The organism is Neobacillus nitrireducens, assembly GCF_030915405.1.
GTDB lineage: Bacteria > Bacillota > Bacilli > Bacillales > Cytobacillaceae > Neobacillus.
The window spans coordinates 346,029-403,699 of sequence record NZ_CP133262.1; the positions used below are offsets into that span (position 1 = coordinate 346,029).

Below are 57,671 nucleotides of genomic sequence, written 5' to 3' on the forward strand. Positions count from 1 at the left end.
AAATATGGCATCGGAATGACAGGCGCTAAAATTACACTCAATAATGCTGGTGTCTATACTTTTAGCAATATTAGACTTTCAGAAGAGTATAAAAACTATTTAATTAGCAAAGGTATTGATGACCCGACAGCAGTTCTAACTGTAGGTCAACCGTATAAACATCCAGTCTATACAAAAGGTGAAAATACGGATATTACGATATCGGGAATTGGTGCAAATGGTGCGCTTGACCATGATATGAATATTATAGAAGCGGATGTTACCTATAATAACCCTGATCCGATTGTAGGACCATTTGAGTTTCCAATGTTACAACCGCCGGTTTTAACCTTGTCAGGTGTGGATACCCAAACAGCTTGGTTCTCGGCCAATGAACCTTATGTGCGACAATCAACATCGGTGATGAGAGGTCGTGTAGCGGCTGAATCATTTGCAAGAAACAATGTAACCAATAATTATCCTCAATTTACAGTGGATTCAGGTGCGAAGGTAACGGTTATAGATGACAAAGATAAAAAGTTTACAACAGATAACCCAACATCATTTAATAATACAATTGCATATACGTTTATCAACCCGTATTATGCCGTAACCATGGATGTAAGTAATTCACCATATTCTGTCGAAGCAAGTGTACCAGGACATTTCAAGGGATATGCAAAAACACCAGTCATTGGTGAAAACAAATATGGATTTCAATCAGGTACAGTTAAAGATCTTCCAGGTCTCTTCCCAATTCTTTTAGGTGGAGATGTCAATGACGACAACGTCATCGACATGAAGGATTTACTGAAAGAAATCGATGTTTATTATCAATATAAAAACCTAAACAACTTTAATAATCCAGCCAATAACGTAGCAAACAAAACAGCATTCTTAAACACGAACCGTGATGCAGATATTTATTGGATTAAACCAACGGGCTTTGGTTACGGAATTGATTACAACGACTTCTATTACATCTTTAAAAACTTTGGTCACCAAAATCAAAGTGCGATTGATGCAGGATTAACGGTTCCAACTGCCCAATTAACAGTAGATCAAGATAAAACGATTACAACAGACTTTGCGGGCTCAATTACGTTAAATGCAGGTGACACGTTACAGCAAGTCATGCAAAAGCTTAATTTTGCTGGTCCAGCTCAAGCAACCATAACAGCACCAAAGTTACAAGACTTGCAAAATGGAGCGACAATCTCGATGTCCCCTTCAAGCACGGTGTTCGTTGATGATGTAGTATGGAGAAAATCAATAACAAAAATTATGCTAGGTTCAACGGATGTAACAAATTTAGTAACTATCAACCCAGGATATACGTATTATGACGCAAATGGTGCATCGCAAACAATGCCATCAAAAATTACGTTCCCAGGTTCACTATTCCCGACAGCAACGAATTACACGGTAACAGTGAAGGCGACAGGGTATCAAGATGTAACGAAAACTCTAACAGTATCAGCAGTCCCAATTCCGACACCAGTGATTCCAATTATCACAGACCCAACGGTAGCGCATATTGGACAGGATTTAACATTAACCTTCCCAGAAAATGCGAACTGGCGAAATGGAATCAATAAAGTGATTGTGACGACAAACACTGGAAAGAGTATGGATATAAGTAATTTAATCAATCCAGATACAAAACAAAAATATTATGACATCAGTAAGCCAGGAAAAATTACGTTCAATGCGAAAACATTTATGACAGATTCGACACTTAATCCGAATAGTGGTTTAACCTATAATACAGCGACTGTTAACCCTGGTGGAAAAAGCTATCTGCCACAACTTTACAAATTTACAATCGGCTCAACAGGAACAGATGGCACTGTTTATCCAGATGACATTGCAGGTTCTGATCCTATTTATACAGCTCAACAGCCAGTTGGATACTCTATTAATTTTGACAGCCAAGGCGGTACTGTAATTAACCCGTTTGCGGTAGGATTCAAAGCCTCATCAAGTAGATCAAATGGGCCGAATAGTAGCTTAATGGGCGCTATGGATCCCGCCCCAACAAGATCAGGATATAAATTCCTTGGATGGTATAATGATCCAACATATTCTAGTCAGTGGGATCCTGGTGCTGTTCTAACAGAGGATAAAACTGTCTATGCGAAATGGCAAATGAACTTTACACAAAGCTATTCGCTGGTTGAAGCAACGAAACCAAATGGAATCAAGTTTGATGGAACTAGTGGAGGAAGTGGAGTTGGTTGGGTGCTTGGTGAGGGAGATTTGAAAATCAATATCCCAGACTATGCAGCGAACATTCCTTGGTTAACAGGTAAGGAAAAAATTGAAAAAATAGAAGCCACTTACTATAAATTAAAGAGTGATGGAAAAGCAGAGGCTTCACCGACCACGTATACGTTAGACCCAAGCACATATGTAATGTCAACCAATGATCGAATTGGAACGCTTTCATTTACAACGGCGACAGAAAAATATGCAACTGAACATCCGGATCAAAAATTTGCCTTTAGTGCTGCGCCAAGTTTATCAAATGCTGGCCAAATTTTTGGATATAAGTTAGAGGTTACCGCAACAACTGGCGAAAAGATTGTGATTCCGGATGTGAAACTTGCATATAGACGACACATTGACTTAAATGGTGGTACTTTAAAGAATTCAACAGATACATTCTTGGCTGATGCATTAGTCAACGGTAAAGCTACTTCACCAAATATGTCAGCAGCAGGATCTCATGTTACAAATGGCACTCTTTCACTAAGTGAAAAATTATATCTGGACAGTGCAAACTCAAGTGACAAGGGTTCGGATATTTCACAAAACAATGGTATTTACCTAACCGATAATGCAACTTACTATTTATGTTGGATGAAAACACCTCCAACCGTTTCAAAGGATGCAGTTGAAAACATTGTAGGAAGCGATATTACGTTACCATTTACAGATGATGGAACATGGAGAAATAATATCAAAAAAGTAACAATCGGCTCAAAAGAATTAGTTCTTAATACTGATTATCAAATAGCGTATGATGAGGCAACGAAAAAAGGAACAATAACACTTGATAAATCATTATTCACAGCAGGTCAAAAGTTCAATGTGGTCATTGTTTCAGAAGGTTATGCTGATGCACTTGTTATTGATCAAGTTATCGGTTATAAAGTATCGTTTGTATCTAATGGCGGTGATCCTGTTCCAGCACAAATCGTAGATAGAGCTGCAACGAAGCCACTAGATCCAACAAAGGTCGGCTATAAGTTTTATTTCTGGTATACGGATCAAGATCTAACAATGCCTTATGATTTTGCAAACATTGTAACAAAACCAATTACACTTTATGCAAAATATGCTTTAACCGGTTCTCTAGTATTAGTAGATACAACAGATAACGCGCTAGGAAATGACATGACACTAGAATTCACTGATTCAGAATGGGCAAATGCTATTTCAAGAATCAAGGTTGGTGCGGCTATTGTAGATGAAACGAAATACAAAGTAGATATGGATGCACGTACGATTACGTTAGATAAGAGTCTTTTCAGCAAAAACTGGAGATTTCACCATCAATATCAGTGCAACTAGTTATGCAGATGTAACCGTTACCCAAAAAGTGGTGAATGGTTATAACGTACATTTCGTCCTTCCAAGCGATGCTCCTGATGAACTGAAAGATGGAGTGAAAGATCAAATTGTAGCACGAAGAATAACAGCGCCGACTGTTTATGGATATGATTTAGCTTGGTTCGCAGATGAAGCATGTACAATTCCATGGGAATTCACAAGCTCGATCTATTCCGCAAAAACACTTTATAGTAAATGGTCACTTCATAAATTCACAGTCATCTTTAAAACACAAGATGGTGGATTGGTAGAAAGTAAGTCCGCAGATTATAAAACGACAACCACGGCTCCAAAGGCGCCAACGAGAGAGGGTTATGCATTCCTAGGCTGGTATAAAGATACTGCCGGAAAAACACCATGGAATTTTGCGACAGATAAAGTTGAAGGAGACGTTATTCTTTACGCAAAATGGGCTAAAGGTGTAGAAAACAATGGGTATTACAACAAAGATGTAACTATTACATTTAATGAAGCAACAGCTACATTAAATGGAAAAGCTTTCACAAGCGGAACGATAGTTAAAAAAGAAGGAACCTACACATTAGTGGCAAGGGATGCTTCTGGTAATGAAACAACCGTGAAATTTACGATTGACAAAACAGCACCGAAAGCACCAATTGTGAATAAAGTGACTTCTACAACTACATTAGTAACAGGTACTGCTGAACCAGGAACTAAGATTTATGTAAGAGTTGAGACAAAAATCATTGGAACTGGAATTGTGGACAAATATGGTAATTTCACTGTTTCCATAGATAAACAAAAAGTAAGTACAAAACTTTACGTAACAGCGGAAGACGAAGCTGGCAACGAAAGTGATGCGACAAAAGTAACGGTTAGCAAATAAGGAACAAGAAATATCCCTGAAATTTTTTCAGGGATATTTTTATTGTACATAAAAGAAAGGGCATGAAAATAACAAAAGACACCCGAAGTTGTGTCGGAATGTCTTTTGTCATGATATATTTGTCTAGAATTAATTCACCATTTATGTGTTGATGATTAATTGGGCTAGTTCCAATGCGTCTTCATTTAACTTCATTTTATAATAATAATTGAATATTTCCTTTTTAGAACGCTCAATCAAATAAGTGAAACCGAATTTAGTAAACATCGGTAGGGCTTTATCAGACAAATATTGAAAATATTGATCTTCTTTCGATTTTAATAAATAAAGAAGAAGTCTAAATAAATGAATATATAATATTTGATCACTATTAATTGCCGTCTTTAATCCATTTTTTGCTTGGTGTATTAATTCTTCTTTTGGGAGAAGATCTCCATCAAATGAACTCCGTATAAATCCTTCTAAGGAAAGTAAAAAGGAAGGAGACTCTATTTCTTTAAGAGACATGGATTCTTTAAAATACATACTCGCTTGATCATATTTTTTTCTTCTAAAGTAGGCATAAGCTAAATTATGAATTACTTTTGCTTTTCGATCAGGGGCATTGCACAATTCGCAGCTTTTTATTAATTTTTTTAACCTGATTAATACTTCTTCATTAATTTCATCATCGTCAATTTGAATAATCATAATCATTTCAGCATCAATGACTCTCAGATAGTTATTCATATCTTTAAAATATTGGTGGGATTTTTCAGCATAATAATATGCCAAAACGGGTGATTGTATGGTGTGGTAAGCTATTGCCAGGTGATAATAATATTCTGGATTATTATAATTTTCATTTTGTATGGATTTTAAAGTTTCGATTGCAGTAAAGTAGTCTTGTTTTTCTATATAATAAATACCTAAAACATGTTTTAATAAATTGGTTTCATAGGGTGTTAATTTATTTTCTATTTTTTGAATTTTTTTAATGATTTTAAATCCATCATGGCTATTACCATTCATAAATAGATACCTAGCTCGAAGTAATTGATACATATATAAATATTCGGAGATCTGAACTAATTCTTCTCTTTCTATTTCAGTAAAAAGTTGGTCAGTATCATTAACCATCTGCATAATGATGGCTTCGTGCAGATTAAATATTTGTTGTTTTATATTTATAAGTTTTTTTACTTCTTTCTCTATATTTATTCCGAGGCGTTTGGATAATAAAGAAATGATTTCTGTTGCGAATGTTGTTTGACCGCATTCGATTTTACTTATATGTGTTATGGAACAAATATTTTTCCCTAACTCTTCTTGAGTTAGTTTGTATTTTTCTCGATAAAATTTGATGATTTTCCCCTCATACATAATCAATAGCCTCCTTATCAGAGTAATCCTAATACATTCTACATTCTTCAAAAAATTAAGTACATTTAGAAAAACGGAGTATCTTGTGAAGTAATACTTAAGAAGAGTTGTGATAATCTTTTGAGGTAAGTCAAAATAGAGAGGACAATTAATTAAACAAAAAGCTCTGGAAGAGAGCTTAATATTTGGTTTTTCTATCAGAATTTTGAAGGGATTTGGGTAAAATAGAATAAACCTTCCGATTTATACATATAAACAGGAGTTGAGGTGCAAGGATGAATTTTGAACAAATGGTGTATATAGTTAATGTTGCAAATGAAATGTCTCTTTCAAAAGCGGCTGAAAAATTATTTATATCTCCTTCCGGTATGAGCCAATCTATTACACAACTGGAGAATGAGCTTGGGATAAAAATCTTTAACCGTTCAAAACAAGGAGTAACTCCCACCTTCGAAGGTAAAATAGTTATTTCAAAAGCAATTACATTACTAAACACCATTAAAGAACTAAACAAAGAAATTAATGAATATAAAAATAGTAATCAAACTCATTTAAAAATCCTTACTGCACCTACTTTTTCTTATTTACTTCAAGAAAGCATGGTAAAGTTTAATTCAAAAAACAGTGAATGTACATTTGAATTAATTGAGCAAAACCCTACAGATATTATTCAGAATTTCAATAAGGAAAATTACGATTTTGCTGTAATCCATGCATCAATAGATGAGTTAAAAAAACAAAAAAATATTCGTTTTGAACATATTCATGAGGGTCATATATGTATCGCAGTGGGGAAAAAATCACCTTTTTATTCTTTGGATTATGTCACTCTAAGTAATCTAGAACATTCCCAATTTGTTATGTATAATTCATCCGATTATAAAAGGGTATTAAAATTAATAAAACTGGATCCAAATGCAGTTTTAATTAAATCGAATAGCAGCAGTCTACTTTTCGAGTTGGTAAAAGAGGGCGAAGCCGTTTTATTTTTACATGATTTTTCTATTAAAAAAAGTCCAATGGTTACAAATGAGGAGATAAAAATTATCCCATTAAGGCAGGAAAATTATTTTACAATTGATTTCTGGCTTATTTATTTAGAAACGAAAGGTTTATCTAAGGTAGCCCAGGAATTCATTGATGATTTTTTACATAATTTTAAAGAGAGCAAATGAATAAAGAATGTAGAACGATTGTAAAAGGTGAGAGCCACTTGAAGCTACTAAAAAGACATTATTTCATTAACTGATTGAAATTTATAACATACCCATAGTGAGCTCTCTTGGTCTGATGAATTTACATAGGAAATGGGGGATATTGGAGACTGACCCCATCTCTCGCGAAAACTAATTGCCGGGCAGTTGAATGCCGCGCCAGCCGCTTACATCGCATTGGCCATATTCATTATCACCCACAGCCACCACTGTGCCGTCCGATTGAAGGCCGATGGTATGAGCGCAACCCGCCGCAACTGCCACAATATCACGCCAATCACTTACATTACATTGACCATACGCATTCCACCCAACAGCCGCAACTGTGCCGTCCGATTGAAGGCCGATGGTATGATTACTACCCGCTGCTATCGCCACAATATCGCGCCATCCGCTCACATCGCATTGTCCAACCTTGTTTTGACCCACGGCCGTGACCGTGCCGTCCGATTTAAGCCCAACCGTATGAAGGTAACCCGCCGCAACTGCCTCTATGCTGTACCATTCTCTTACATTGCATTGGTGATACCGATTATTACCCACTGCCGTCACTGTGCCTTCCAACTTAAGCCCGATGGTATGCCAGTCACCCGCGGCAATCGCTACCATACCCTGCCAGTTGCTTACATTGCATTCACCTTCATTATTTCGGCCCACAGCTACCACCGTGCCGTCCGATTTAAGCCCAATGGTACGACGCCATCCCGCCGCAACCGCTACAATATCGCACCAGTCGTTTATATCGCATTGGTTATGCTTATTCCAACCTACTGCCGTCATCGTACCGTCCGATTTAAGCCCGATTGTATGAGCATTACCCGTGTTCGTCGCCATATGAACATTACCCGTCGCGACCGCCACCATATCATGCCAGCCACTTACATCACATTGGCCAAATTTATTATCACCCACAGCTATCACCGTGCCGTCCGATTTAAGTCCAACCGTATGACGACGGCCCGCAGCTATGGTGTCTTTAGACCATCGTTTTTGTTTCAGAATTTTTTCAAAAGGATTTCGAATTTCATTATTCATTTTTCTCACCTCACTAATAAGTATATCAGTTTGAAACAAAATTCTATTTTTAGATTAAGAAGCCTCTCTATTGAAACATTTATGTGTTTGATAAGTAAAATGTTCCTTAAATAAAAAATAGACGCATTCCTTGTTAGAGAAACGCGCCCCTTTATGAAGAAGTTTGGCTTCGTATGATTTACTCATTTGCCACACAAACAATGTATTTGTAACTGAAAGCCTTAGTGTGTAATCCCTTTCATTAACTATTGTGCTAAAGTAATATCGTGCTAAAATTCGGAATTTTCTGTTGACAATTAAGATTTACGTTACATATAATAGTTTCATAGGAATAGTATTATAGACTATGAAGAAGGGATGGATAACGCATGAGGCAGCTTTTAAAAATTGTGAAAAATTCAAAAATGGCAATAAAAGAGGCTGGACTCCAATTCTAATAGGAATCGGAATCCAGCCTCTTTCTTTATTATACTAGAGTGGTAGAGGAGTGACATTAATGATAACATTAACAGGTCAAAATTTAACATTGAAAGAAATGAAGGAAATTTTATACGGAAATCAGAGGGTAAGTGCTTCAGAAAAGAGTATGGAGGCTGCTAGAAAGAGTCGGGAAGCGGTTGAAAGAATAGTTTCAGAATCAAAAGTAGTCTATGGGATTACAACCGGGTTTGGAAAATTTAGTGATGTCCTTATTAATAAAGATCATGTTCAAGATCTTCAGCTTAATTTAATTCGTTCACATGCTTGCGGTGTAGGTGAACCGTTCCCAGAGGTTGTCGCAAAGGCAATGGTTCTACTTCGCGCTAACGCACTATTAAAAGGCTATTCTGGAATTAGACCTCTGGTTATTGAAAGGTTACTAGATTTAGTAAACAAGGATATTATTCCTGTGATTCCGCAGCAAGGTTCGCTTGGAGCAAGCGGAGATTTGGCACCGCTTTCACACTTGGCGTTAGTGCTAATCGGGGAAGGAGAAGTATTTTATAAAGGAAATCGATTGGATTCAATGGAAGCCTTACAGGAAGAAGGGATTTTCCCAGTAACACTTGAGGCAAAGGAAGGCCTTGCCCTTATCAATGGAACCCAAGCAATGACTGCAATGGGAGTTGTCGGTTATCTAGAAGCAGAACAGCTCGCATACCAAAGTGAGTTAATTTCTTCTATGACCATTGAAGGATTACAAGGGATTATTGATGCCTTTGCTGAAGAGGTTCATATCGCAAGGGGGTATCAACAGCAAATTGATACCGCCGCACGAATCCGAGGTTACCTAAGCGATAGTTTATTGACGACGACACAGGGGGAATTGAGAGTACAGGATGCTTATTCTCTCCGCTGTATCCCGCAAGTTCATGGTGCCACATGGCAAACACTTGATTATGTTAAAGAAAAATTAGAAATTGAGATGAATGCAGCAACAGATAATCCACTAATTTTTGATGACGGTGAAAAAGTCATTTCGGGTGGGAACTTCCATGGGCAGCCCATTGCTTTTGCTATGGATTTTATGAAAATTGCTGTTGCGGAAATGGCAAATATATCTGAAAGACGAATTGAACGGTTAATCAATCCACAGTTAAATGATTTACCGCCATTTTTAAGCCCTGAACCAGGACTACAATCTGGTGCTATGATCATGCAATATGTTGCCGCCTCTCTTGTATCAGAAAACAAAACGCTGGCACATCCAGCAAGTGTAGATTCGATTCCTTCTTCGGCGAATCAAGAGGATCATGTCAGCATGGGAACAATCGGTTCAAGGCATGCTCATCAAATTATTCAGAATACAAGAAGAGTCCTCGCCATTGAGTTTATTTGTGCGATGCAGGCAGTTGAATACCGTGGAGTTGAAAAAATGGCTAGCCAAACCAAGCGACTTTATGAGAAAGGAAGAGAACTTGTTCCGTCCATTAAAAAGGACCGCATTTTTTCAAAAGATATTGAGAGATCTGCAGAAGGTCTAAAAACTATGAATCTGTCAAGATTACTTGAGCAAGTCGACTGTGTAAAGTAAATTTTACCAGCTAAATTTAATAGAAAAGAAGAAGACCTACTAACCAACTTTAATAATAAAAAAAGAGGTGTTATATGCAAAATACGGCACTTAAAGCCCAAGAAACAGTCCATGAACACGAGTTTGGCGAGCACTTAGAAAGAAAGCTTAAAACACGGCATCTTACCATGATTGCTATCGGGGGAACAATTGGAACAGGTTTATTTTTAGCAAGTGGAACCACGATTCATGATGCTGGGCCTGGTGGAGCATTAGCTGCCTATATCATTGCAGGAATAATGGTGTATTTTATCATGGGTAGCTTAGGCGAAATGGCAGCATTTATTCCGATTTCAGGTTCCTTTAGTACTTATACCTCAAGGTTTGTCGACCCTGCATTGGGTTTTGCTGTTGGCTGGAACTATTGGTACAATAATGCGATTATATTTGCTTTGGAATTATCAGCATCGGCATTAATCATGAAATTTTGGTTTCCGGATGTCCCAGGTATTATTTGGAGCGCAAGTTTCCTGGTAATCATTTTTGGTCTAAACTTTTTATCCGTTAAGGGGTATGGTGAATCAGAATTCTGGTTTTCATTGATTAAAGTTGCAACAATTATATTATTTATTGTTGTTGGGTTATTAATGATCTTTGGAATTTTGAAGGGCCATAGTGGCGGATTTGAAAATTTCACAAAAGGAGAAGCTCCATTTAAAGGCGGCTTGTTATCCATATTTAGTGTATTTATGGTGGTTGGATTTGCCTTTCAAGGCACGGAGCTCGTCGGGATTACAGCCGGTGAAAGTGAAAATCCTGCGAAAAATTTACCTAAGGCAGTAAAGCAGATATTTTGGAGAATATTATTGTTTTATGTTTTAGCGATTTTTATTATTGGATGTTTAATCAGCTATGCCGACCCAAAATTATTAAGCGCTGATTTAGAGAATATTGCTGTGAGTCCGTTTACTTTAGTATTTGAAAATGCAGGTCTTGCTTTTGCGGCAGCTGCCATGAATGCGGTAATCCTTACCTCAGTTTTGTCAGCTGGGAATTCCACTTTATACGCCGCTTCGCGTGTCCTTTGGGTATTGGCGGAAGAAGGAAAAGCTCCGTCATTCTTGAAAAAATTAAATAAAGGTGGTGTTCCGATTTACGCATTATATGCGTCAACCCTTGTTGGAATGCTGTGCTTCCTTACCTCCCTTTTTGGTGATGGAGCTGTTTATTCTTGGCTATTGAATGCTGCTGGCTTAGCTGGTTATATCTCTTGGTTAAGTATTTCGGTGACACATTATCGATTCCGTAAAGCTTTTGTTGCACAAGGAAAAGATTTCAAAGACCTGCCCTATAAAGCAAAGTGGTTTCCATTTGGGCCAATTTTGGCGACTGTATTATGTTTAATCGCAATGCTTGGAACAAACTACGGGGCATTTATTGGCTCAAAGGTTGACTGGTATGGTATATTGGTTTCTTATATTGGACTACCTTTATTCCTAATAGGTTATTTAGGCTATAAAAGTGTTAACAAAACAAAAATAGTGCCATTAAAAGAGGCCGATTTCCGAAGAGATTAAGTATATATGAATCATCTTTTAGCAAAAACAGTGGATTTCACAAAAAGAAATCCACTGTTTTTTTATACCCAAAATAGATAATCATTTTAGGATTTACACAGTTCAAGAAAGAGGATCTCCTGGAACGAATATTCAAAAAGAAGACATATATGTAAAATAATATTTTATTTTTTTGGGATATAATGGTTTACAAAATTATCAACAAACAAAATGAAACCAAGGGGGAAGGAAATGAATGAGGTTGAAGAATGGTACGATACAAAATACGATGAGTGGAAAAGACTTGAGAGACATAAAATAGAATTCGATATAACCAAAAAGTACCTAGATGAATATTTACAAGGAGATCATTTGGAAGTATTTGATATTGGTGGCGGACCAGGAAGATATTCTTTGTACCTGGCAGAAAAAGGACATAAGGTGTCTTTATTGGATTTATCTAAACAAAATATTGTTGTTGCTAAAGAGAAATCCTTAGAAAGAGGAATTACATTAGAATCATATATTCACGGAAACGCATTGGAATTAGAGAATTTTAACAGGACATTTGATGTTATTCTACTTATGGGACCTTTATATCACTTAACTAAGGAGTCTGATAGAAGAATCGCTGTAGAAGGCGCATTAAGATTATTAAAGCCTAATGGCATTATTGTTACGGCGTTTATCTCTAACTATGCACCATTACAAAATTATTTATCAGATGTTTCTCCAATCGATTCCGTTAGTGAAATCCTGGAGTATTTAGAAAGTGAAAAAAACAAAACATTAGAAGGTTTTACAACAGCTTACTTTACGGATTTTAAAGAAGCTAAAAACTTCATGAAAAGCTTCGAGTTAACAGAATTAGTATTTGCTGGAGTTGAAAATGTTTTACGTTGTAAAGAAAAAGAGATTAACTCGTTAGAAGAAAGCGAATATAAAAAGTGGTTAGAAATAGGATATCACTTAAGTAGAGATGAAAATGTCATCGGGACTAGTCAACACTTTTTATACATTGGACGTAAATAGGTGTTGCTTTGCCTATTTTTATCTAGTGAATGTCAACCTATGGGATTCAAAGGGTGATTAGATGCTAGGAGGAAAATTCTGAATATCTAATACGGAATGGGCATTATAAAAGTGGAAATCACAAGGGGGAATTCAGATGAATATCGTTCAGAAAGCAATTAATTTTGCATCAATAGCCCATCGAAATCAGACGAGGAAAGCAACAGAAATTCCATATATCACTCATCCTTTTGCCGTGGGGATGCTTTTGCAAAAGGAGAGGTGTTCGGATTCCGTCATCGCTGCGGGTATTCTTCATGATACGCTCGAAGATACCGATACAAATTATGACACATTAGTAGAGAATTTTGGAGAGCATATTGCGAGTTTGGTCAGAGTTGCTTCAGAACAAGATAAAACTCTCCCTTGGCACGTAAGAAAACAGCATACCATTGATATGTTAAAAGATTTATCTTTAGAAGAAATACAAGTCATCACAGCTGATAAATTACATAATCTGCAGTCCATTAGCGCGGACCTTGAAACCATTGGTGACAAGGTTTGGGAGCGCCTTAACCAGGGAGTGACAGATCAGCATTGGTATTATGCCAGTATTGTGAAAGAATTAGCACCTAGAAAAAAAGAATTTACACTGATACGGGAGCTGGAGTTGGAAGTAGTCCAATTGTTTGGGACACTTAAATTCCCTTCGAATGATGATCCTAACAGATCATGAATTAATTTAGATACAAGAAGTAGACACATATAATATAATTAATGGCATGTAAGACCTACTCTAAAGCAGGAGAATGCCAATTAATGAAAAAATACGAAAATCAACTACCGACAACGATGACCATGGGATGGAAATCGATGATCAGCATGCTGAGAGATTCTCTCACACGAGCTGCGAATCGGAGACCTAAGGCTGTAATCGAGGCGGAAACATTCCTGCCAGCTGAGACAATCTCAATCTCTGATGCCCCTCGGGTCACCTGGTTTGGCCACTCGGCTTTTTTTCTCGAAATAGAGGGCAAGAGGCTTTTATTTGATCCCATGTTTGGTTCTCGTCCTTCACCTGTTTCGTGGGCAGGTACCAAGCGATACATGAGTAATCTTTCTGTGCATCTTGAGGATTTTCCGACACTCGATGCAATTATTATTTCCCACGATCATTATGATCATCTAGATTACCAATCCATTTGTAAATTAAAGGATAAAGCATCGCGTTTTTTTGTACCGCTCGGTGTTCGTCAGCGTTTGATCAAATGGGGCGTTCCTTCAGAAAGGATTACCGAACATGCTTGGTGGGAAGAGGTGGAATTCAAAGGACTCACACTTGCTTGTACACCGGCAAGACATTTCTCGGGCAGGGGATTATTTGACCGTGATTCTACCATGTGGTGCTCATGGGTCATTGCAGGCAAGGGGACGAAGGTATTCTTCAGTGGAGACAGCGGATATGGTCCTCACTTTAAAGAAATTGGCCAAAAATATGGTCCGTTTGATTTAACGCTGTTAGAATGCGGGCAATACGACGAGCGGTGGTCCAGTATTCATATGATGCCGGAAGAGACGGTACAGGCTCATCTGGATCTTGGCGGGCAGTTGTTAATTCCCGTTCATTGGGGTGCGTTTACACTTGCCTTTCATGCGTGGACAGATCCAGTAGAAAGAGTAACGGAAGCTGCATTAAATCACCAGGTTCGTATTTCAACACCTAAAATAGGGGAGACAGTCGTGATTACTTCAGAAGACTTTCCGACCAGTCTATGGTGGAGAGGATTATAAAGTAAACTTCTTGCATGAAAAATATACCTTCTGGAAAAATTATATGAAAGAAAGGAAGGTGAATTATGTGCCAGATGTTTTGAAGGCTATTAAAAATGTAGTGCAATCGTTGCTAGACGAAGAGCCCAAATCACCTTTACATGTTGGTGAAGTGATGGCTTACTGGTTATTCTTAGCTTTATGCGCGGAAACACAGGTACAGACGGAAGCTGGAATTAATAGCACGACCGACCCTGAATTGAGAAAAGCGCTTCATGAAGCAGTCGAGATGTTCAAATCGCAGAAAGAGCAGCTCACAGCATTTTTGCGGTTAGAAGGAGTACCCTTACCACCTACAAGTGAATCGAAACCTATCTCAGATCCAAATAGTGTCCCGTTTGGCGTCAAGTTAACGGATAAAGAACTTGCAAACAGCCTGAAGAAAAAAATATCAATGGCGATAACAAACTGTGCAAATGCATCAGCTCAAATTATTCGTAACGATGTTGGTATAATGTGGGGCAAATTTTTGCAGGAACATATAACCTTTTTAATAACTTTTAAATCACAAATGCGAAAACGAGGATGGCTTAATGTGCCACCGCCGTATCATCCAGCAGGTTCACCGAATTCAGGAAGGTGAGAAATGTGTCAGACGTATTAGAAGCTGTTAAAAATGTTTTGCAATCTTTGATGGACGATGAGGCCAAACCACCCTTACATGTTGGTGAGGTTATGTCTTTCTGGTCATTCCTTTCTGAGGTGGCGGGGGAACAAGTACATTCAGAAGCAGGGATTAATAGTACAACGGACCCCGAATTGAGGAAAGCTTTTCATGCCGCCGTAAAAATGTTCAAATCTCAGATAGAACGACTCTCAGCATTTATGAGAATAGAAGGAGTCCCTTTACCACCTTTAAGTGAATCTAAGCCAATCTCCGATCCAAATATGGTACCGTTCGGCGTCAAGTTGACGGATGATGAACTTGCAAACAGCATTGGTATAAAAATATATCTAGGTATTTCATATTGTGCTAACGCCATAATTGAGTCGATACGCACCGATGTTGGTTTATTATGGGTTGAATTTTTACAGGAATACATGACATTTGGAGTAACCATAAAAACACTAATGAAAAGAAGAGGATGGCTTAAAGTGCCGCCTTACTATTTTCCACCCGGTTCACCCAGTCAATGGCAGAATGAAAGCAATCAAAATATATAAATGTTCTGAAACTAGTATGGACCCAAGTCTATTACTTGTTCATCTGAGGGGTACCTTCTAGAAGATACGGCTGTCTTAAAGAGGCAGCTTTTTCTTGTTGTGGAGACACCTATGTTTGAATGGAGAAAATAATCAAATTTATATAAATGGAAAAAGAAGCCCTTTTAAAAAATTCTTGCACATTTTTGAATCATTCAGCATATAGTAACTTCTGTGAGAAATTTTTCTAGGAAGGAAGTATGAACAATGAATAACATTCAATTCAAAACATCAAAGGAAAACGACTGTAAAAATGGAGGGAATGGATATAAAATTGTTGAGATCAATGTCTCGGATCCAAATGAAAATTTATTTGCTGTAGTGACACCTATTAAAAAACAATAAGAGAGAGAATCTCTTTAATTATTGAAAGATCCTTTTTTTAATACATAGAAAGATAGTTTCCATTACTAGTCCACTATGATATTTAAAAGAAGTGAAACGAAATTCAGATGCAAAGGTTTAGGAGTTAAAAATTATATACCATGATAATAATTAATAGTAAATGTCAGGTTAAGAAAGTTGTCTATGCATTAAGACAGTCCTCTTATTCCGATTAGGGTTTTTTTAGGCTCTGTTATAGCTGAATGTTGATTTTATTGTGTTTGAAAAATAAGCGGAAAAATTCCGTTTAAATTGGGAAATACCCATATTTCCTTAAAAATAAACGGAGTTTTTCCGGTAATATGATCCAAATCTTTGGATTTTGTCATATTTTGACCAGTTAAGCGGAAAATATCCGCTTATATCTGCTTCCTAAGCTACCTCTATATACATTAGCCGGAAATTCTCCGCCTATGAATTCTCTTATCCTACGAAAATTAACAATGAATAATAAGAGAGCCTTTTATAAAATGAACAAAGCCAATATTCATCATATTTGCCTTGTTCAAACGTGTATATATAATGTTCAAGAGTTATTTTAACTAGTTTTGCGATTAGAGAAGTTTTATTACAGTAGTTGTTTGCGGTTGAAGCTATTGCATCATGATCTCAAGGTTAACCTCGGGTTATTAATACATTAACGATTAACAGTTTATTATTTGGTGTGTAAATACTCTAAATAAATATATAACTTTACTCAAAGAGCAAGCTTAACCCCTATAAACACTATCACATGTTCCCGCTTTTGGTTCATAAAAACAATGTTCCTTAAATTGACCAGAATGAGGTTGACCGTACCATGTTGGAGGACATGGAGCATGTGGGTTAAAATACCATAGTGCATATTTCGCCGGGTGAACTCTCCAACTATTCAAATTTTGTTTTGCTAATCTTTTTTCAGATGTTCTTGCTCTTTGATAAAAGACATTTCCTTTTTGAACAGCTTCAAAAGAATAATTTCCTCCTTGTACTTGAAATATTACATCATGAATAGTGTTTATATCCTTGAAGTCTAAACAAGTTGCTGCACACCGATTCACTATTACATTTCCAACATATAACATTCCTTGTTTTCCTTCACCTTCGGCTTCTGCTCTCATCATCCTTGCCATTTCGTCTACTTCATAACTTCGATAATTTACTCTTGGCATTTTATCACCCCAAAAATATAGTATGAAAAAAAGCCAACATTCATGTCATTGTTTATATAATAAGAATGCTTAGTTTCAATAGCATCCAGTTTTTAAATAAAATTAATACTATTGAATTAATGCACCGTTTTAATATCTATAGGTAAGAATTTGATGTAATCTCCTTCTTTCCCCTGCTCCATCCCAAACGTGCGACTTTTACTGTATTAGGCGTTCCATTTTATACTTTTAGACTAAAACAATTAAATTACAAACTTTACGAAATTGATTTAGCTTCTTCCGTTTAATGGAAAAAATGTTCCTATATCGTTTAATCGTCTTTTCTCTAGAGCATAAATTAATCTATGGACATTTTGTTGTACAATTACAAGATTGCTAAATTCATCTTTCCTTCCATTCGGGAGGGTGAATAATTACCACTACAACTATAAGAAATCCTAACCCTTATTATTAACATAAAATTGATGGGCGAGCGTTTAATCCAATACTTTACAATTGACAAAATGAACTGTAACGTTTAAATTTACAGTATAGAAACTGTAATGTTTTTTATTACATTTAAAAGTGAATAGAACAAAAAACACCTAAGGAGTGTGTAGAAGTATGGTGACTCTATATACCACACCAAGCTGTGGTTCTTGCCGAAAAGCAAAAGCTTGGCTTGAGGAACATCAAATCGACTATATGGAAAGAAACATCTTATCTAATCCGCTCACTGTCGATGAAATTAAATCAATTCTTCGCATGACAGAAGAAGGGACTAGCGAAATTATTTCCACGAATTCAAAGGCGTTCCAAGAATTAAACGTAAATATTGAATCTCTTCCGCTTAATGAATTGTACAAATTAATAATCGAGCATCCCAAAATGGTGCGCCGGCCAATTATCCTAGACGAAAAAAGATTACAGGTTGGCTATAACGAGGACGAAATTCGTAGTTTTCTGCCACGTAGAATTCGCTCATATTTGTACACCGAATTACAAAAAAAGGCAAATTAAGGGGCAGGTCTATACAGAAATTTTAATAGGAGGAAAAAAGGATGATTGAAGTATTTGTGAAAGTAAATTTTAATAATCAAAACTACCATACTAACGTGATTGTGAAAAAAGATATAACTTGGGAAAAAATTAAACGAATAGCAGAAGAACAGGTCAAAAAACAATGGGGCATATAAATCGAACCTGCTTACCATGAACCACTAAGCTGAAGTCTTGACTAACTTAACTGTAATGTACAGTACGTTATTAAGTTTTATAAAAATGCTGACCATAAATGTATTAGTAAATATAGATGAAAAGTTGTCTTAGGAGGCAAGCTCATGAATAGTGATTTTACCCTTGCCATTCATAGTTTAACTTTTCTTGCGTTACAGACGGACTGCATGTCAACTAGTGAGGCCATCTCTGAAAGTGCTGGCGTCCATCCGGTACGTATACGAAAAGTGCTAAGTTTGTTAAAAAAACATGGATTTATTAAATCAAAAGAGGGAACAGGCGGCGGATTTATTTTTGCCCTAGATCTAAGTGAAGTGAATCTTTGGGATATCTATAGGATAACATCAGAAGGTGCACTAAAGCCCAAGTGTCCAGAATCCAATGAAAAATGTATTGTTGGAGCGAATATGGAAAGAATTCTATGTAGCATTTTCTTTGGTGTGGAAGAACATATGGGAGAATATTTAAAGGAGTATACAATCAAAGAAGTTGTTAATCTTGTAAATAAGCGGCAATAAACAGGTTTATGGTTGTTGATTTCTATATGTAAAATGTAATGAAAAAAGTTACAGTTAAACCTCATATCCTATCCGGATCAAACTTAAAATAATTCAAGAAGGTGAAAAATTTGTTCTCAAATAATAATGCTCTATTAAAAACAGGTGATTGGATTAAGGCGGAATCATGGGATGGCGAATTAATAATCGGTTATATTGAAGCACTATCTAGTTTAGAAGGAGTATTGAAGGTAAAGGTAGTTACAAGTGACAATAACCAAACGGTTGGCAAAACCATACCGATTATAAGCCAACAGGTTAAAAAACTGCCTGTTTCAAATGTAACCAATAAAGCACAAATTGAATTTCTCCTAGACTTGGCATTATTAACAGGGGATAAGGAATGGTTTTTTGCGCTTTCCTTGGAATTAAACGCCATGAAGCAGCTTGTTAACGGAGTCCATAGCGAACAGTGATCATCACTGTTCGCATTAAAGAGTGCTTTGAAATTCTTTTACTATATTATTAAAGAAGACGGAGGGAAATACCCATTCCCAAGAAGTCACATCCCAAATGACTCTACACCGTTTTCTATATATATTGTGTTATCTAAACCAGTTTGGTTTTTCAGATATTCAAATACATTTTTTGCTATGCTTCTGACCGTCACGCTTAGCCCCAAGTTATCAAACACGCGTGCGTAGCAGCGGATGATTAACGTATCATTTTCTATGAATAAATGATAATAGATGGTTTCTTTCTGTATTTTCGAATAACCGTGGATAAATAGATATTCATCTGTTGGTTCTATTCCTTTTACGAATAGTTCCTTTTGAACGATTCGTTTTATTTCCCCCAATTGATTCTCTGTTAAATTTATTCTCATTCCATTTCACCACCTCATTTGAGTATTTCATACGCTGAATCTGAACCTAAATGCATTATCTGTGAACAGTCTGAACGTTAAATTCTATGGAAGAAACAGTGACTCCATTCCGATTGTATCAGATTTCAACTATTCGTTTCTTTTTAGTACTCCTAAAGCCCGCTGTGGAACAGGCTAATGATGTGAACGGGTCATTTTCACTATATTAATTGTAATGATTTTCTACTAATTTTTTCCGAATGGAATAGAGAAATAAAAACATTAGAAGAGGTATGATATTGCTAATTAGTTCTATAATAATAGATGGATTTGGATGATCAATTGTTATAAAGATTCCACCATCTGAACTCCCTGACATCCCATTAAAAATTCCGTAACAAACATTTAATCCCCAATGTATGCCTGTATCTGCCCAAATCGACTTTGTGTGATAAAAAGCATATGTTAACGATAAACCCAAAACGAGAGAAAAAAATGTATTCGATAAACTGAATTCCTCATTCCAACAATCATCTAGTGCATAGATAAAGATAGAAATAATAAAAATCCATTTTCTATTTATTTTATCCTTCAAATGACCAAATATATAACCTCTAACAATAATGTCGTTTAAAAATGAACCGATAAAAAATGCAAAAAAAACAAAGAAGAAAGAAATAAAGGATTCGGTAAAATTTTTCACTCCAACAATTTCAAACCCATTTAAAAAATAGACAATAACATACTTAATTAACCAAAAAGAGAAACCGATGCTAAATCCTACTTTCAAATTTTTCTTCCATTTTGGATGAAAGGCAATACCTATACTTTTATAGTCATTTAACTTTGTTCTTTTTAAGATTAGTTTCAAAAGCGGAAAAAATAAGATAACTAGCAACAATTGGAAGACAATATTAGTTGTTTTTGCTATAAAGACATTTAAATAGATATCCAGTAAAACAAATCCTACTATTACAATGAAATAATAATAATTTCTCTTCTGTAAAATTATATCCATAGTACAATCTCGCAAGCTCATTCCTCCTTTAATTTAACAACACATGTATAAATGGTGTTGGATAACCAACACATCTGTCATTTCTGATTATTGAACTGAAATGGAATCAATTATAAAATCTAAAATATAATAAACAACAAGTTGTTCATTATTGAATCGAAAAATGAAGGAGGTTAAATTATGTTCAAAAACAAACTGGTATTACTTTCACCGATTATCGTATTGGCAATTATTTTTATTTTTTCTCTAACATTATTTCCATCAGTCCAGCCACAACCCAAAAATCTGCCTATTGCCATCGTAAATGAGGATGAGGGAGTACAAATTCCTAATCAACCAGAAATGAATATGGGTAAAACCATCGTTGAAACAATGGAAAAAAATTCAAAAGCAACAACAGGTGAAGATCCTCCTGTAAAATGGGTGGAAGTAAAAAGTTCAGCGGACGTATTAAAAGGGTTAGATCATCAAAAATATTATGCTGCATTGGTGATTCCGAAAGATTTTAGTGCGAAGCAAGCATCGTTACGGACACCAGCACCATCTTCACCTGAAGTTCAAATCTATATCAATCAGGGAATGAATACAGCAGCTTCAACAATGGCAGGACAAATGTTGAATGGGATAATTGACAATATGAACATCAATGTTCGTACACAACTGCTAGATGGATTTGAAAAGCAAGGAGCAACACTAACGGCAAAACAAGCTGCAAGTCTAGCAACACCTATAACAAAAAAGGTTACAAATGTGAATGAAATTGGTACAAATAGCGCAAACGGAAATGCACCTGTTTCCTTATTCCAACCACTTTGGATGGGTAGTTTAGCGAGTGCCACTATTATTTTTATCACTGTTAGTAAAATATCCATTACGAATCGAAAAGAGAACTTTTTTGCAAAGCTGGGACAAATTTTCATCGGTGCGATTGTTTCCCTTGTCACCGGATTTGGTTTAACACTTCTAGCAGACGAGATGTTAGGATTTCATATTCCACAGTTTACGGATACAGCTTTATTCCTAACGATTACCTCTTTTAGCTTTTTCTTAATGATTTCAGCGGTGCTTTCGTGGTTGGGGATTAGAAGTATCGCTATTTTTGCCTTATTACTTTTCTTTGGGGCACCTCTATTGGCACTAGCACCTGAAATGATGTCTTCGTTTTATCGAGATTGGATTTACTCTTGGTTGCCGATGCGATTTATGATACAAGAGCTTCGAGAGTTATTGTTCTTCGGGAATGGATTATCTTGGAATTCGCATGTATCTAGTTTAGTATGGATTGGATTAGCAAGTACAGTAATTATACTTGCTTCTGCCTTGAAACCTAGTTCAACAAAAAACAAAACACAAAACGAAAACAACAAAACCGTTGGCCAAAGCTATTAATATGAGTAAAAAAAAACACCAGCTCTTTGGAGTTGGTGTTATTTTCATGTGCGCCCAGTACAAACTAAAAAATAGTGACCGTAAATGGTGCGGCCGCGCTCGGTTACCCTCTAGGTGCAAGCGGTTGTCAAAAACAATCACTCAATCTAATCCCCCGATATTTTGCTTCATTTGATGTAATCCTTTTTGCTTTATAAAATGTAGGGCAATTTGTAAAGTTAGAGGGATTGGAAAAATATCGAAAATAGCAAGGGTTTCTACCCTTGCTATTTTGCTTTTAATGGATAATTCTTCGGATTGCGTATGACGAAGAAGTTTGCAAACCAATTCCGCCTTCTCGTATCGATTTTTTTGTAGGTATGAGAATTCATAGGCGGAAAATTTCCGTCTAATGTTTATAGAGGAAGCTAAGAAGCAGATATAAGCGGAGATATTCCGGGTAACTCTTCTAAATAAGACATTATCTAAAGGTTTGGATCATATAAGCGGAAAAACTTCCCTTATTTTTAAGGAAATATGGGTATTTCCCAATTTAGCCGGATTTTCTCCGTTTATTTATTAAACAAAGTGAAATCAACATTCAGTTATAGCAGCAACAAAGAAAGACCACCAAATTACCATACATTTTGAAGGTCATTTTGCATTACATTTTTAGTGTTTTGCAATCGTTAACGGAACCCCTTGCATATGTCGATATTTCTGTATGGTTCCTCCATCTTATACCAAAATCCCTTCAATAGTATTATGGTTATAAATATCATGCCCACAAGGTTAATGTCCCTGAATCCAATTAAGGATTTCGGATTTTTTTATATACTCATAAATAAAAGATGGATATCAATCCTGTGCATTATGAAAGGGTTCACGGAAATGAGCACAAACTTCCGGTTTTTCTCATGTTTTTTATTGTGAATATTAGATTTATTCAGTATATTTAATGTAATATTAGGGGAGTGAGGGAGGTATAATGAATCCATCCTATTTTTATTTAAAACTAGAAACACATCAATTACATATGTCTTATAAAAATGAAAGACGGCGCGTGCGTGTTTTATTGCCGAAAAATTATGATAAAGATGAGGCTAAAAATTATCCAGTTGTTTATATGCATGATGGACAAAATGTTTTCTACAGTAGTGAAGCTTATAGCGGGTATTCATGGAAAGTTATTCCGGCAATTAAACAAAACCCTGATTTACCGAAGATGATTGTTGTCGGGATAGATAACGCTGGACAAGATCGAATGAATGAATATACGCCTTGGAAAATTACTGAAAGCCCACTTCCTGAAGATATTGAACTAGGCGGAAGAGGAGCGGAGTTTGCTGAGTTTGTCATGAAAATCGTGAAGCCGTTTATTGATACACATTACCGAACTAAATCGGATAAATTTCATACAGCTGTGATTGGCAGTTCACTTGGAGGAAATATTTCGGCTTATATGGGGATTGAATATAAAGATCAAATTGGTGGTTTAGGCATTTTTTCTTTAGCCAATTGGATTACAAATAAATCCTTTGATAGTTATATTGCTAGAAAAGAGTTGGATCCTGAACAACGCGTGTACATTCAAGTGGGGACTCAGGAAGGCGATGATGCCGATCGACAATTGATGTATGGTAGTATGAAGCAGGCATATATTGATTGCTCGCTTAAGTATTATCAACAACTGATAAAAGGCTCTGTTCCAATTGATAGCATTCGTTTAAACATTTTTGCGGATGAAGAACATAATGAAAAAGCTTGGGCAAAACACTTGCCAGAATGTTTACGTTTCTTAAGTGAAAAGTGGTCTTGAATAAACTGAATAATTATATTGGACTGAACTTGATATGAGAGGAATCTATTACTTTTTTTGAATGTTTTTGAAGCTTAGATTGAATATCAATTGAAAAAATTGCACCTTAGTCGTGAAAATAATGAGTCTTTTGACTCTGAGGAAGGAGCTTTTTTTATGAATTATATTTTGATTTCACCCTATTATCCAGGTAATTTTCAGCCATTTGCTCATCGTTTAAAAGACGCAGGTGTCAATGTTTTAGGAATTGGCGAAGAGCCATATGACCAATTAGGTTCCGAATTACAAGACTCTTTAACAGAATATTATCGTGTGAATAATTTAGAAGATGTAGACGAAATGAAACGTGCTGTTGCATTTTTATTTTATAAACATGGTTCAATTGATCGCATTGAATCCAATAACGAATACTGGTTAGAACTTGATGCACAGTTACGTGAGCAATTTAACGTGTACGGCAATAAAATGAATGACTTGAAAAAAGTGAAGTATAAATCTGAAATGAAGAAGCTGTTTAAAGAAGCAGATGTGCCTGTTGTAGAAGGAAGAATCGTTAGAACAAAAAAGGAGTTAGCTAAAGCCATTGATGAATTAGGACTGCCAGTTATCGCTAAACCGGATAATGGAGTTGGATCAGCTGCAACATTTAAATTAAGTTCAGAAGAGGATGTACACCATTTTGAAAAAGAGTGGGGAGAAGCGCAAGTGTACTTCTTAGAACCATATGTCGAAGGCGGTGTGCTTTGTACATTTGATGGTTTAGTGGATCAGAAAGGGAACATTGTTTTCCAAACAAGCTTTACATATAATGTGCCAACTCTGGAACTTGTTAATGGTCAGTTGGATTTAGCTTATGTGATTCAAAAAGAAATTGATCCAAAGCTCGAAACCTATGGAAAGGCGATTGTGAAAGCTTTTGGTATGAAAGAACGCTTTTTCCATATTGAGTTTTTTAAATTAGAAAATGGGGATTATGTTGCACTTGAATACAATAATCGCTTGGCTGGCGGCTACACGATTGATATGTACAATTTCGCGTACTCCATTGATTTATTTGCACAATATGCTTCACTTGTGACAGGAGGAGAATTTAAGGAATCTGATGCCGAAAACCAGTTTTGTGTCGGTATAACACAGCGTGATGCGTATGAGTATAAACATGATACGTATGCTATTTATGAACGATTTGGCGACCGTGTGAAGTTTGAACGACGCATTCCAGATGCGTTTGCGGAACTCCAAGGAAATCAATTTTATGCGATTAATGCAGATTCGCATGAAGAAGTGGATGACATTATCCGTTTTGTACATGAACGAAAATATTCGGAAAAGGAGATTGTTCTATGCATATAGAACAGTTAAACCATTGGAGTGGCGAATTAGGACGTGAAATGCGGTTGAACAGATATGGACACAGTGGCATGCCAATCGTAGTTTTTCCTTCATCTGGAGGGACGCATACCGAATACTATGATTTTGGAATGATTGATGTGTGTCATGACTTTATTGAATCCGGAAAAGTTCAATTTTTTACATTGGCAAGTATAGATAGCGAAAGTTGGCTGCACAACTCCAAATCGGCGCATGACCGTGCATTAGCCCACGCGGCATATGACCGTTATGTGATTTCAGAAGCTATTCCATTTATTAAACATAAAACTGGTTGGTTTGATCCAATGATGACAACAGGTTGTAGTATGGGGGCCTATCACGCGTTGAACTTTTTCTTGAGACATCCAGATGTCTTCCAAACAACCGTTGCACTTAGCGGTGTTTATGATGTGCGTTTCTTTTTTGGGGATTACGGAAATGATCCGCTTGTATATGAAAATTCACCGAGTGATTACATATGGAATCAAAATGACGGCTGGTTTATTGATCGATATCGATCAGCAGATATCATTATTTGTACCGGGCTGGGTGATTGGGAACAGGATGGGCTGCCTTCATACTATACATTAAAAGAAGCATTTGAAGAAAAGCAAATTCCAGCATTGTTTGATGAGTGGGGCGAAGATGTTTTCCATGATTGGATTTGGTGGCGACGCCAAATGCCGTATTATTTAGGCAAATTACTAAAATAAAATGTTAAAAAACATCAGTACGGTTAAGGTACTGGTGTTTTTTGATAGGGGATATGTATAAAGGTGATCGAAGTTAAAAGCTCCCCATTTAAAAAGGAGAGCTTACTTTGTTTTCTTTACTAATTTGTCGGGATGATTGTTTAGTAGCTTTTATGAAATCACTAAAACAAAGCATTAGTTCGAACATTAGAAGAATTAAGACTACCCAAACGCCTACGTTTAAAATTGTGTCAATCACAATGGAACCAATGAATAAATGGGTATGGATTAGAGATGTAAATGTATAAAACATGGCAAAAGTAAACACTCTACTCCACTGCGTAACATCATAAATAAAGATTGCCTTTTTGAAGCCATAGTGTTGAATCCGTTTAAAAAGTCTGTTGATTTCAATAGACTCAACTGTAATGAAAATAATTAGGGCTGCTCTCCATATCAATCTTATGGTATCAATACTAATGAGGCCTGTGACTAAGCAGGCAATCCCGGAAATAGATAAAGCCCCATGTAAAATACAATTCGTATTGTTCCAATCTCTTTCAATTGACCAAGAACTTTGTATGTATCTATAGATAATTAAGAAAACACAAACAAGATAAAAACAAAACCCTATGAGTAGTAAGGATAGGTTAATGATGACCGGAAAGTCTTTGAAAACATTGTTAAGTAAAAGGACGATCGATTGTGTGCTGACAGTAGTAAGAAGAAGAATCCCATGGACATTCCGATAGGATTTTGTCCGAGAAATTTCTAGAAAGGTTTTTACACTGATCCCAATATATATAATCCACAGAACAATATTAATAACCGCAATAATGACCGAAATAAATCCCCATTGGAAAAATTGTTTATAAAATAAAATGCCATTAATAGATGTACCAGCAACCCATGTACCAATCCCAAAACGATTAATTAGATTGGAATAATGGATGTCTTTAAATTTTCCATCCAATCTGGCGATTATAAAAGAGAGAATATAGGCAAACCAAAGGGATAGGTTAATAATGCTTAGAATTTTTCCGAAAATGTGTTGGAAGAACTGAATTCCAAAATAGTTTAATAGAACACCCTGTGTAACAATCCCCAATGTCATAACCACGGCCATGGTTGAAGTTCTAATATAAAGTTTTTTAAAAGTGAAAAATAAAATAATACAAACCATAAGGAAAATCAATATCAATATATAAACCACGTTTATCACCGTTGTTATAGTAGTATCTAACAAGTATACCATCAAAATATCCTGAGGTCTGCACATTTGATCAGGCTTGATTTTGATTGTGATCAATATTTGTTTTAATGCCCATTTTTATGGTGTTATACTTGTAATAGGTTGAGTTTTTTATAAATGAGGGATGACAATGGTTAAAAAAGGGAAACGAGTGGAATATGAACTTAATCCAAACGGTATTAAATCTGTTCCAGACAATGAAATTAAAACTATTCTGCGGGGTGCAGATGAATTAATCATGAGTGGCGGCCGAGCTATGCTTGCTAAAATCCTTGCAGGCTCGAAAGATAAAAAGTTATTAGAGCTAGAATTGGACTACAGCCCCGTATACGGGGCGTTTAAGGGGATTTCTCAAAATGAGATCCTTTCAAAAATAGACTGGCTGATTCTTCATCATTATTTAGCCATTGAGTATAATGGCAGACTCCCTATGCTAGTCTATACCGATAAAGGTTGGGACATTGAGCGCGAGACCTTTGCAGATGAATTATTGAAAAAGCTTATTGAAGCTGCCGAAAATAGCAGATATGAATTTGTTGAAACATTAAAAGACCGGGACCGCGGCTTGATACACCTTTTATTAGAGAAAATTTCAGATTTAGGCAATAAAGAATTAATCATAATCCTGGATGCGTGGCAAACGATTGAATTTAAAAAAGTTAAGACAAAAATTCAAGAAGTTATCGAAAAATTAGAGAAAGTAGAAGAAAAGCCCATAAGAGAAGACCAAGAAGTAATCTCTTTTTCTGCAAATAAACAATGGCTTTCAATTCCTGAAAATATACGTAGACAATTAGAACAAAATGTTTGGTGCAGTTATTGTTGTGATGTTGTGAAGATTGAAAGCTATATAGTCAAAGAATTTTCAACTGGAATAGTATTGGAAGGAAAATGTCAAAAGTGTGGTAACGACGTAGCAAGAGTTATTGACTAAAATAACTAAATATTCACCGTTTAAGAAAAAAGTGTCAGATACCTTCCAACAATTGGAGGGTGCATGGCGCTTTTTGTTTTGAATGTAATAACCTGTTCATCTTCCATTCATAAAGCGATTATATACTAGGGATGTCAAAAAGAGAGAGAGTGGAGGAATAAAGATGAACATTGCATTTAAAGAAATGAAGAAAAATAAAATGAGGTTTGTCATTTTGGGTTCAATCGTTTTTCTCGTTAGTTTATTAACGTTTATTATATCTGGTTTGGCCAATGGATTATCACAAGACAATGCAGCATTAATTAAAGATTTACCAAACGGACAATTCTATATGACCAAAGATGCAGAGGAAACGTACAATCTCTCTAGGATAGATAATAGTACCCAAGATAAATTGTTACAAAAACAAAAAGATGCTGCAGCATTTTCTATTCAAATGGGATTTTTAAATGATAGCGGTGGGAAACAACGCAGTGTTGCCTTTGTGACATCGACCGATTCAAAGTATTTTCAACATGTTAAAAAAGGGGAGATTGTACTCGATCGCTCCCTGGAAGATGCGGGTATTAAAATTGGTGATGCCTTAACGAATAATCAATTCAATAATAAGTTTATTGTCAAAGGTTTTGTGGACCAGAGTAAATATAGCCATGCACCTGTCGCTTACATTAGTATGGACGATTATAAAGGAATGTACCGAGTTAATGAAATGCAATTGATTTTCGTACCAGGAGGGGATTCACCACAAGTAGCAGAGGGCTTAGAATCCTTTTCGAAAAAACAGTTCCTTAATACCATTTCAAGTTATAAAGCGGAACAGATGTCCTTAAATATGATCGTTTGGTTTTTAGTTGTCATCAGCGGTATGTTGTTTGCTATCTTTTTCTACATGATGAACGTTCAAAAAATGGGTCTCTACGGAATTCTAAAAGCAATTGGTTTAAAAACAAGTGCGTTGTTCAAAATGATGTGGACACAGATGGTTTTTATTACCGTCATTGCGATTGGTCTGTCAGTTGCACTTAGTCAAGTTTTTAATATGATCGCACCTAAAGGAATGCCTTTTCACTTACCACCTGAGACGACCGTACAATTATCCATCGTCTTCTTAATTATTGGATTTATTGGCGCTACGCTTTCTGGTATGCAAATAAAAAAAGTTGAACCATTACAAGCGATCCAACAAGGAGAGGTTTAATATGACCATATTTTCAATTGATGAAGTTAGAAAAACCTTTACGAATGGTGACATAAAGGAAGAAATACTAAAAGGAATTAATCTAACTCTTGAAGAGGGAGAAGTAACAGCTTTAGTAGGTGCCTCCGGCTCCGGTAAAAGTACACTCCTTACCATTGCTGCAGGACTTCAATCCGCATCAAATGGTCAAGTTGTATTCGATGGGAATAATATGACTACCATGAATTCAGAACAAGTTCGAAATATACGGGCTAGTCAATTTGGCTTCGTCTTCCAATTTGCCCATCTCGTTCCTTTTCTCACCGTAGAAGAGCAGCTACTGTTAATGTTAGATGTATCTGAGTCTAAACTAAAGAAACGTGAACAAAAGAAGGAAATAGATAAAATCCTAAAATTAGTCGAAATGGATCATCGGAAAAATGCCTATCCAGCGTCGTTATCCGGGGGAGAAAAACAGCGGGTTGCGATTGCTCGTGCCATTATTCACCAACCTAAAGTGCTGTTTGCAGATGAACCTACTGCAAGTTTAGATTCAAAAAGGTCAAAAGATGTGATGAGGTTAATCCGAGAATTAACTAAAACTTTAAACATCACAACACTAATGGTCACCCATGATGAGGAAATGCTTTCCTATGCTGACCATATCATTAAAATGAGCGATGGCATGGTTTTGCAGAATGAAGCATGAAATTTAATAGTAAATAGAAAAAAGTGTCAGGCACCATCCGGAAAATTGGATGGTGTCAGGCACTTTTTCTGTTAAACCATGTTAATCATTAGTGATCATAACTTTTATCGCTTGTTCCTTTGATGCATTTGCAAATACATTGTATGCTTCCAAAATATCATTTAGCTTGAAGCGGTGCGTAACTAGTTTTTTAGGTTCTATTTTGTTGGCTGCAACCGATTTTAATAACATTGGCGTTGAATTTGTACTTACAAGTCCTGTTGTTAAAGTAATGTTTTGAATCCATAGTTTTTCTAAATGAAGCTCTACGCTTTTCCCGTGAACCCCAACGTTGGCAATATTCCCTCCAGGCTTGACGACTTCCTGGCAGATATCAAAGGTGGCTGGAATACCCACTGCTTCAATGACGACGTCTACACCTTTTCCTTCTGTTAGTTCCATTATTCTCTGTACAGCTCTTCCATCAGCACTGTTGACTAATTCTGTAGCACCAAATTTTCTGGCTATATCTAGGCGATTACTATCGAGATCCACCATAATAATTTCAGATGGAGAGTAAAATTGAGACGTTAACAAAGCGGATAAGCCTACTGGACCAGCTCCGATAATTGCGATGGTATCACCAGGTTTCACACGTCCATTAAGTACGCCAATTTCAAAACCTGTTGGAAGGATATCACTTAACATAACCATGGCTTCCTCATCACTTCCAGGAGGTATTGGATACAGACTTGTATCCGCATGAGGAATCCGAACAAATTCAGCTTGTGTTCCGTCTATCGTATGACCAAGAATCCAACCGCCATCTTCACAATGAGCATATAAGCCCTTTTTACAATTTGGACACTTACCACACGAGGTTATGCATGAAATCAACACTTTGTCACCTAGTTTGAAGTTTTGTACTCCCGGCCCTATTTCCTCAATGATTCCAATACCTTCATGACCTAAAATACTTCCAACAGCAACGGTAGGTACGTCCCCTTTCAAAATATGTAGATCCGTGCCGCAGATAGTAGTTTTTAATACCTTAATAATAGCATCTGTAGATTTTTGGACGGTTGGCTTTGGAGCATCAGCCCATTCTTTGTTTCCAGGTCCGCGATAAATGAGAGCTTTCATTGTGGCTTGAGTCGTTTCAACTTTTTCTTCAACTACTTCGTAACTCATTTTAACCCCTCCATTTGAATAATAGAGTTCCTCTAGGCAATCCGCTATTAAAATGATTTTCCCAACATCCCCATGTCGGTAATATGTTAAACCATCAAAATGTAAGCCCTTACAAAATCCTCCTTTCTAAAATTCCTACACATCTATTATAGTTCATAGATGGTTTTGAAAAATCTGATAATTTTGTCAATTTTGTTACAAAACCTTCTTGGGGTCAATGGAAGTAGAAAAGCACTGCTTGTGATAAAAAACGAACCTTACCTTCCTAAGGTATGTTTCAAAGCAGCATGGAGAAAATATTTAAAAACTAAATGTAATAGAATAATATGTATACAATGACAAGTGATTTTTCCAAATTGAATTCACGCCATCATAAGATTCTTAAAAAAGTAAGAGTTTTTAAGGTAGATATTGAAGCTTTGCATACTTGAAAGGGACATGGAATCGTACCCTGTCCCTGGCTTTCGTCATCTAACTCGACAAGATTATTATGTTTTTTTGAAGTGCTTGATAATAGGTCTGCATTTTTAAAAGCAAAAAGCAATCGCACCGATAATGATTAATAAAATAAACAACACGATAATAATAATAAAATTTTCACATCCACGAACATTAACACAATGTCCCTGATCAGGATAGGCATATCCGTAAGACATTGCAGGCTGGGGAATAGCATTTGAGTAGTCAGTAAGTTGTGGGATTGCGTTATTATACATTCTAACACGACCTTTCAATTGTATTGAGAGTAATTAGGCCAATACCCTATATAATATACTCAGAGATAAAATTGGAGCCCGTATATATAAAATTTTAGAGGGAGTACCGTCATCATCCAAATTCCGAGATTTATAAAATGAAAAAGAAAAAAATGTAGATAATTCACATAAAATGGAGAACGAAAAATGTTAAAAACTTTGAAGGAACGGGGAATGTTTATAATAGAAGAAAAATCAAATGCATCTCAGATGAATATTGTTACAAAATCGGTTGTTAAAAAACTTCTTAAAGCCGAACAATACTCTAATGGGGGAATGTATAATGAAAATTCTTAAACCTGAATGGCTTTCATTAAGCACAGAAATAAAAGTGAAGCTGATTCGTTTAGCGGTATTGGAAAACCAAAGAAGATACTCATAATAGTTAAGAAAACATTAGATGGATGACAGTTTGTTTAATTTAAATTATGGATTAGAGTGGAAATTATTGATATGGAGTTCTTTTTTGTTGACTTCATAAACTGTAAATAATAAAATTACATTAATCTTCTTGAGGAGGAAGCATCCAAGTGAATAGTGATTTTACGATAGCCGTCCATAGTTTAGTTTATCTAGCATATTTACCAGATCATATGGCTAGCAGTGAGTCAATCGCTACCAATGTTTGTACCAATTCGGCGCGTATTCGCAAGATCATGAGCTGTTTGCGCAATCAAGGGTTTGTTCGGACGAAAGAAGGGATTGGCGGTGGCTATATTCTCGACTGTAACTCTCAAGAGGTTTCATTGGCAGATATTTATCGTACCGTTTCACGCGGAAGCCTGAAACCGAATTGGTGCACAGGTGATCCGGAGCAAAAATGTATTATATCGTCAAATACACAGGTTGTTATGGATCAAATATTCAATGATGCTGAATTGTATTTTGAAAAATATTTAGAGAATATTACCCTCAGTTCGGTTCTAGAAAAAATTAAACATTGTCCATAATTTAGTTTTTTCTTTTCTTTATACTGTATATTATTTTATTACAGTATATTGCGATATGGATGATAAACTTTTTTCATCAAAACCAAACTGTAACTTTTTTTATAACATTTAAGGAGTGTAGATGACGATGGCCAATAAGTATCAATTTGAATATGGAGATTGGGTCCAGGGGAAGTCCAGGGATGGTGAACTAATTCATGGATATGTTGAAACCGTTGACTCCATTCAAGAACTTGTAAAAGTAAACGTGGTCGAATGTGATAATGAAAAAGCGATTGGCAAGTCGATTTGGCTCCATCATAAATCGGCTGAAAAGTTGCTGGATCTAACAGTTAATGAGGAAAGTCAGCTATTACCATTAATCGATTTGGCTCTACAATCAAATGATGAGCATTGGTTCATGGAATTATCAACGAAATTAGCAGCTATTAAAAAAATATCAAAAGTGAAAAACATGAAACATGAATTTCTAATTAGTGGAAATAGAATGAAGAATTTTGATGTAAAAAGGTAATTTTCAACTTTCCGTCTGAGAGAACATTAAAGCTTTTTTAATATAAAAATGAATTGGAGGAATATATAATGGCTATTTCACACGTAACAGATACAACGTTTGCTACAGAAATCAAAGAAGGATTGGTTTTGGTAGATTTTTGGGCTCCTTGGTGCGGCCCTTGTAAAATGATTGCACCTGTGTTGGAGGAAATCGATGCTGAAATGAGCGATAAAGTGGGGATTATCAAACTGAATGTTGATGAGAACCCGGAAACAACCCAATCATTTGGTGTCATGAGTATTCCAACGTTGATTCTTTACAAAGACGGTGTTGAAGTAGATAAGGTGATTGGCTTCCAACCAAAAGATGCGTTAACAGAATTAATATTAAAGCACTCTTAATCTGAAGGAATTTGCTTTGATTGAAACGGTAAACTATAGAATGAAGTTGTCAGTGGGCAGAGAAAAATTTTGCCTACTTTACCTAATGAACTAGGCGGAGGAATAAAGACATGTTAAATGAAAACTATGCACCCTTATTTGAGCCCTATACGATAAGAAAGGGGATCCAATTAAAAAACCGTATTGTCATGGCACCGATGACAAATTGGTCATCCCATCCGGACGGGAACGTCACAGATGCGGAGGTCAAGTACTATCAACGACGTTCCAATGGTGTTGGAATGGTCATAACCGCATGTACCAATGTGACCAGGAATGGAAAAGGATTTCATGGCGAATTTGCTGGAGACCGTGATGAGATGATACCAAGTTTGCGTCGTGTGGCATCAGCGATTAAAGAGAATGGGGCAAAAGCGATTTTGCAAATCTTCCATGGCGGACGACAAGTTCCACCTGAATTAGTAGATGGTGATGTGGTAAGTGCTAGTGCAGTGCCTATGGAAGGTGAAGGGAAAACCGTTCCCCGGGCATTGACTGAAACAGAGATCGAATCGATTATTCGTGATTTTGGAGAGACCACACGACGAGCCATTGAAGCAGGTTATGACGGTGTTGAAGTACATGGTGCCAATGGGTACCTGATTCAGCAATTCTTTTCCCCTCATTCTAATCGCCGGAATGATCGCTGGGGTGGCACGCTTGAGAAACGACTTACTTTTCCGTTGGCGCTTGTTGATGAAGTCAAGAGAGTGGTAGCTGAATATGCGAAGGAGCCTTTCTTGGTAGGTTATCGTTTTTCCCCTGAGGAAGCTGAAACACCTGGTATCACCATGGCTGACACACTAGTATTAATAGATGCACTTGCAGAAAAAGACCTTGATTATCTCCATGTTTCATTGCAGGATTTCAGGTCTACGCCAAGAAGAGGAGTGGAGGATACACGTTCACGACTTGAAGTCATTCAAGAGCGCGTAGGTGACCGGGTTCCAGTTATCGGTGTCGGTTCCATTTATTCAGCTAATGATGCCTTAGAAGCACTGGAAACTGGAGTCCCATTAATTGCATTGGGGCGTGAATTGATTATTGATCCTGAGTGGGTACAAAAAGTAGAACAAGGTAGAGAATCTGAAATTGTCACCAAAATAAACAAGAATCATCAGCATGAACTGGAAATACCTGATCCCCTTTGGCAGGTAATTATTAATAGGCCAGGGTGGTTTCCGGGAATAGAATAGATCGGTTAAATACTTTAACAAGATAGAAACTCCCTCCGATAAAAGAGGGAGTTTCTATTTATTAGTGTTCACTTTTGGAGTATAAACAATTAAAAAATACTTAAAAAGACACACGAAATCGTCAATGATGTCGTATGTCTTTTTTGTATATATATATCTGTTGAATTATTTTAAGTAACATCCTTTGACAAAAAGTTTCTTGAGTGGATTGGGACTGAGCGGAATAACCAATAATAATATAGTAGAAAACAATATTAATTTATTGTAAAACGATAAATCGTGTGATAAAATCATGTTGTCTTTAAATAAGTGAGGTGTTTTAAATGAATGGTAAACGAGGTTCAACCATTTTCTTAAAGGTAATTATTTTTCTGGTTGGAATTGCAGTGCTTGCTTTATGTATATTTTTAGTACCCCGTATGGCGAATTTTGCAGCAAAATTGTATCCCAATATTGCCCCGATGAAATACCTCCTTTTCATCGTGATGTACGGAGCAGCTGTGCCTTTCTACTTTGCTCTCTATCAGGCTTTCAACCTTTTACGGTACATTGCCGAGAATACAGCGTTCTCGGAATTATCTGTAAAGGCGTTAAAGAACATAAAGTGCTGTGCGATTACAATCAGTGGTTTGTATGTATTAGGGTTGCCACTCTTTCATTTTATAGCGAAGAAAGTTGACCCTCCTATTGGATTAATGGGACTCATCATCATTTTTGCTTCGTTGGTTATCGCCGTTTTTGCTGCTATCCTCCAACGGCTTCTACAAGAAGCGATTAACATAAAATCTGAAAATGATTTGACGGTCTGAGGTGGAGAATATGGCAATTATTATTAATATTAATGTGATGTTAGCAAAACGAAAAATGAGCGTAACGGAGCTTTCGGAGAGGGTTGGAATTACTATGGCGAATCTTTCTATTCTGAAGAATGGGAAAGCAAAAGCGGTTCGTTTTTCAACATTAGAAGCGATATGTAAGAATTTGGATTGTCAGCCAGCTGATATTTTGGAGTACAAAAGCGACGAAGACACTCAATAAAAACAGACAACAAATTTATTTAACGGGAGTCGATAGAGAATTTAAGGGATAGTCATTAAGCTATCCCTTCTTTCCGTTTATTGATGTTATTTACTCTGAGAATTTCATTGATATTAGTGACAAAAAAATATGATGTGATTAGCAATGTTTGCACAGTGGCTTTTCACCTATTTAAACGCTATCTTCCATATAGTAACAGGGGTATCCTTGTAGGCATCAAGGATACCGAGTTTCTCTATTTGGTCTTTACTTACAGCCCAAAAAGGAAGTTCTACTTCTAATTCACCTTTCAGAGGGGAGAGGGAGAGCGAAACCGTTTCTTGGTTTTTCCAATGAGCAACGATGGGTTTGTCCGCAACAAATGGAAATAACTGTGGAAATCCATTTTGGAAAAAGGGATGTATTTTTTTATTATCTCCAGGTTCATTTAAACAAATATACAGGGAAAGATAATCACAAAATTTTAACAGATCCAGGTGGTACATTAAAGTTTCATTCATTTTCTCGTTTCCCACTATTTGCAATTCCTTTAAAAGCTGCTCCTGTCTTTGCTTTTCTTCATTCAAAAATTCCCTGACTTCGGGCTCTGTAGGATCCTGAATAAATGATGAATAGTGTAAACTGCATAACAGTCCAGCATACTTGCTCATTTTTTCAACTTCATTCAATCCCTTTTTATAAAAAGAAATTTTAAGCACGATCGGGTAGTCGATAAAAGAGTATGGCTTTTCCGTTTTATCATTCCATACAGGAGACGTATCCAGGTCAATCCAACCTCTGTCATGTTCTTGGATCGCCAGTTGCACTTCTTGGGTTCGTGTAAGATCAAAAAAATAATCATCTTTACAGTTTCGGGCGATATCCCCTGCAATTTTGGCGTGATCATTCTGAGTAACCATGAAATAGCTATGTTCCCTTTCAACAATAATCATATTTTGTTAATCCTCTCTTTGCAAAACTACATTTTTTTAACTCTCTTGTTTAATATTTACCACTTAAGGGTCAGACCATTACAGTTTTGTAAAAAATGGTTCGTTATGAATATCCCTCCAAAAATATAGATACAAATTAACCTAATGGGAGTAAAGCCCCTTTAGAGGAGCTTTCTAACAATAAGTTTATCAACATATTCTGCTCTAAAAAAGGCACAACTGCTTAAAGGAAGTAGTTGTGCCTCAGTGATTTATTTTGGAAAGAATCTTTCCGGAAGATTATTGTTTACTTGCGAAAGTTCGCAGTGTTGGCTAGCAGATTATCCTAATTCTTCGCGTCGTTTTTGCCTATTTCTCTGTAATTCTCCTTGTTTCCAAATGTATTTTTGAATATATAACTTTAAAACATCATTCATCGTCTTTCCATTTTTTTCTACTGAGTCCCGAAAATCATCTCTTATATGACGTGGAACGTCGATGCTTAATTGAACCGTTTCGATCTTTAATCCCTTCCCCCTGTTTTTCCCCGTATTCCCCTGCAGCATTACTATTACACCCCTTTGTGTTAAAAAATGAATAGTTAAAAAACATTAAAAATTTGTAATATTCTTATGATAAAACTACCAAGTGAAAGCGAATACATAGAAGAGATATTTTTCGTCAAATTTCGACATTCATATGCGAGCCCGTTCCTATATCACAATAAATGTAAGAAATTAATCTATACAAGAATGAATAGGGAGGAAATATAAGTAAATTGTCGAATAAGGAACTGTTAAGGAATTTTGACATTAAAGAGGGGTACACTTTTATGATTCCAAAAATAGATTCCCATTCAATCCCGTTGATAAGAGAAAAAGGCGTGGCATCCATCGTCGATTGGTTCGATCTTCAAAAACAATCGTTCTATATACTTGGTTGGTCCTATCTTAGGAATCACCGGCAAATGGAAGAGCTTTTTTACCGTTCCATTATCAAAGTCCAAAAGGAATTGCCTCGATTTAAAAATGAAACAACATTCGAAACGTGGGTTACATCCATTTTTATACATACCTGCCGTGAGCTTTCTGTTCATAGAAGTTTACAAGTTTCAGAGGAAAGTGAACAACAAAAGGATTTATTTAATGCACTTGATCAATTGAATGAGTCCGAGAGAGAAGCGATATTCCTTACATATGTAAAAGGGATTTCTCAGGAGGAAGTGGCTCACATTCTCCAAATTTCAGTGGAAAAGATGACAGAGCTCTTGTTTTCCGGAATCCAGTCACTTAGAAAAGTAATGGGGGATGGATTAACCTTTCATGGCTGTAGAGAGTATCATAAGTTTTATATTGATTACTTAGAAAGAAACCTAGATCGGCCGAAAAAGATTGATTTAGAAAAACATATTTATCATTGTCACGACTGTCAGGAGGATTTGGGAACCTTTCAGGATGTTATGTTAACCCTGTTAAATCTTTCTGATAGGCTGGAAAATACGCAAGTGCCACCTGGTTTTATGGAGGCCGTCAGAGATAGGGTGGCAGAAAAGGAAAAGCTTAGACTACAGAAGAATAAGAAACGATTAAGAAAAGGACTTTTTATTGCAGGTGTATTCGCATTATTAATAGGAATCGATTTTTTTACGGGAACCTCTTCCAAACTATACTATACTTGGACAGAAGAAGATCCGGAATTACGTGGCTTTCTTCAACAGGACTTGGGTGAAAGGCTGAATCTGGAATCGGAAAGTAATGGAGTGAAAATTAAGATCAAGAGTGCGATTGCTGATGATGTTCAGACGCTTGTTTTTTATGAAATTGAAGATACAGATGAACCCAATCAATATGTAATGAATTATGATGATGGAGTTTCGGTGGAGAACCAATATGAAATCATGAGCCCTGAAGGAAATCCAAGGTACTATCCACCTGACCTTAAATCCGATTTAAATAAAAAGGAAAAGAATTTGTATCAAGGGAAAATTAGTCTGCTGCCACTCAAGAAAGATAACGGGACAATCAAACTAAAGATCACAAAGCTTCAGAAATTGATTCGTGATTCCTCTGACCGGAATCGTATTACGGCTTACGAGAACGTGGAAAATGAAACAGGGGAGTGGAACTTTGAGATTCCTGTAACCAAACAGCCCTCTATCAAATATGCATTGGGTAAAGAAACAGAAGTCGAGGGAATCCCGGTTCGATTTGATAAACTAACCATTGCTCCAACAGCGACGGTTTTGCAATATGGTATTAATATTGAGCAGTCAGAGAAGCGGATAGAAGCTTTAAATTTTGATAATTTAGTAGTGAACAAAAAGAAAATGAAATCTGATTTGTATGGCGGCATCTCGTATTTAGATACAAGTCAAGACATGAATTGGAGTACTTTTCAAACCCACTTTGACCCACTTTTTGGAGAAAAACCAAAAGAGGTCAACGTTCAATTTGAATCTGTTCAATTAGCGTTTGAAGACCATAAAACCATTGAACTGGATGCCTCTAAGGAATATCCTCAAACCTTTGAATATGCGGGCAGCACCATCTCCATCGACAAGGTGGAAGTTGGACAGACTACCAATGTTGTTATCAGCGACCATGAAGTGAAGAATCGAGCATATGAGACGCTTCAATTCCAAATTTTGGGTGAGGATGGAAATGAATCTAATTCTATAGAAATGGATACTGAAGGAGTACTTGTTGATAAAAACGGGACTGAATACGATATGAATGTAAATCCAGTCGCCTATGAAGAAATCGAGCAGCCTCGTTTTTTTATAACCGTTCAAAGAATGAAGTTAGAAGGTATCAATACTGGAGAGAAAGTAATTCCTAAAAAGCTAGAGATTTTTGGATATAATGCCATGAAATATTTGGATGATGTGGTTAAAATTTCGTTGGACTGACATTTTAAGAAGAGAGTTCCTTCAACATGCAGAATTAATCGGGTTAGTTTAAATGATCCCTCAAACTGATGTTTGAGGGAAGTTTTGTGTTTAACGGCCACCCAAAATTAGATTTTTCGGATGCAGCGCAGCTATCAGCGAGGATATTGTTTGTATAAACAAACCAGCAAAACTAACATAACTATGTCTAAACGAGCACCAAAAGCGAATGCAAGAAGGCCGGTGTGCAGCAAGGGAACCTTTGTTAAGAGGAGGGCTGCGATTATAATCCCAATTAAAGGTACAACTGCATTTTTTACAGCTTTATTAACCAATAGTAGAATTCCGCAAATTATTTCTATTAAAATGATAAGCTTTAACATCATCCGGGGATAGGGCAGTCCTAATCCAAGAAAATGATTCGTTAATTCGGTACCCATTAATTTCATAAGTGCTGAGGTAATAAAGACATAAGCAACAGTCAGTCTAATAAGTTTATTTGTAAATAAAATAAAAATCCCCCCTTTGTCTATCTTTATGCAAGCAGAGGGACAGACATTTCAAAAAACTAACATACAATAAAATACCATGTCACTTTTACTTTTGAACCTTTTATGCATCACTATGATGCATAAAAGGTTCATTTTTTTAAAATCCAATCCTTTCCTTGTCATACTTGAAGCGGCTGCCGTACATTCATCTGGGATGTTGACCAGTCATACCATTGCTGGGTATGACAAGGCGGTTATCCCTGCTTATTCGGGGATGGCAGCACAATTGCATCAGTATGGAACAAAGGTATTTGCGCAACTTTTTCACGGTGGAAAGAGTTCGAGTGGACTTTATTAATGTGACTTCAGGGGATTCAAGTACCTATTCAGGTTCTACCCATATAGCACCGGGGTCTCCAATGAAACATTAATGCACTTCATGCCTTTAAAATTCGAATGGCGTGTGCTGTCCCTGTATTTGTTGGAACTCGTGTCGTCGACACTATCGAGGCGGAACAGATCGTAAAAACCGGTAAAGCTGATATGGTCGGAATGACCCGTGCATTAATCGTTGACCCCCAAATGCCTAATAAAGCGATAAGGGGAGAACTTAATAGCATTGATGCTTGCATTGGATGTCTCCAGGCTTAAATCCTGCGTCATGCATTAAAGAAATACCAATCCTCAAGAAAAATCGCAAAAGCTCTTGAAGTGAATCAAACGACTATTATTAGGAAGTTGAAAAAATATAATTTAAATGATCAAATAGGCGAATAAAAAAACTTGAACGAGCTCCACAGTGACGGTTCTTATGGTTTTAAGTGTGGTAATTAAGGAGAGAAATAGGTAAAATAATGCAAGTAAAGAGCCGATACAATGTACCGCCTCCAAGTTCTTTTCAAAAGGAGTTAATATGGAAGAAAACAAAAGCAAATTTATTACGATAGATGACTACATCTTACAATTTCCACTTGAAGTCCAGGAAATTCTAATGACGTTAAGGAATGTGATCAAGGAAACTGCACCAGATGCAACAGAAAAAATCAGTTATCAAATGCCCACTTTTGTTTTACATGGAAATCTTGTCCATTTTGCAGCGTATAAAAACCATATCGGATTCTACCCTACTCCTAGTGGAATCGCGGCATTTCAACAGGATTTATTGGAATACAAAAGTGCCAAAGGCTCTGTTCAGTTTCCCTTAGATAAGCCCATCCCCTATGAATTAATCCGTGAGATTGTAAAATATAGGGTTGCTGAGAATCTAAGGAAAGCAACAGGAAAAGTGAAACAAAAGTAAAGTCATTTATTAAAACAACTTTGAATGTACAAGAATATGGATGAAAACAAATGAAATTTCGGATAGGGCGTTTTTGTGGATTAATATTAATTGAGGAGAACAAATATAGTTTCATTACAGAAGGAAGAGGACTATTTTATAGTAATAGTCCTCTTCCTTCTATTCATTCTTTTTAAAAACCTTAGCGTTGCAATCTGTCAATAACAGTACATTCTCTTGCACCTCTGCGGATTAAGCGCCGTGCTGCTGCTAATGGGATTTCGACAAGAACTGCTTCGTCCGTGGCATTTTCAACATCAAATACTGCAAATGCCTCACCGTCTACAATCAAGATGCAAATAAATTCTACTTCTACACCATCCGATCTTGGAACGCTAGTTGTAATTTCACAACGATGGACTCCTGCATCCAATAAGGTGCGGGCCTCTTGTCGTGATATACGAATAAACACGAATTCCTCGAATGCAACATTCCCTGCTTCCACTTCAATTTCTACTAAAAGAAAAAAGCGATTTCTAATTTGAACAATACAATTTGCTCCAATTGAAATAACGTCTTCTATACTCAAATCATTTCACCTCCATTTATACATTAAATGTAGGAATAAATTGGAAGGTGTGGACAAACTAAAAAAATGAATAATATTTGTCTGCTGTTTAAAATATTTCAGTATATTTATTCAATAAAAATAACTATGAACCTCTTATACGGAAATATGCGGAGGAATATGGGGTTGGTGAGTATGTAGGGCTTATCATGGCTCTCATTCAACAAGAGTCAGGAGGAAGACATTTGGATGTGATGCAATCTTCCGAATCGATTGGACTTCCTCCAGGAACCATTACCGACCCTGAATATTCGATTCAAATCGGAGTGAAATATTTTTCGGAAGTGATGAAGCAAGCCAAAGGCGATATTTACCTAGCTTTACAATCTTACAATTTTGGAAATGGCTTTACCCATTACGCATTAGAGCGTGGAGGCTATTCCAAAGAAGTAGCGATTCAATTTAGTGAAATGATGGCTGACAAAATGGGTTGGTCCCGATATGGTGACGTAAATTATGTCGAACATGTGATGCGATATTATCATGCTGGAAATGACAGTATAGTAGTTGTTGGTGATGGTACTCAATCGTTTGATGTGGAGGAAGTCCATAATATTATGAAAGAGTTCCTTGGCCTACCTTATGTATGGGGGGGAAGGACACCAGCTTCGGGAGGTTTTGATTGTTCAGGTCTCTTGGAATATGCGTTTGCACAGATCGGCATTGATCTATACGGCACTGCTCAATCCCAGTACAATAAAACAACACCAGTTCCAGAAGATCAAGTAAAACCCGGGGATTTAGTGTTTTTCTCTACCTATAAGCCTGGGGCCTCGCACGTTGGCATGTACGTAGGGAATGGTCAATTCATCAATGCAAATGGCGGTAATGGTACTTCTTATTCTTCGGTGGAAGAATGGAAAAAATTATATCCCTTCTTAGGTTTTAGACGGATTTAGAAAGGGGGGTGCAAGATATGGAGCCAACCCAAAAGAAAAATTTTATCTTGCTCATGATGGGATTTGTTGCAGCAGTCTTGGTTATTATGTATGTTTTCAGCTTACGGTCACAGCTGCAGGAAGTCAAAGCGAATCAAAGAAATTACGAAGATCAGATAAAAACCTTATCTTCTGTTCAAAATACAGATGCGTTAGAAGTGAATCTGAAGTTCCTTGAAAAGTTTTTCACCTATCAAACGACTGCTGAACGATATGAGAAAATAAAACCACTCATGACCGATCAAGGCTATAAGGCAACCCACCCTTCAGGAACGGAACTTCCAGATTCGGAGGAATCCGTCAAGTCGTCTATGGTAGGGCTAAAGCCTTTTGAATATCAGTCCTCCAAAACGGAAGCGGAATTTTTTAATGAGTTTAAACTTTCTACTGAATTTAATAGTGTTACGAATACAGAAACGGTGATTGTCAAAACCTCTCTTATCCATGTGGAGGGGAAAGGTTGGAAGGTAGATGATGTTGAGTTTATCGGCCAATTAACAGGTCGGGAATAAATTTAATTGAAAGTCCTTCAAAGAATCTTAGTGTGCTAGATGGTCATGTCGGAATATATGTCGGTGATGGGAAGTTTATTGGATCCCAAACGAATACAGGGGTTGCCTTCGCCGATATGTCAAAAGGATATCGGTAAAAGAAGTTTAATGGGCGAGTGAAACGTTTATAAAAGTGTATCATCATTGCTTTTTTCTTAAAATTAAATATTGAAAGAATGTAGAAGTAATGAATTTAAAAGTTTGAGAATGTTGTAGATACCATTTATAGTTGAAAACTATAAGTTCCGTTATAAAGATTTTCATTCAGTAGACATTGGGTTACTATGTTTAGGTAAAGTAGAAGATTGTTTAAATCATGCGATTAAAGTCGTTTCTGCAATTTTAAAGAAATATAAAATTATAGAGGTGGGAAAATATGAAAAGTACTGGAATGGTACGTAAAGTTGATGAATTGGGGAGAATTGTTATTCCGATTGAGCTTCGAAGATCCTTAGATTTAGAACTGAAAGATCCTGTTGAAATTTTTGTTGATGGAGAACAAATTATTTTAAAGAAATATAGTCCTAATATGGCTTGCATGCTGACTGGTGAAGTTACCAACGAGAATAAAAAATACGGTAACGGGCAGATCGTTTTAAGCCCTAAGGGCGCAGAAATACTGCTGCAAGAGCTTAAGAAGCAAATAGCAGTCCCTTCTTAACTGAGATTGAAAGAGGGTGAAATAATGGCAATCCGTAATGTATATCCAATAAAGTACTACAGCAAGGAAGGTTTCATTGAACGGAAATTGGAGATCAATGAGCAAGACCTACAGGAGATTATAGAGGAATACTTGCATAAGAATACTGATTTTGATTTTGATGAGGTCGAAATCATCAACAATCGCCCAATGAACATCTGGCTCTACGCCAAGTGTAGAACATATATTGACCCCGATAATCCTGACAAAGACGAAGCGCTGTTTGATGCCGAAGTTGAAATTACCGGGGACTATGACGGGAACCCTACATGAAACAACATTATCGCCTTGAGATAGCATTTTAGTATTTCTCCAAGTTTACTTTGCAGTCTACAGCAAGAACCCTGTCACTAAGCCTAAAAGGTCGCTTTAGTTCTAGAAGCAAAATAAAGAAAAATGCATAGAGTTTTTTGCTCTGTGCATTTTATGCTAATTAATGTGTTAATTCCATTGATAATAATACTGTAATTCTAGTAAGTTGAATTTTGTACTTCAAGACTGACCTAGTTAATTTGTTTCGGTTTTTGAATAACCAAGAGTTATCTCCCTTTCAGTCTCATTCTGTAGTTACCTTTGATTAATTTATGTAGTTCATCCTTTGGATTTGCTGCAATAACACTTCTTACATAATCAAAGTCTAAATCTGATCCATTATGTTTAAATCCTTTTTTATTGCCACGAAGAACCACTTCTCGGATGCTGCTCGTATATGCATATTCTTTTATTATCCATCTTTCCAAAGTCTCTGCCTCATAGGATTCGACAACTTGAACAAAGTGTTGCAAACGTCTAATTTCTTCTTTAGCACTTGGAACCGTTAATATCTTCACACAACCACTCCTCCCTGATAAAGAACCAATTCGTCAGTAAGTGGGAAAATACCTTTCGATAAATTTGTGAATAGATTTGGCTGCTGTGGCAAATTTTTCTTATTAAGTTAACAAACGCAAGTATTAAAGTAGTAATCGCTGCGGTTGTCTTTTTTTGTTGTGCTAACAGGGAGTTATATATAGTATCCGATCCAAAACATTGATATGGTGCACCCTTTATCTGTGATATTTCCCATTTTGCACCTCATAACGGCACCCATTAGGAATGGGTACTCTTTTTTAAATGCTTTCCTAAGGTTCTAGAAACTCATTAAAAATTACCGTGAAACAGAAAACATTCTTTTAGTTAACAATAGTTAACATGGTTAACCTCATGATATACTTGTATTGAGGGGTTAACTTTATTAGGAGAGTGGAAGGAATGTCGGATAAAACATTTGGAGTTAAAGTTAGTGAAGAATTACATGAAAAAGTAAAAAATATGATTGATGTTTCAGGCGGTAATGCTAAAGCATGGTTTGAAAAGGCCATAGCAGTAGTAGCAGTCCAAGACTTAAAAGAGGGTGTTGGAGATTACAAGCAAGATCTATCAGAATTAGAAGTGCACACTACCCGGATTTATGAATTAATCGCTAATATGATTCAGCGAGCTGAATATATGAAAATGGATGCAGTGAAGGAATCAGAAGATAAATTGGAAAGTAGAGAATTAACCATTACAGAGCTTCAGGGTAATGTGAAAAAGCTGACAGAGGAATTAAAACGGTTAGAGGAAGAGTCCAAACAAACAGAAAGTGATAAAAAGGAATTATCCGAACAGCTGGAAAGCTTTCGTTCAGCAAATGATAACAACCAAGCTTTGATTCAAGAATACAAAGAAAAGATTGATACCTTATCGTCACTGGTAAATGAATACAAAGGATATGCTACTGAGAATGCAGAGATTAAAGCGAACCACTTAGCAGAAAAAGAACAAATGAAAGTTGCGTTTGGAGAAAAAGAAAGTCGTATGATTTCGTCTATTGAGGTATTAAAATCTACATCTCGCGATCAAGCAGCTGTCATTGAACAAACGCAAGACAAATTAGAAAGAGCAATCGAAGAACATAACAAAGAAATGGAAAATGTAAAGGTTAACTTTAATAACCAGTTAACCCAGTTAACCGACAAAAAAGAGTTGGAAAAAGAGCGTGTTTTAATCGATGTGGAACGGAATTATCAAGCTAAATTACAAGAAATACATGAATCCTATAACGAAAAACTTGCTCGCTTGTATGAAAAATTTGAAATGAAAGAAAGCGAAGGCAAACCTAAAAGGCAAAATAACCAAAAAGAGCAGTAAGGGTGGAGAATTTCTTCATCCCTTTTTATTCTCCTTAAAGATGCGTTAGGTGATTTTCTACAACAGCGTCTACCAGAAGGTTATGCAACAGACACCCCTTTGGATTGGTACACTAAAGGGGTTTTTTAAAAGAATATATGAAGTTGAAAGTGGATTAAGAAATTGTTGATTGACAATAGAGTTTTTCCGTTAAAGGGCCATTTAATTTTATAAGGTATGTAAAATAAATTGGCGGAAATATGTCGAGAAAGATAATTCTGTTATCAAATAGGTAGCTTGGTTTTCAAGCTCCTTCCTTTTAATATTTTTTATTATTTAACAATAGACCAATCAAATACTTTTCTGGAACGCTCTATCAGCAGTTGGTATCCATAAATGATAAAAGCAAATCCAAAGTAAAAGATAAAAAGATGGATACGCTTAAAATTAACCAATTTATAGACGTTATATTTTTGGAAAAAGTGAGTAAGTGGGTACGAGAGAAGTAAATTAAAGAATGCATTGAAAAGAACGTACCATTTAAATTTGCCAAACGTTAAATAGAAGATCCACATGGTGCCAGCAAAAAATGGACCGTAAGTAAAACTTAAATCCATAAAAATAAGTTCTGGGATGCCTCCTTTAACCTTCCACCACCTATACCTATAGGATAAAAAGCATCCGATAATAACAAGTAAGGAACAAAAGATGGAAACAGGCAAATATTTACGAAATGCACTTTTGGGTAAGAAGATAATCGAAATCCATGAAATAATTATTAGTCCTATTCGGATCAGATTAGGAACCATTCCTTTCCCCCCTTTTTAGATATTATTTATCAGTTATGGGGTCCTACCAACGAAACGCGAAAAACATACGCTAAGCCAAAAATAAGTCGACTTTTTCTATGCTAAGGAATTAATAGTCTTTCATAATGGCTAAATAATCCTAGGTTCTAAGCGATGATATACTCTTCTTTTCAAAAACTCAACCTTATTTAACGCCCTGAATCCTGGGGTCTTTTTTTATGTAAAGGAATTGTTTTAATGATGCCTTCTGTATTTGAGAGAGGGTGTATCTACTTTGTTGCTTAATATGATTTTAAAAGTGCTCCCCCTTATTAATAATATTGAAAAAGATAAAAAATAGAGATACCTTTTATCTTTTTTCGTTTAGAATGTTAAGCCTTACAAATATGGTCAATTTCCCCAACATCATTTGATTCAATATCTGAAACTTTTCCCCAGTTAATTATGAGTAATTGTTAGAGTAATTACACAAATTTATAATGGTTTAATAGATAGCGCCTTCTTAAGAGGAAAAAATGATTAGTATGATGCAGAAATGCAGCGATTTGGCGGAGCCATATTTATTTCAGTAATGATTATCCCCGTAATGGGATTGTTACTAGGACTAAGTAATACTTAAATTAGCGATAGTTGGAAATGTTGCGACTAAAGGTCCATTGGAGGGAAGAAAAATGATACGATTTGGAGTAATCGGGACGAATCTAATAACGGACATATTTATTCAAGATGCAAGTGCTCTAAAGGAATTTTCTTTAACTGCTGTTTATTCTCGGACAGAGAAAAAGGCAATAGAATTTGCTAGGAAATATAATATACAGAATATTTTTGTGGATTTGGAAAGTATGGCAAAAAGCGATGTAATTGATGCAGTCTATATAGCGAGTCCAAATGCCCTTCATGCAGAGCAAGCTATAATTTTTATGAAGTATGGCAAACATGTACTTTGTGAAAAACCCATTGCTTCCAATACAACAGAATTACAAACGATGATTCAAGTTGCTCAAAGTAATAAAGTTGTTTTAATGGAAGCATTAAAATCAACGTTACTTCCTAATTTTCAAAGTGTTTACAGAAATTTACATAAAATAGGAAAAATACGTCGATATTTTGCAAGTTATTGTCAATACTCTTCTCGTTATGATGCTTACAAGCAAGGAACAATATTAAATGCATTCAATCCTTTATTTTCAAATGGTTCTATAATGGATATTGGTATTTATTGTATTTATCCAATGGTTGTATTATTTGGCGTACCATCTAGTGTCCAAGCCAATGCGTTGATGCTTGACTCGGGTATAGACGGAGAAGGAAGTCTATTGCTGAAGTATAAAGATATGGATGCAGTAATTATGTATTCAAAAATAACGGATTCGAATATTCCTTCTGAAATTCAAGGCGAAAATGGAAACATTATTATAGATAATATCAATCAACCACAAAAAGTAGAAATTCGTTATCGAGATGGACGAGTAGAAGATATTACCTACCCACAATCTAACAACACAATGTATTATGAAACCAAAGAATTTATTAATTTAATTAAGGCTGGTCAGATAGAATCAAGTATCAATTCGCACAATCATTCCATGATAACTATGAGAATCATAGAAGAAGCGCGGAAACAGATGGGTCTTGAATTTCCGGCGGATAGGATAAATAAATAGTACGAGTAATCCCTTCAGTTTAAACTAAAGGGATTTTTTTATTAATAATCAAGGGCTAATCCTAAAAGTTATTTTCAATTTTCTTAGTCTCATTTGTTTCATTGTCTGGTACTTTTCCCAAGTTATTGTTAAGTGATTGTTAGAATCATCATGCAACTCTATAATTGCTCTAGAGATAGCGCTTTCTTATAAAAACTAAAAAGGAGTAATTCATTATGATGCAGAAATTGCAGCGATTTGGTGGAGCCATGTTTATTCCAGTAATGATTATGCCAGCTATGGGATTGTTACTAGGACTCAGTAACACTTTATTAAATGAGCAAATGGTTGGAAGTATTGCTGCTAAAGGTACCATTTGGTATGCATTTTGGAAATTAATTTTTGATGGGAGTTACGTTGTATTTCAAAATATTCCCCTTTTATTTGTTATCGGTTTACCTATTGGTTTAGCAAAGAAATCAAAGAGCAGGGCTGCACTGGAAGCTTTCGTTATTTATATGTTTTTTAATGTATTTATCAACTCATTATTATCTACATCTGGTTCAACTTTTGGTGTGGATTTCTCTAAGGATGTAGGCGGATATAGCGGATTAGCAAGTATAGCAGGTATTAAAACGCTTGATACGAGTATGGTTGGTGCATTAATTATTGCAGGAATTACTATCTGGCTTCATGAACGCTTTTATGATAAAAAATTGCCAGACCTTTTAGCAATTTTCCAAGGAAGTGCCTTGGTCACGATAGTAGGATTCTTAGTTATGATACCAGTAGCACTTTTAACTTGTCTTGTCTGGCCACATATTCAAGAATGGATTTTTTCACTTCAAGGGCTATTAAAAACATCTGGAGCTATAGGTGTAGGGCTTTACAGTTTTCTAGAAAGAATTCTGATTCCAACTGGTTTACACCATTTTATCTGGCAGCCCTTTGCTTATGGACCGGCTGCAGTAAATGGGGGACTTCTAGCTTATTGGTTTTCTCATGTAGCAGAGTTTGCAAATTCGACTAAATCAATGACAGAGTTGTTTCCTCAGGGTGGTTTTACCTTGTTTGGGAATTCCAAAGTATTTGGATGCTTGGGCATAGCAATTGCACTTATCATTACAAGTAGACCAGAGAAAAGAAAACAAACAATTGGATTAATTTTACCTGTTGCATTTACTGCAGTAATTACAGGAATAACAGAACCAATAGAGTTTACATTCTTGTTTATTGCTCCTTATTTATTTTTAATTCATGCTATTTTGGCTGGTTTAATGACTGCAATTATGTATGCCTTTGGTGTTTCAGGTAACTTTATATACGGCTTACTTGATTTCTCAATCACTTGGGCAAGTACATGGCAAAATCACTGGGCCACTTGGCTGCTTCAAATAGGTATTGGTTTAGGATTTACCGTTATCTATGTTGTTTTATTTAGATATCTAATTATTAAGTTTAATATTTTGACGCCAGGCAGGGAGTCTGATGATGTAGAAAGCAAGTTATTTACGAAAGCAGATTACAAAGAGAAGAAATTAGGAAATACAGGTGGAAGCAGTTCTTTTGAACAATTAGCTGAATACTTTTTAGCAGATTTAGGTGGCGCTGCAAATATTCAAGATATTACAAACTGTGCAACGAGATTACGTGTTACAGTAAAAGATCCTGAAAAACTAGAAAGTGAACAAGTTTTTAGAAAACATGGAGCACATGGCTTAGTTCGGAATAAACAAGCGATCCAAGTAATAGTTGGACTCTCAGTTGGTCAAGTTCGAGATAAAATAGAAGAAAAGATTAAAAGTGTTCGATAGTAAAATAGGATGTAAGAAGGTTAAAGAAATCTCCCAATGAGTGAAACCTTTCCCATCATCTTTCCAAACTATTACGATGAAGGAAAAATCGCAGTATACTAACCTTAAAGAAATATTTATACACTAAGACATAACAACAATAAGGAAAGAGGGACTAAAAATGAAAAAAAATTCTGTAGTAATTGCTGGTGGGGGAAGTACTTATACAGCTGGAATTGTAATGATGTTAATTGAAAATCAAGATAAATTTCCATTACGGAAATTAAAATTTTACGATAATAATAAAGAACGTCAAGATATCGTTGCGAAAGCATGTGAAATTATCATTAAGGAACGTGCTCCTAAAATTGAATTCATAGCAACAACAGATCCCGAGGAAGCTTTTACAGATGTTGATTTCGTAATGGCACATATTCGTGTCGGTGGTCTAAAAATGCGTGAACTAGATGAAAAAATTCCATTAAAATATGGGGCCGTTGGTCAAGAAACATGTGGACCTGGCGGCATGGCCTATGGTATGCGTTCAATTCCAGGAGTAATTGAATTAATTGATTATATGGAAAAGTATTCACCGAATGCCTGGATGTTAAACTACTCTAACCCAGCTTCGATTGTTGCAGAGGCAACACGTATCTTACGTCCTAACTCGAAAATCATTAATATTTGTGATATGCCAGTTGCCATTAAAAAATCAATGGCTGACATTTTAGGGTTGGAATCTGAGAATGATATTATTGAACGGTATTATGGACTAAACCATTTTGGTTGGTGGACTGAGCTTTATGATAAAGAAGGCAATGACTTAATGCCAAGATTGAAAGAACATGTAAAACAATGGGGTTATGGGGCTAAAAATGATGGGATTAATAATCCACTGCTAGCGGAATCCAGCTGGATGGATACATTTACTAAAGCTAAGGACGTATACGCTGTTGACCCGGATACACTACCAAATACGTATTTAAAATATTATTTATTCCCTGACTATGTAGTACAACATTCAAACCCAGAACATACACGGGCAAACGAAGTGATGGATCATCGTGAAAAGAATGTTTTTGCCGAATGTATACGAATTGCCGAAGCTGGCACCGCTGAAGGAACAAGTATTGAAGCCGGGGAACACGCGGAATTCATCGTTCGATTGGCAGGAGCGCTTGCATACAACACATATGAAAGAATGCTATTAATTGTTCCTAATAATGGGGCGATTGCAAACGTTGAACCAACTGCAATGGTTGAGATTCCATGTTTAGTAAGTAAAGCAGGTGTGGAACCACTATCTATTGGGACGATTCCTCAATTCCAAAAGGGATTGATTGAACAACAAGTATCAGTAGAAAAGTTAGTCGTTCAAGCTTATTTAGAAAAATCATATCAAAAACTTTGGCAGGCGCTAACATTGTCAAAGACAGTACCAAGTGCGAGTGTTGCAAAAGCAATTTTAGATGACCTTATCGAGGCAAACAAGGATTTTTGGCCGGAACTTTCTTAAGGAAAAAGGGTTTGCTAAACTAGTAGCGGGTATGAGGTGTTTTCATACCCTGTTGCCTGTTTTAATTAAGTTAGGAGGATCTCCTTGTGAATCTTGAAGAGTTAATTAATAAAAATTATGAGTATTTGAGTGATACTGATTTTACTATTGCTAAGTACGTTCTTGCTAATAAAGATAAAATTGGGAACATGGGTATTAATCAGTTAGCTAAAAATAGTTTAGCATCCAAATCATCTGTATTAAGATTTGCTCAAAAATTAGGTTTTAGTGGATATAGTGAATTTAAAAACTTTGTAAAATGGGAAAATGCCAGCCCAAATGAGGAACTTAAACCAAATGAATTGTTTGAACAAGTTCTTTATGATGTCAATAAAACGTTAGACTATTTAAATAGTGTGGACTTTGAACCTATTTATAAAGCAATTGATACTAGTGAAAATATTTATGTCATTTCAACAGGAATAGCCCAGAAAAATCAAGCTGCAGAACTGCAACGATTATTCCTACTTATTGGCAAACCCGTTCAAATTATTCCTGCAATGGCCCACGCAAATGAATATAGGCTTATAATTGAAAAGTTAACTTCTAAAGATTTAATTATTTTGTTTTCGCTATCCGGTGAAAATCCAAACTTACAAGGGTTACTTGATATTCCTGCAGTTAAGGGTGCAAAAATGATTTCCCTTACCAATTTTAAAAGTAATTGGTTGTCAGGACATGCTGATTTTAATTTATATGCTTCCAGTACGATGAATCCTATTCCGAAAAATTGGTGGGTACGATCTGCCTCTTCCTTTTTTATTGTGGTAGAAGCATTGGCATTTGGATATTTAGATTATATAAATAGTAAAAGATAGACATTGAGGTGTGAAATGATGTTTTTTAAGAAGAGTAAAAAAGAAAAAAATATATTCATCCATAGCCCTTTAAAGGGCGAGGTTATTCCATTAGGAAGTGTTCCAGATCCCGTTTTTTCCCAGAAAATGATGGGCGAAGGGCTAGCCTTTATTCCAACTAACGGCGAAGTTTTTTCTCCTGTAAATGGGAAGGTTACACAAGTGTTTCCTACTAAACATGCAATTGGAATGGTAACGGAAGATGGCCTTGAAATGCTATTACATTTAGGACTTGAAACAGTTGAATTAAAAGGTGAAGGATTTAATATCAAAATTAATGCTGGAGATATAGTTAGTGTTAATGACCACATTGGTACTTTTGATCTTTCCTATATTGAGGAGAAGGGAAAAGAAATTATTTCAGTCCTTGTTTTCCCGAATTTTGAAGAAAAAATCTCTGAAATGATTCCGTTAAAGTCAGATGAAGTTGAAAGTGGAACGGAAATTGCTCAATTGATTTTTAAATAACTCAAATTTCATACTTGAAAATCGATTTGTGATGGGGCTCTCAAAAATTTAAGACCCAGCCAAATTCGTAGCTTGAACTGATTTTAAAAAGCGAAACGGCCTCCATTCTTGGTAAGGAAGATTCTCATGCCATAGTTGTTATTTATTTTTGACAACCTAATTCTTAGATCAAAAAGTGAATTTATTAAGTAATAATTAGCCTGTATGATACTTCCTTCATTCAGGCTTTTATTACGTTCCACGGTTTTACGGCGCTTTCCATTTAGAAAAACAGTGGCGCAAAACTAAAAATGAAAGATCTAAAATAAATTGTTCTGCAGCCTAGAAGTCTTGTCATTCAGGATACTTATTTGTTTTGTTCAAAAACTCATACAATACTGTTCAATCAATTCCTGTTAATTAACAAAGTCTTGAGTTACTACATACATTATTTAAAAAAATGGAGTTGATCTTCGTGGCGAGATGGATTGACGTGTCAACATCAAAACACCGATTAAGATTGTATGACGGAAACAGACTGATAAAATCCTATCCGATAGCTACTGGCAAAATATTAACTGCTACACCGTTTGGTACTTACACCATAATAAATAAGCAGCCAAATCCTCCCAGACATGTTTTTGGGGTTTTATGGATGGGATTATCAAGACCTCATTATGGAATACATGGTACAAACAATCCATCATCAATAGGTAAAAGCGTTTCTCACGGTTGTATTAGAATGTTTAATCATGATGTTTTAGAATTATCATCTAGAGTTCCAATTGGTACCAGGGTCATCATTCATAAATAACTCTGTTAATCTCGCTTCTATACTGCATATTTTGTGTCTTATGCAACAACGGCCCAGTTCTTATTGCACTAAACTGGCCCGTTTGCGGAACAAAATTAAAAAGCGCCCTTTAATCAAAATGATTACATGTTAATATTTTACAGGCTAGATATATGTTACAAAACTCGTCCTTTTCTGAACACGCTATTTTTCATGAGGAAAAGGACATTTTTTATTACCATTCATGTCATAAAACCCCGTTCATTTTTCTATGTCTAGTAACCTATTAAAATCTATTTTATGTTACAATGAATTCAAAAGAAAAATTTGAAAAGAGTGATTTTGGTGTTAATTGGATATGCGCGTGTGTCAACGGGATTGCAAAATTTGGATTTACAGATGGATGCGTTAACGCAGTATGGTTGCTCAAAAATTTTCCACGATAAAATAAGTGGAGCAAAAAGACAGCGCCCCGGTTTAGAAAAGGCACTTCAGTATGTACGTGAAGGAGATACAATTGTCGTTTGGCGATTAGATCGCCTTGGTCGCAACATGCAGGACTTAATACAAATTGTAAATACTTTGAACGAACGAGGCATAGGCTTTCACAGTTTACAAGAAAACTTAACCATGGACAAAAGCAATGCAACGGGACAATTGATGTTTCACTTATTCGCAGCTTTTGCAGAATTTGAACGGAATCTGATTGAGGAGCGCTCGGCTGCAGGACGAGCAGCTGCAAGAGCGCGTGGTCGTCTTGGTGGTCGTCCTGAGAAGTATGGACCAAAAGATATTGAAATGATGAAAGCTTTAATTGAAAATGGTACACCGATTAAAGATGTTGCAGAAAAGTGGGGCGTGTCTCGTACAACGATTTATCGCTATTTAGAGAAACAGTAAATCGGATGTGCAAACAAACACTTAAAACACGCACAAAATATCTCCAAAAGTTACAACTTTTAGATACATAGATTTTTAAATTTATAAAGACTTTTGCCCCTTCAGGGGCACGGAAACGATTCTGGATTTCAAGGGCCACTATGGAAAACAAAATCAAATATCAAAATTAGATGTTTAATGTCATAAAATTTTTGGCAGACCTAAATCTATTATTACTGAGGAGTTTAAACAAGCTTATAATCGTTGGAAAATGGGAGAGATGACTGCAGTGAAAGCAATGCAAGAAGCAGGTGTTAAAAAAACAACTTTTTATAAACTAGTTAAGGAATACGTAAGAGAATTAAATAGTATCCAAATATAATAGAAGGAACTCGTCAAAAAATCTTTGCTTATCGAAAGCAACAGGCTTCTTTTTCAACAAACGGGACATTAAGTCCGGCTGACGAAATCCTACCCGATGGGGTGGTGTACATCATGGTGCTTGAGTTGAATAAATATGGCAAGAACGTGATGAAATATAATAAAGATTATTGAGCTAACAGCTGCTTAGTTAAACAAGTATTTGTTTTTTATGGTAACATTCAGTTGGAATTAGGAGTGATTAATAATACAATAGGGGGATTATATGTTAGAAAAAATAAAGGACATTAACCTTGCTCTTAGTAATAAAAGTTATTTATCAGCACTTGCACTGTCTTTAACTTTACCTGATATTTGTGGGCAAATTGAATATCCAGATTTAAAGAAAAAAAATGGAGAACGTAATATAAGAAAACAATATGTAGCATGGTTTGATGATTGGGTTAACCAATATTTTGCAGACAATACAGGTTGGACAGAAGATGGCTCTAAGGCAAATAATCCATATTTTACAGGAGAGATGTGTTATTCTCTACGTTGTTCTTTCTTACATGCTGGAAATTCGGATATAAAAAACTGGGGCGACAAAGAAGACGCAGATTTTCATTATTCATACGAATTTGAATTGGCAGTAGGTGGAGCAGACAAAACTGGTTTATCTTGGGTAAACACAACTAATACAAAAACTACTTATTAGGATTGATCTTTTACAAGTACTTATCTGATAAGTTATTAGAAAAAGTAGTTGAAATAGCTGATGAATCGCTAGAAGAATACAATACACAAGAAAAACAAAATCAGTTATATAGAGAGTTACTAGCAGATGTAGAGATAAAAAATGACTTGATTGAAACGTTAGTGGATACATTGGGTTATGATATTGAACCGGAGTATTTATTCAATGCATTAACCGATCAAGCTAAACAAAACACGTTTCAGTTGAATGACTTGAATAAAGCCTTTATCAATATGTCTACGAAATATGATCAATTTAATGGATTGTTTGATGATGTTGATTTGACATCAAAAAAACTGGGGTCAGATGATCAACAACGAAACATTACCATTACAGAAGTACTGAAGAAACTAAATGATATCGATGTGATAGGACATAATGGTGATGTCATTGGAGATGCGTATGAGTTTCTAATTGGTCAATTTGCCTCAGAAGCTGGTAAGAAAGCTGGCGAATTCTATACACCTTCCGAGGTATCTGACATGATGGCTCGTATCGCTGCAATTGGTCAGGAAGACAAAAGATTGTTTAGCGTATTTGACACAACCATGGGATCAGGTTCCTTGATGTTGAATATCCGAAAATATATTAATAATCCAGAAAGTATAAAGTACCATGGACAAGAACTAAATACAACAACCTATAATCTAGCGAAGATGAACTTGATCTTGCATGGTGTTGATAAGGAGGATATGCGTTTACGTAATGGGGATACATTGAACAAAGATTGGCCGACAGATGAGCCTTATACCTTTGATTCCGTTCTAATGAACCCCCCTTACTCAGCTAATTGGTCTTCAGATGATACGTTCTTAGATGATTCTCGTACGGGAAATTAGCGCCAAAATCAAAAGCAGACTTTGCTTTTCTTTTACATGGTTTCTATCATTTGAAAGATTCGGGAACAATGGCAATCGTCTTACCACATGGGGTACTATTCCGTGGCGCTGCTGAAGGTGTGATTCGTAAGAAATTATTAGAGGATGGTAGTATTGATACCGTAATTGGCATGCCAGCAAACTTATTCTTTGGGACATCGATTCCAACAACCGTCATCATCTTGAAGAAAAATCGTACCACTCGTGATGTGTTATTCATTG

Annotated in this window: 61 protein-coding genes and 2 pseudogenes (2 of these 63 cut by a window edge); 49 read left to right on the forward strand and 14 right to left on the reverse strand. The window is 36.1% G+C overall.

Going from position 1 to position 57,671, the window contains the following annotated elements:
* Positions 1 to 3,555 carry the 3' portion of a S8 family serine peptidase gene (locus RCG22_RS01590; RefSeq protein ID WP_308105433.1) on the forward strand. The gene continues 3,540 nt to the left of window position 1, outside the view, so 3,555 of the gene's 7,095 nt are visible here — the last part of the coding sequence; its start codon lies off the left edge, out of view; its stop codon occupies positions 3,553 to 3,555.
* Positions 3,556 to 3,586: 31 nt separating this feature from the next.
* Positions 3,587 to 4,441, forward strand: a complete 855-nt coding sequence (locus RCG22_RS01595) for an InlB B-repeat-containing protein (RefSeq protein ID WP_308105434.1) — start codon at positions 3,587 to 3,589, stop codon at positions 4,439 to 4,441.
* A gap of 141 nt (positions 4,442 to 4,582) precedes the next feature.
* On the opposite strand, the gene RCG22_RS01600 is transcribed toward RCG22_RS01595, so the two are convergent.
* Complete coding sequence (locus RCG22_RS01600; RefSeq protein ID WP_308105435.1) at positions 4,583 to 5,803, reverse strand: helix-turn-helix domain-containing protein; 1,221 nt, start codon at positions 5,801 to 5,803, stop codon at positions 4,583 to 4,585.
* 275 nt (positions 5,804 to 6,078) lie between these two features.
* Between RCG22_RS01600 and RCG22_RS01605 the strand changes: the two genes are divergently transcribed.
* Complete coding sequence (locus RCG22_RS01605; protein ID WP_308105436.1) at positions 6,079 to 6,978, forward strand: LysR family transcriptional regulator; 900 nt, start codon at positions 6,079 to 6,081, stop codon at positions 6,976 to 6,978.
* Between the two features lie 171 nt (positions 6,979 to 7,149).
* On the opposite strand, the gene RCG22_RS01610 is transcribed toward RCG22_RS01605, so the two are convergent.
* Positions 7,150 to 8,052: an RCC1 domain-containing protein gene (locus tag RCG22_RS01610; protein ID WP_308107061.1), complete on the reverse strand. Its 903-nt coding sequence runs from the start codon at positions 8,050 to 8,052 to the stop codon at positions 7,150 to 7,152.
* Between the two features lie 496 nt (positions 8,053 to 8,548).
* On the opposite strand from RCG22_RS01610, the gene hutH reads away from it, so the two are divergent.
* From hutH to RCG22_RS01650, 8 genes are all read left to right on the forward strand, one after another.
* Positions 8,549 to 10,066: a histidine ammonia-lyase gene (gene hutH / locus RCG22_RS01615; RefSeq protein WP_308105437.1), complete on the forward strand. Its 1,518-nt coding sequence runs from the start codon at positions 8,549 to 8,551 to the stop codon at positions 10,064 to 10,066.
* Positions 10,067 to 10,140: 74 nt separating this feature from the next.
* Positions 10,141 to 11,622 (forward strand): amino acid permease, encoded by a 1,482-nt coding sequence (locus tag RCG22_RS01620; protein WP_308105438.1) that lies wholly within the window; start codon positions 10,141 to 10,143, stop codon positions 11,620 to 11,622.
* A gap of 231 nt (positions 11,623 to 11,853) precedes the next feature.
* Positions 11,854 to 12,633, forward strand: a complete 780-nt coding sequence (locus RCG22_RS01625; protein WP_308105439.1) for a class I SAM-dependent methyltransferase — start codon at positions 11,854 to 11,856, stop codon at positions 12,631 to 12,633.
* Between the two features lie 136 nt (positions 12,634 to 12,769).
* Complete coding sequence (locus RCG22_RS01630) at positions 12,770 to 13,348, forward strand: HD domain-containing protein (protein ID WP_308105440.1); 579 nt, start codon at positions 12,770 to 12,772, stop codon at positions 13,346 to 13,348.
* A gap of 83 nt (positions 13,349 to 13,431) precedes the next feature.
* Entirely contained in the window at positions 13,432 to 14,403 is a 972-nt protein-coding gene (locus RCG22_RS01635) for an MBL fold metallo-hydrolase (RefSeq protein ID WP_308105441.1), read from the forward strand.
* A 43-nt stretch (positions 14,404 to 14,446) separates the two neighbouring features.
* Entirely contained in the window at positions 14,447 to 15,025 is a 579-nt protein-coding gene (locus RCG22_RS01640; protein WP_308105442.1) for a DUF3231 family protein, read from the forward strand.
* A gap of 5 nt (positions 15,026 to 15,030) precedes the next feature.
* A complete protein-coding gene (locus RCG22_RS01645; protein ID WP_308105443.1) occupies positions 15,031 to 15,606 on the forward strand; it encodes a DUF3231 family protein in 576 nt (191 codons plus the stop codon).
* Positions 15,607 to 15,852: 246 nt separating this feature from the next.
* Positions 15,853 to 15,990 carry a hypothetical protein gene (locus RCG22_RS01650; RefSeq protein ID WP_166260235.1) on the forward strand — a complete coding sequence of 46 codons (138 nt, stop codon included), beginning with the start codon at positions 15,853 to 15,855 and terminating at the stop codon, positions 15,988 to 15,990.
* 749 nt (positions 15,991 to 16,739) lie between these two features.
* On the opposite strand, the gene RCG22_RS01655 is transcribed toward RCG22_RS01650, so the two are convergent.
* Entirely contained in the window at positions 16,740 to 17,180 is a 441-nt protein-coding gene (locus tag RCG22_RS01655) for a cell wall hydrolase (RefSeq protein ID WP_308105444.1), read from the reverse strand.
* A gap of 603 nt (positions 17,181 to 17,783) precedes the next feature.
* On the opposite strand from RCG22_RS01655, the gene spxA reads away from it, so the two are divergent.
* The 4 genes from spxA to RCG22_RS01675 all read left to right on the forward strand — a co-directional run bounded on the left by spxA (position 17,784) and on the right by RCG22_RS01675 (position 19,368).
* Complete coding sequence (spxA, locus tag RCG22_RS01660; RefSeq protein ID WP_166260241.1) at positions 17,784 to 18,179, forward strand: transcriptional regulator SpxA; 396 nt, start codon at positions 17,784 to 17,786, stop codon at positions 18,177 to 18,179.
* Between the two features lie 41 nt (positions 18,180 to 18,220).
* Entirely contained in the window at positions 18,221 to 18,355 is a 135-nt protein-coding gene (locus RCG22_RS01665; RefSeq protein ID WP_098259852.1) for a BA3454 family stress response protein, read from the forward strand.
* A 144-nt stretch (positions 18,356 to 18,499) separates the two neighbouring features.
* Positions 18,500 to 18,913, forward strand: coding sequence for an RrF2 family transcriptional regulator (locus tag RCG22_RS01670; RefSeq protein ID WP_308105445.1), 414 nt, complete (start codon positions 18,500 to 18,502; stop codon positions 18,911 to 18,913).
* A gap of 110 nt (positions 18,914 to 19,023) precedes the next feature.
* Positions 19,024 to 19,368 carry an IDEAL domain-containing protein gene (locus RCG22_RS01675; protein WP_308105446.1) on the forward strand — a complete coding sequence of 115 codons (345 nt, stop codon included), beginning with the start codon at positions 19,024 to 19,026 and terminating at the stop codon, positions 19,366 to 19,368.
* Between the two features lie 86 nt (positions 19,369 to 19,454).
* Here RCG22_RS01675 and RCG22_RS01680 read toward each other — a convergent pair whose 3' ends face one another.
* Positions 19,455 to 19,778, reverse strand: coding sequence for a hypothetical protein (locus RCG22_RS01680; RefSeq protein WP_308105447.1), 324 nt, complete (start codon positions 19,776 to 19,778; stop codon positions 19,455 to 19,457).
* A 205-nt stretch (positions 19,779 to 19,983) separates the two neighbouring features.
* Complete coding sequence (locus tag RCG22_RS01685; RefSeq protein ID WP_308105448.1) at positions 19,984 to 20,796, reverse strand: CPBP family intramembrane glutamic endopeptidase; 813 nt, start codon at positions 20,794 to 20,796, stop codon at positions 19,984 to 19,986.
* Positions 20,797 to 20,955: 159 nt separating this feature from the next.
* On the opposite strand from RCG22_RS01685, the gene RCG22_RS01690 reads away from it, so the two are divergent.
* The 4 genes from RCG22_RS01690 (at position 20,956) to RCG22_RS01705 (ending at position 26,046) form a co-directional block, all read left to right on the forward strand.
* The gene (locus RCG22_RS01690; protein ID WP_308105449.1) at positions 20,956 to 22,164 is read left to right on the forward strand and encodes a YhgE/Pip domain-containing protein; all 1,209 of its coding nucleotides are present in this window, start codon (positions 20,956 to 20,958) and stop codon (positions 22,162 to 22,164) included.
* A 967-nt stretch (positions 22,165 to 23,131) separates the two neighbouring features.
* Positions 23,132 to 23,962 (forward strand): alpha/beta hydrolase, encoded by an 831-nt coding sequence (locus RCG22_RS01695; protein ID WP_308105450.1) that lies wholly within the window; start codon positions 23,132 to 23,134, stop codon positions 23,960 to 23,962.
* Positions 23,963 to 24,118: 156 nt separating this feature from the next.
* Positions 24,119 to 25,315, forward strand: a complete 1,197-nt coding sequence (locus tag RCG22_RS01700) for an ATP-grasp domain-containing protein (RefSeq protein WP_308105451.1) — start codon at positions 24,119 to 24,121, stop codon at positions 25,313 to 25,315.
* Positions 25,306 to 26,046 carry an esterase family protein gene (locus tag RCG22_RS01705; RefSeq protein WP_308105452.1) on the forward strand — a complete coding sequence of 247 codons (741 nt, stop codon included), beginning with the start codon at positions 25,306 to 25,308 and terminating at the stop codon, positions 26,044 to 26,046. The genes RCG22_RS01700 and RCG22_RS01705 overlap by 10 nt, the downstream gene beginning before the upstream one ends.
* Positions 26,047 to 26,134: 88 nt before the next feature.
* Here RCG22_RS01705 and RCG22_RS01710 read toward each other — a convergent pair whose 3' ends face one another.
* Complete coding sequence (locus RCG22_RS01710) at positions 26,135 to 27,208, reverse strand: SLAC1 family transporter (protein ID WP_308105453.1); 1,074 nt, start codon at positions 27,206 to 27,208, stop codon at positions 26,135 to 26,137.
* 193 nt (positions 27,209 to 27,401) lie between these two features.
* On the opposite strand from RCG22_RS01710, the gene RCG22_RS01715 reads away from it, so the two are divergent.
* From RCG22_RS01715 to RCG22_RS01725, 3 genes are all read left to right on the forward strand, one after another.
* Entirely contained in the window at positions 27,402 to 28,211 is an 810-nt protein-coding gene (locus RCG22_RS01715) for an RQC-minor-1 family DNA-binding protein (protein WP_308105454.1), read from the forward strand.
* A 163-nt stretch (positions 28,212 to 28,374) separates the two neighbouring features.
* Positions 28,375 to 29,409 (forward strand): ABC transporter permease, encoded by a 1,035-nt coding sequence (locus RCG22_RS01720; protein ID WP_308105455.1) that lies wholly within the window; start codon positions 28,375 to 28,377, stop codon positions 29,407 to 29,409.
* Between the two features lies 1 nt (position 29,410).
* Positions 29,411 to 30,097 carry an ABC transporter ATP-binding protein gene (locus tag RCG22_RS01725; protein ID WP_308105456.1) on the forward strand — a complete coding sequence of 229 codons (687 nt, stop codon included), beginning with the start codon at positions 29,411 to 29,413 and terminating at the stop codon, positions 30,095 to 30,097.
* An 81-nt stretch (positions 30,098 to 30,178) separates the two neighbouring features.
* Here RCG22_RS01725 and RCG22_RS01730 read toward each other — a convergent pair whose 3' ends face one another.
* Positions 30,179 to 31,219 (reverse strand): zinc-dependent alcohol dehydrogenase family protein, encoded by a 1,041-nt coding sequence (locus RCG22_RS01730; protein WP_308107062.1) that lies wholly within the window; start codon positions 31,217 to 31,219, stop codon positions 30,179 to 30,181.
* Positions 31,220 to 31,794: 575 nt separating this feature from the next.
* Complete coding sequence (locus RCG22_RS01735) at positions 31,795 to 31,983, reverse strand: YjcZ family sporulation protein (protein ID WP_308105457.1); 189 nt, start codon at positions 31,981 to 31,983, stop codon at positions 31,795 to 31,797.
* 186 nt (positions 31,984 to 32,169) lie between these two features.
* Between RCG22_RS01735 and RCG22_RS01740 the strand changes: the two genes are divergently transcribed.
* The 7 genes from RCG22_RS01740 (at position 32,170) to RCG22_RS01770 (ending at position 36,142) form a co-directional block, all read left to right on the forward strand.
* Entirely contained in the window at positions 32,170 to 32,319 is a 150-nt protein-coding gene (locus RCG22_RS01740; protein ID WP_308105458.1) for a hypothetical protein, read from the forward strand.
* A 233-nt stretch (positions 32,320 to 32,552) separates the two neighbouring features.
* Positions 32,553 to 32,972 (forward strand): RrF2 family transcriptional regulator, encoded by a 420-nt coding sequence (locus tag RCG22_RS01745; protein ID WP_308105459.1) that lies wholly within the window; start codon positions 32,553 to 32,555, stop codon positions 32,970 to 32,972.
* 127 nt (positions 32,973 to 33,099) lie between these two features.
* Positions 33,100 to 33,486, forward strand: a complete 387-nt coding sequence (locus tag RCG22_RS01750) for an IDEAL domain-containing protein (protein ID WP_308105460.1) — start codon at positions 33,100 to 33,102, stop codon at positions 33,484 to 33,486.
* Between the two features lie 68 nt (positions 33,487 to 33,554).
* Positions 33,555 to 33,869, forward strand: coding sequence for a thioredoxin (gene trxA, locus RCG22_RS01755; protein ID WP_308105461.1), 315 nt, complete (start codon positions 33,555 to 33,557; stop codon positions 33,867 to 33,869).
* Positions 33,870 to 33,979: 110 nt separating this feature from the next.
* Positions 33,980 to 35,104 carry an NADH-dependent flavin oxidoreductase gene (locus RCG22_RS01760; RefSeq protein WP_308105462.1) on the forward strand — a complete coding sequence of 375 codons (1,125 nt, stop codon included), beginning with the start codon at positions 33,980 to 33,982 and terminating at the stop codon, positions 35,102 to 35,104.
* A gap of 323 nt (positions 35,105 to 35,427) precedes the next feature.
* Positions 35,428 to 35,913: a DUF2975 domain-containing protein gene (locus RCG22_RS01765; RefSeq protein ID WP_308105463.1), complete on the forward strand. Its 486-nt coding sequence runs from the start codon at positions 35,428 to 35,430 to the stop codon at positions 35,911 to 35,913.
* A 10-nt stretch (positions 35,914 to 35,923) separates the two neighbouring features.
* Entirely contained in the window at positions 35,924 to 36,142 is a 219-nt protein-coding gene (locus RCG22_RS01770; protein ID WP_308105464.1) for a helix-turn-helix domain-containing protein, read from the forward strand.
* Between the two features lie 167 nt (positions 36,143 to 36,309).
* On the opposite strand, the gene RCG22_RS01775 is transcribed toward RCG22_RS01770, so the two are convergent.
* Together RCG22_RS01775 and RCG22_RS01780 are read right to left on the reverse strand one after the other, a co-directional pair.
* Positions 36,310 to 37,074, reverse strand: a complete 765-nt coding sequence (locus tag RCG22_RS01775; protein WP_308105465.1) for a DUF3891 family protein — start codon at positions 37,072 to 37,074, stop codon at positions 36,310 to 36,312.
* Between the two features lie 320 nt (positions 37,075 to 37,394).
* Positions 37,395 to 37,619: a hypothetical protein gene (locus tag RCG22_RS01780; RefSeq protein WP_066255405.1), complete on the reverse strand. Its 225-nt coding sequence runs from the start codon at positions 37,617 to 37,619 to the stop codon at positions 37,395 to 37,397.
* Positions 37,620 to 37,885: 266 nt separating this feature from the next.
* Here RCG22_RS01780 and RCG22_RS01785 point away from each other — a divergent pair, with 266 nt between their 5' ends.
* Positions 37,886 to 39,961, forward strand: coding sequence for a sigma-70 family RNA polymerase sigma factor (locus RCG22_RS01785; protein ID WP_308105466.1), 2,076 nt, complete (start codon positions 37,886 to 37,888; stop codon positions 39,959 to 39,961).
* 134 nt (positions 39,962 to 40,095) lie between these two features.
* On the opposite strand, the gene RCG22_RS01790 is transcribed toward RCG22_RS01785, so the two are convergent.
* Positions 40,096 to 40,479, reverse strand: a complete 384-nt coding sequence (locus tag RCG22_RS01790; protein WP_308107063.1) for a DoxX family membrane protein — start codon at positions 40,477 to 40,479, stop codon at positions 40,096 to 40,098.
* Positions 40,480 to 40,645: 166 nt separating this feature from the next.
* Between RCG22_RS01790 and RCG22_RS01795 the strand changes: the two genes are divergently transcribed.
* From RCG22_RS01795 to RCG22_RS01805, 4 genes are all read left to right on the forward strand, one after another.
* The gene (locus RCG22_RS01795; protein WP_308105467.1) at positions 40,646 to 40,789 is read left to right on the forward strand and encodes a hypothetical protein; all 144 of its coding nucleotides are present in this window, start codon (positions 40,646 to 40,648) and stop codon (positions 40,787 to 40,789) included.
* Positions 40,790 to 40,887: 98 nt separating this feature from the next.
* Entirely contained in the window at positions 40,888 to 41,082 is a 195-nt protein-coding gene (locus RCG22_RS01800) for a hypothetical protein (protein ID WP_308105468.1), read from the forward strand.
* 3 nt (positions 41,083 to 41,085) lie between these two features.
* Positions 41,086 to 41,208 carry a TyrR/PhhR family helix-turn-helix DNA-binding protein gene (locus RCG22_RS25385; protein ID WP_374049458.1) on the forward strand — a complete coding sequence of 41 codons (123 nt, stop codon included), beginning with the start codon at positions 41,086 to 41,088 and terminating at the stop codon, positions 41,206 to 41,208.
* A gap of 136 nt (positions 41,209 to 41,344) precedes the next feature.
* Positions 41,345 to 41,731: an iron chaperone gene (locus tag RCG22_RS01805; protein ID WP_308105469.1), complete on the forward strand. Its 387-nt coding sequence runs from the start codon at positions 41,345 to 41,347 to the stop codon at positions 41,729 to 41,731.
* Between the two features lie 181 nt (positions 41,732 to 41,912).
* Here the strand turns inward: RCG22_RS01805 and RCG22_RS01810 are convergent, their stop codons facing one another.
* Positions 41,913 to 42,299, reverse strand: coding sequence for a hypothetical protein (locus RCG22_RS01810; protein WP_308105470.1), 387 nt, complete (start codon positions 42,297 to 42,299; stop codon positions 41,913 to 41,915).
* 95 nt (positions 42,300 to 42,394) lie between these two features.
* On the opposite strand from RCG22_RS01810, the gene RCG22_RS01815 reads away from it, so the two are divergent.
* From RCG22_RS01815 to RCG22_RS01835, 5 genes and pseudogenes are all read left to right on the forward strand, one after another.
* Positions 42,395 to 43,237 carry a bifunctional lytic transglycosylase/C40 family peptidase gene (locus RCG22_RS01815; protein WP_308107064.1) on the forward strand — a complete coding sequence of 281 codons (843 nt, stop codon included), beginning with the start codon at positions 42,395 to 42,397 and terminating at the stop codon, positions 43,235 to 43,237.
* Between the two features lie 17 nt (positions 43,238 to 43,254).
* Positions 43,255 to 43,788, forward strand: coding sequence for a hypothetical protein (locus RCG22_RS01820; protein WP_308105471.1), 534 nt, complete (start codon positions 43,255 to 43,257; stop codon positions 43,786 to 43,788).
* A gap of 38 nt (positions 43,789 to 43,826) precedes the next feature.
* Positions 43,827 to 43,925 (forward strand): annotated as a pseudogene (locus RCG22_RS01825) (NlpC/P60 family protein); the annotation flags it as partial.
* A 278-nt stretch (positions 43,926 to 44,203) separates the two neighbouring features.
* Complete coding sequence (locus tag RCG22_RS01830; protein ID WP_308105472.1) at positions 44,204 to 44,488, forward strand: AbrB/MazE/SpoVT family DNA-binding domain-containing protein; 285 nt, start codon at positions 44,204 to 44,206, stop codon at positions 44,486 to 44,488.
* Between the two features lie 24 nt (positions 44,489 to 44,512).
* On the forward strand, positions 44,513 to 44,800 hold the full coding sequence (locus RCG22_RS01835) for a hypothetical protein (protein ID WP_308105473.1): 288 nt from the start codon (positions 44,513 to 44,515) through the stop codon (positions 44,798 to 44,800).
* A gap of 266 nt (positions 44,801 to 45,066) precedes the next feature.
* Here RCG22_RS01835 and RCG22_RS01840 read toward each other — a convergent pair whose 3' ends face one another.
* Positions 45,067 to 45,357 (reverse strand): hypothetical protein, encoded by a 291-nt coding sequence (locus RCG22_RS01840; RefSeq protein ID WP_308105474.1) that lies wholly within the window; start codon positions 45,355 to 45,357, stop codon positions 45,067 to 45,069.
* A gap of 421 nt (positions 45,358 to 45,778) precedes the next feature.
* Here RCG22_RS01840 and RCG22_RS01845 point away from each other — a divergent pair, with 421 nt between their 5' ends.
* The gene (locus RCG22_RS01845; RefSeq protein WP_308105475.1) at positions 45,779 to 46,699 is read left to right on the forward strand and encodes a coiled-coil domain-containing protein; all 921 of its coding nucleotides are present in this window, start codon (positions 45,779 to 45,781) and stop codon (positions 46,697 to 46,699) included.
* Between the two features lie 311 nt (positions 46,700 to 47,010).
* Here the strand turns inward: RCG22_RS01845 and RCG22_RS01850 are convergent, their stop codons facing one another.
* Entirely contained in the window at positions 47,011 to 47,487 is a 477-nt protein-coding gene (locus RCG22_RS01850; RefSeq protein ID WP_308105476.1) for a hypothetical protein, read from the reverse strand.
* Between the two features lie 671 nt (positions 47,488 to 48,158).
* Between RCG22_RS01850 and RCG22_RS01855 the strand changes: the two genes are divergently transcribed.
* From RCG22_RS01855 to RCG22_RS01895, 9 genes and pseudogenes are all read left to right on the forward strand, one after another.
* Positions 48,159 to 49,151, forward strand: a complete 993-nt coding sequence (locus tag RCG22_RS01855; RefSeq protein WP_308105477.1) for a Gfo/Idh/MocA family protein — start codon at positions 48,159 to 48,161, stop codon at positions 49,149 to 49,151.
* A gap of 215 nt (positions 49,152 to 49,366) precedes the next feature.
* Positions 49,367 to 50,944 (forward strand): alpha-glucoside-specific PTS transporter subunit IIBC, encoded by a 1,578-nt coding sequence (locus tag RCG22_RS01860; RefSeq protein ID WP_308105478.1) that lies wholly within the window; start codon positions 49,367 to 49,369, stop codon positions 50,942 to 50,944.
* Positions 50,945 to 51,104: 160 nt separating this feature from the next.
* The gene (locus RCG22_RS01865; protein WP_061810984.1) at positions 51,105 to 52,439 is read left to right on the forward strand and encodes a 6-phospho-alpha-glucosidase; all 1,335 of its coding nucleotides are present in this window, start codon (positions 51,105 to 51,107) and stop codon (positions 52,437 to 52,439) included.
* Between the two features lie 86 nt (positions 52,440 to 52,525).
* Positions 52,526 to 53,296: a MurR/RpiR family transcriptional regulator gene (locus tag RCG22_RS01870; RefSeq protein WP_251461274.1), complete on the forward strand. Its 771-nt coding sequence runs from the start codon at positions 52,526 to 52,528 to the stop codon at positions 53,294 to 53,296.
* A gap of 15 nt (positions 53,297 to 53,311) precedes the next feature.
* Positions 53,312 to 53,803: a PTS sugar transporter subunit IIA gene (locus RCG22_RS01875; RefSeq protein ID WP_061810986.1), complete on the forward strand. Its 492-nt coding sequence runs from the start codon at positions 53,312 to 53,314 to the stop codon at positions 53,801 to 53,803.
* A gap of 454 nt (positions 53,804 to 54,257) precedes the next feature.
* Positions 54,258 to 54,596: a L,D-transpeptidase gene (locus tag RCG22_RS01880; protein WP_251461276.1), complete on the forward strand. Its 339-nt coding sequence runs from the start codon at positions 54,258 to 54,260 to the stop codon at positions 54,594 to 54,596.
* A 324-nt stretch (positions 54,597 to 54,920) separates the two neighbouring features.
* Complete coding sequence (locus RCG22_RS01885; protein WP_308105479.1) at positions 54,921 to 55,475, forward strand: recombinase family protein; 555 nt, start codon at positions 54,921 to 54,923, stop codon at positions 55,473 to 55,475.
* Positions 55,476 to 56,100: 625 nt separating this feature from the next.
* A complete protein-coding gene (locus RCG22_RS01890) occupies positions 56,101 to 56,532 on the forward strand; it encodes a hypothetical protein (RefSeq protein ID WP_308105480.1) in 432 nt (143 codons plus the stop codon).
* Positions 56,514 to 57,671 (forward strand): annotated as a pseudogene (locus RCG22_RS01895) (type I restriction-modification system subunit M) (its annotated part continues 356 nt past the right edge of the window); the annotation flags it as partial. The gene RCG22_RS01890 and the pseudogene RCG22_RS01895, both read left to right, overlap by 19 nt.

What these genes read in the sequence shown, in the direction of transcription:
- RCG22_RS01600 (WP_308105435.1), bottom strand. Translation starts at nt 5,803, where the DNA reads ATGTATGAGGGGAAAATCATCAAATTTTATCGAGAAAAATACAAACTA.
- RCG22_RS01605 (WP_308105436.1), top strand. Translation starts at nt 6,079, where the DNA reads ATGAATTTTGAACAAATGGTGTATATAGTTAATGTTGCAAATGAAATG.
- RCG22_RS01610 (WP_308107061.1), bottom strand. Translation starts at nt 8,052, where the DNA reads ATGAATAATGAAATTCGAAATCCTTTTGAAAAAATTCTGAAACAAAAA.
- hutH (WP_308105437.1), top strand. Translation starts at nt 8,549, where the DNA reads ATGATAACATTAACAGGTCAAAATTTAACATTGAAAGAAATGAAGGAA.
- RCG22_RS01620 (WP_308105438.1), top strand. Translation starts at nt 10,141, where the DNA reads ATGCAAAATACGGCACTTAAAGCCCAAGAAACAGTCCATGAACACGAG.
- RCG22_RS01625 (WP_308105439.1), top strand. Translation starts at nt 11,854, where the DNA reads ATGAATGAGGTTGAAGAATGGTACGATACAAAATACGATGAGTGGAAA.
- RCG22_RS01630 (WP_308105440.1), top strand. Translation starts at nt 12,770, where the DNA reads ATGAATATCGTTCAGAAAGCAATTAATTTTGCATCAATAGCCCATCGA.
- RCG22_RS01635 (WP_308105441.1), top strand. Translation starts at nt 13,432, where the DNA reads ATGAAAAAATACGAAAATCAACTACCGACAACGATGACCATGGGATGG.
- RCG22_RS01640 (WP_308105442.1), top strand. Translation starts at nt 14,447, where the DNA reads ATGAAAGAAAGGAAGGTGAATTATGTGCCAGATGTTTTGAAGGCTATT.
- RCG22_RS01650 (WP_166260235.1), top strand. Translation starts at nt 15,853, where the DNA reads ATGAATAACATTCAATTCAAAACATCAAAGGAAAACGACTGTAAAAAT.
- RCG22_RS01655 (WP_308105444.1), bottom strand. Translation starts at nt 17,180, where the DNA reads ATGCCAAGAGTAAATTATCGAAGTTATGAAGTAGACGAAATGGCAAGG.
- spxA (WP_166260241.1), top strand. Translation starts at nt 17,784, where the DNA reads ATGGTGACTCTATATACCACACCAAGCTGTGGTTCTTGCCGAAAAGCA.
- RCG22_RS01665 (WP_098259852.1), top strand. Translation starts at nt 18,221, where the DNA reads ATGATTGAAGTATTTGTGAAAGTAAATTTTAATAATCAAAACTACCAT.
- RCG22_RS01670 (WP_308105445.1), top strand. Translation starts at nt 18,500, where the DNA reads ATGAATAGTGATTTTACCCTTGCCATTCATAGTTTAACTTTTCTTGCG.
- RCG22_RS01680 (WP_308105447.1), bottom strand. Translation starts at nt 19,778, where the DNA reads ATGAGAATAAATTTAACAGAGAATCAATTGGGGGAAATAAAACGAATC.
- RCG22_RS01685 (WP_308105448.1), bottom strand. Translation starts at nt 20,796, where the DNA reads ATGAGCTTGCGAGATTGTACTATGGATATAATTTTACAGAAGAGAAAT.
- RCG22_RS01690 (WP_308105449.1), top strand. Translation starts at nt 20,956, where the DNA reads ATGTTCAAAAACAAACTGGTATTACTTTCACCGATTATCGTATTGGCA.
- RCG22_RS01695 (WP_308105450.1), top strand. Translation starts at nt 23,132, where the DNA reads ATGAATCCATCCTATTTTTATTTAAAACTAGAAACACATCAATTACAT.
- RCG22_RS01700 (WP_308105451.1), top strand. Translation starts at nt 24,119, where the DNA reads ATGAATTATATTTTGATTTCACCCTATTATCCAGGTAATTTTCAGCCA.
- RCG22_RS01705 (WP_308105452.1), top strand. Translation starts at nt 25,306, where the DNA reads ATGCATATAGAACAGTTAAACCATTGGAGTGGCGAATTAGGACGTGAA.
- RCG22_RS01710 (WP_308105453.1), bottom strand. Translation starts at nt 27,208, where the DNA reads ATGGTTTGTATTATTTTATTTTTCACTTTTAAAAAACTTTATATTAGA.
- RCG22_RS01715 (WP_308105454.1), top strand. Translation starts at nt 27,402, where the DNA reads ATGACAATGGTTAAAAAAGGGAAACGAGTGGAATATGAACTTAATCCA.
- RCG22_RS01720 (WP_308105455.1), top strand. Translation starts at nt 28,375, where the DNA reads ATGAACATTGCATTTAAAGAAATGAAGAAAAATAAAATGAGGTTTGTC.
- RCG22_RS01725 (WP_308105456.1), top strand. Translation starts at nt 29,411, where the DNA reads ATGACCATATTTTCAATTGATGAAGTTAGAAAAACCTTTACGAATGGT.
- RCG22_RS01730 (WP_308107062.1), bottom strand. Translation starts at nt 31,219, where the DNA reads ATGAAAGCTCTCATTTATCGCGGACCTGGAAACAAAGAATGGGCTGAT.
- RCG22_RS01735 (WP_308105457.1), bottom strand. Translation starts at nt 31,983, where the DNA reads ATGTATAATAACGCAATCCCACAACTTACTGACTACTCAAATGCTATT.
- RCG22_RS01740 (WP_308105458.1), top strand. Translation starts at nt 32,170, where the DNA reads ATGTTAAAAACTTTGAAGGAACGGGGAATGTTTATAATAGAAGAAAAA.
- RCG22_RS01750 (WP_308105460.1), top strand. Translation starts at nt 33,100, where the DNA reads ATGGCCAATAAGTATCAATTTGAATATGGAGATTGGGTCCAGGGGAAG.
- trxA (WP_308105461.1), top strand. Translation starts at nt 33,555, where the DNA reads ATGGCTATTTCACACGTAACAGATACAACGTTTGCTACAGAAATCAAA.
- RCG22_RS01760 (WP_308105462.1), top strand. Translation starts at nt 33,980, where the DNA reads ATGTTAAATGAAAACTATGCACCCTTATTTGAGCCCTATACGATAAGA.
- RCG22_RS01765 (WP_308105463.1), top strand. Translation starts at nt 35,428, where the DNA reads ATGAATGGTAAACGAGGTTCAACCATTTTCTTAAAGGTAATTATTTTT.
- RCG22_RS01770 (WP_308105464.1), top strand. Translation starts at nt 35,924, where the DNA reads ATGGCAATTATTATTAATATTAATGTGATGTTAGCAAAACGAAAAATG.
- RCG22_RS01775 (WP_308105465.1), bottom strand. Translation starts at nt 37,074, where the DNA reads ATGATTATTGTTGAAAGGGAACATAGCTATTTCATGGTTACTCAGAAT.
- RCG22_RS01780 (WP_066255405.1), bottom strand. Translation starts at nt 37,619, where the DNA reads ATGCTGCAGGGGAATACGGGGAAAAACAGGGGGAAGGGATTAAAGATC.
- RCG22_RS01785 (WP_308105466.1), top strand. Translation starts at nt 37,886, where the DNA reads ATGATTCCAAAAATAGATTCCCATTCAATCCCGTTGATAAGAGAAAAA.
- RCG22_RS01795 (WP_308105467.1), top strand. Translation starts at nt 40,646, where the DNA reads ATGTTGACCAGTCATACCATTGCTGGGTATGACAAGGCGGTTATCCCT.
- RCG22_RS01800 (WP_308105468.1), top strand. Translation starts at nt 40,888, where the DNA reads ATGGCGTGTGCTGTCCCTGTATTTGTTGGAACTCGTGTCGTCGACACT.
- RCG22_RS01805 (WP_308105469.1), top strand. Translation starts at nt 41,345, where the DNA reads ATGGAAGAAAACAAAAGCAAATTTATTACGATAGATGACTACATCTTA.
- RCG22_RS01820 (WP_308105471.1), top strand. Translation starts at nt 43,255, where the DNA reads ATGGAGCCAACCCAAAAGAAAAATTTTATCTTGCTCATGATGGGATTT.
- RCG22_RS01830 (WP_308105472.1), top strand. Translation starts at nt 44,204, where the DNA reads ATGAAAAGTACTGGAATGGTACGTAAAGTTGATGAATTGGGGAGAATT.
- RCG22_RS01835 (WP_308105473.1), top strand. Translation starts at nt 44,513, where the DNA reads ATGGCAATCCGTAATGTATATCCAATAAAGTACTACAGCAAGGAAGGT.
- RCG22_RS01845 (WP_308105475.1), top strand. Translation starts at nt 45,779, where the DNA reads ATGTCGGATAAAACATTTGGAGTTAAAGTTAGTGAAGAATTACATGAA.
- RCG22_RS01850 (WP_308105476.1), bottom strand. Translation starts at nt 47,487, where the DNA reads ATGGTTCCTAATCTGATCCGAATAGGACTAATAATTATTTCATGGATT.
- RCG22_RS01855 (WP_308105477.1), top strand. Translation starts at nt 48,159, where the DNA reads ATGATACGATTTGGAGTAATCGGGACGAATCTAATAACGGACATATTT.
- RCG22_RS01860 (WP_308105478.1), top strand. Translation starts at nt 49,367, where the DNA reads ATGATGCAGAAATTGCAGCGATTTGGTGGAGCCATGTTTATTCCAGTA.
- RCG22_RS01865 (WP_061810984.1), top strand. Translation starts at nt 51,105, where the DNA reads ATGAAAAAAAATTCTGTAGTAATTGCTGGTGGGGGAAGTACTTATACA.
- RCG22_RS01875 (WP_061810986.1), top strand. Translation starts at nt 53,312, where the DNA reads ATGATGTTTTTTAAGAAGAGTAAAAAAGAAAAAAATATATTCATCCAT.
- RCG22_RS01890 (WP_308105480.1), top strand. Translation starts at nt 56,101, where the DNA reads ATGTTAGAAAAAATAAAGGACATTAACCTTGCTCTTAGTAATAAAAGT.